General features: G+C 69.0%; 52 protein-coding genes (2 of these 52 only partly in view). 26 read left to right on the top strand and 26 right to left on the bottom strand.

Translation table 11 applies throughout. The features are described 5' to 3' along the window. The 3 genes in view from RCH12_RS09000 to RCH12_RS08990 are tightly spaced (at most 41 nt apart) and all read right to left on the bottom strand, a layout consistent with a single transcriptional unit that may run on beyond the window. A protein-coding gene (locus tag RCH12_RS09000; RefSeq protein ID WP_327016662.1) for a DUF4350 domain-containing protein crosses the window boundary here: on the bottom strand, positions 1–505 show its 5' end (the start). It extends 743 nt beyond the left edge of the window; 505 of the gene's 1,248 nt are visible here — the first part of the coding sequence; its start codon is at positions 503–505; the stop codon falls past the left edge of the window. Beyond that, a complete protein-coding gene (locus RCH12_RS08995) occupies positions 502–1,119 on the bottom strand; it encodes a DUF4129 domain-containing protein (RefSeq protein ID WP_165789123.1) in 618 nt (205 codons plus the stop codon). The genes RCH12_RS09000 and RCH12_RS08995 overlap by 4 nt, the downstream gene beginning before the upstream one ends. A gap of 41 nt (positions 1,120–1,160) precedes the next feature. Beyond that, positions 1,161–2,354 carry a hypothetical protein gene (locus RCH12_RS08990; RefSeq protein ID WP_103432260.1) on the bottom strand — a complete coding sequence of 398 codons (1,194 nt, stop codon included), beginning with the start codon at positions 2,352–2,354 and terminating at the stop codon, positions 1,161–1,163. 133 nt (positions 2,355–2,487) lie between these two features. On the opposite strand from RCH12_RS08990, the gene mtrA reads away from it, so the two are divergent. The 6 genes from mtrA to secA all read left to right on the top strand — a co-directional run bounded on the left by mtrA (position 2,488) and on the right by secA (position 11,038). Then, entirely contained in the window at positions 2,488–3,168 is a 681-nt protein-coding gene (gene mtrA / locus RCH12_RS08985) for an MtrAB system response regulator MtrA (RefSeq protein ID WP_088455317.1), read from the top strand. A 7-nt stretch (positions 3,169–3,175) separates the two neighbouring features. Beyond that, positions 3,176–4,837, top strand: coding sequence for an MtrAB system histidine kinase MtrB (mtrB, locus tag RCH12_RS08980; RefSeq protein WP_243399258.1), 1,662 nt, complete (start codon positions 3,176–3,178; stop codon positions 4,835–4,837). Then, on the top strand, positions 4,830–6,512 hold the full coding sequence (locus RCH12_RS08975; RefSeq protein WP_327016661.1) for an LpqB family beta-propeller domain-containing protein: 1,683 nt from the start codon (positions 4,830–4,832) through the stop codon (positions 6,510–6,512). The genes mtrB and RCH12_RS08975 overlap by 8 nt, the downstream gene beginning before the upstream one ends. A gap of 94 nt (positions 6,513–6,606) precedes the next feature. After that, entirely contained in the window at positions 6,607–7,320 is a 714-nt protein-coding gene (locus RCH12_RS08970; RefSeq protein ID WP_327016660.1) for a ComF family protein, read from the top strand. Between the two features lie 99 nt (positions 7,321–7,419). After that, on the top strand, positions 7,420–8,124 hold the full coding sequence (gene hpf, locus RCH12_RS08965; protein ID WP_327016659.1) for a ribosome hibernation-promoting factor, HPF/YfiA family: 705 nt from the start codon (positions 7,420–7,422) through the stop codon (positions 8,122–8,124). A gap of 100 nt (positions 8,125–8,224) precedes the next feature. Continuing rightward, positions 8,225–11,038, top strand: a complete 2,814-nt coding sequence (secA, locus tag RCH12_RS08960; protein ID WP_327016658.1) for a preprotein translocase subunit SecA — start codon at positions 8,225–8,227, stop codon at positions 11,036–11,038. Between the two features lie 109 nt (positions 11,039–11,147). Here the strand turns inward: secA and RCH12_RS08955 are convergent, their stop codons facing one another. Then, positions 11,148–11,654, bottom strand: a complete 507-nt coding sequence (locus RCH12_RS08955; RefSeq protein ID WP_327016657.1) for an Rv3235 family protein — start codon at positions 11,652–11,654, stop codon at positions 11,148–11,150. A 205-nt stretch (positions 11,655–11,859) separates the two neighbouring features. On the opposite strand from RCH12_RS08955, the gene RCH12_RS08950 reads away from it, so the two are divergent. Beyond that, entirely contained in the window at positions 11,860–12,453 is a 594-nt protein-coding gene (locus RCH12_RS08950; protein WP_327016656.1) for a hypothetical protein, read from the top strand. A gap of 5 nt (positions 12,454–12,458) precedes the next feature. Here the strand turns inward: RCH12_RS08950 and RCH12_RS08945 are convergent, their stop codons facing one another. Further along, on the bottom strand, positions 12,459–12,776 hold the full coding sequence (locus RCH12_RS08945) for a helix-turn-helix domain-containing protein (protein ID WP_103430707.1): 318 nt from the start codon (positions 12,774–12,776) through the stop codon (positions 12,459–12,461). Between the two features lie 148 nt (positions 12,777–12,924). On the opposite strand from RCH12_RS08945, the gene RCH12_RS08940 reads away from it, so the two are divergent. Both RCH12_RS08940 and RCH12_RS08935 read left to right on the top strand, forming a co-directional pair. Beyond that, on the top strand, positions 12,925–13,581 hold the full coding sequence (locus RCH12_RS08940; RefSeq protein ID WP_327016655.1) for an SAF domain-containing protein: 657 nt from the start codon (positions 12,925–12,927) through the stop codon (positions 13,579–13,581). Between the two features lie 2 nt (positions 13,582–13,583). Beyond that, positions 13,584–15,032, top strand: a complete 1,449-nt coding sequence (locus RCH12_RS08935; RefSeq protein ID WP_327016654.1) for an AAA family ATPase — start codon at positions 13,584–13,586, stop codon at positions 15,030–15,032. Here the strand turns inward: RCH12_RS08935 and RCH12_RS08930 are convergent. Together RCH12_RS08930 and RCH12_RS08925 are read right to left on the bottom strand one after the other, a co-directional pair. Further along, positions 15,020–16,699 carry a DUF5671 domain-containing protein gene (locus RCH12_RS08930; protein WP_327016669.1) on the bottom strand — a complete coding sequence of 560 codons (1,680 nt, stop codon included), beginning with the start codon at positions 16,697–16,699 and terminating at the stop codon, positions 15,020–15,022. The two genes, RCH12_RS08935 and RCH12_RS08930, sit on opposite strands and share 13 nt — an antisense overlap. Positions 16,700–16,704: 5 nt before the next feature. Further along, the gene (locus RCH12_RS08925; protein ID WP_103430710.1) at positions 16,705–17,208 is read right to left on the bottom strand and encodes a hypothetical protein; all 504 of its coding nucleotides are present in this window, start codon (positions 17,206–17,208) and stop codon (positions 16,705–16,707) included. Between the two features lie 49 nt (positions 17,209–17,257). Between RCH12_RS08925 and RCH12_RS08920 the strand changes: the two genes are divergently transcribed. After that, on the top strand, positions 17,258–18,751 hold the full coding sequence (locus tag RCH12_RS08920; RefSeq protein ID WP_088455328.1) for a sensor histidine kinase: 1,494 nt from the start codon (positions 17,258–17,260) through the stop codon (positions 18,749–18,751). An 89-nt stretch (positions 18,752–18,840) separates the two neighbouring features. Here RCH12_RS08920 and RCH12_RS08915 read toward each other — a convergent pair whose 3' ends face one another. Then, positions 18,841–19,089, bottom strand: coding sequence for a WhiB family transcriptional regulator (locus RCH12_RS08915; protein ID WP_035837005.1), 249 nt, complete (start codon positions 19,087–19,089; stop codon positions 18,841–18,843). A 182-nt stretch (positions 19,090–19,271) separates the two neighbouring features. Here RCH12_RS08915 and RCH12_RS08910 point away from each other — a divergent pair, with 182 nt between their 5' ends. Continuing rightward, positions 19,272–19,709 carry a hypothetical protein gene (locus RCH12_RS08910; protein WP_243399099.1) on the top strand — a complete coding sequence of 146 codons (438 nt, stop codon included), beginning with the start codon at positions 19,272–19,274 and terminating at the stop codon, positions 19,707–19,709. Here the strand turns inward: RCH12_RS08910 and bcp are convergent, their stop codons facing one another. From bcp to aroA, 3 genes are read right to left on the bottom strand one after another with little or no spacing between them, the layout of a single operon-like run. Beyond that, positions 19,710–20,183: a thioredoxin-dependent thiol peroxidase gene (gene bcp, locus RCH12_RS08905; RefSeq protein WP_327016653.1), complete on the bottom strand. Its 474-nt coding sequence runs from the start codon at positions 20,181–20,183 to the stop codon at positions 19,710–19,712. 17 nt (positions 20,184–20,200) lie between these two features. Beyond that, positions 20,201–21,265 (bottom strand): ribosome small subunit-dependent GTPase A, encoded by a 1,065-nt coding sequence (rsgA, locus tag RCH12_RS08900; protein ID WP_103460869.1) that lies wholly within the window; start codon positions 21,263–21,265, stop codon positions 20,201–20,203. Between the two features lie 10 nt (positions 21,266–21,275). Continuing rightward, the gene (gene aroA / locus RCH12_RS08895) at positions 21,276–22,637 is read right to left on the bottom strand and encodes a 3-phosphoshikimate 1-carboxyvinyltransferase (RefSeq protein ID WP_327016652.1); all 1,362 of its coding nucleotides are present in this window, start codon (positions 22,635–22,637) and stop codon (positions 21,276–21,278) included. 125 nt (positions 22,638–22,762) lie between these two features. On the opposite strand from aroA, the gene RCH12_RS08890 reads away from it, so the two are divergent. Then, entirely contained in the window at positions 22,763–23,377 is a 615-nt protein-coding gene (locus tag RCH12_RS08890; RefSeq protein ID WP_240632378.1) for a sigma-70 family RNA polymerase sigma factor, read from the top strand. Next, positions 23,374–23,616: a zf-HC2 domain-containing protein gene (locus RCH12_RS08885; protein WP_088455333.1), complete on the top strand. Its 243-nt coding sequence runs from the start codon at positions 23,374–23,376 to the stop codon at positions 23,614–23,616. Before RCH12_RS08890 ends, RCH12_RS08885 begins: the two co-directional genes overlap by 4 nt. An 11-nt stretch (positions 23,617–23,627) precedes the next feature. On the opposite strand, the gene RCH12_RS08880 is transcribed toward RCH12_RS08885, so the two are convergent. Continuing rightward, the gene (locus RCH12_RS08880) at positions 23,628–23,957 is read right to left on the bottom strand and encodes a hypothetical protein (RefSeq protein WP_103430714.1); all 330 of its coding nucleotides are present in this window, start codon (positions 23,955–23,957) and stop codon (positions 23,628–23,630) included. 158 nt (positions 23,958–24,115) lie between these two features. Between RCH12_RS08880 and RCH12_RS08875 the strand changes: the two genes are divergently transcribed. From RCH12_RS08875 to RCH12_RS08865, 3 genes are all read left to right on the top strand, one after another. After that, the gene (locus RCH12_RS08875; RefSeq protein WP_103430715.1) at positions 24,116–24,571 is read left to right on the top strand and encodes an Asp23/Gls24 family envelope stress response protein; all 456 of its coding nucleotides are present in this window, start codon (positions 24,116–24,118) and stop codon (positions 24,569–24,571) included. A 103-nt stretch (positions 24,572–24,674) separates the two neighbouring features. Continuing rightward, on the top strand, positions 24,675–24,938 hold the full coding sequence (locus RCH12_RS08870; RefSeq protein WP_088455336.1) for a GlsB/YeaQ/YmgE family stress response membrane protein: 264 nt from the start codon (positions 24,675–24,677) through the stop codon (positions 24,936–24,938). A gap of 141 nt (positions 24,939–25,079) precedes the next feature. Continuing rightward, entirely contained in the window at positions 25,080–27,284 is a 2,205-nt protein-coding gene (locus tag RCH12_RS08865) for an MMPL family transporter (protein WP_442784569.1), read from the top strand. 61 nt (positions 27,285–27,345) lie between these two features. Here RCH12_RS08865 and RCH12_RS08860 read toward each other — a convergent pair whose 3' ends face one another. Further along, complete coding sequence (locus tag RCH12_RS08860) at positions 27,346–31,149, bottom strand: multifunctional oxoglutarate decarboxylase/oxoglutarate dehydrogenase thiamine pyrophosphate-binding subunit/dihydrolipoyllysine-residue succinyltransferase subunit (protein WP_327016651.1); 3,804 nt, start codon at positions 31,147–31,149, stop codon at positions 27,346–27,348. 134 nt (positions 31,150–31,283) lie between these two features. Between RCH12_RS08860 and RCH12_RS08855 the strand changes: the two genes are divergently transcribed. From RCH12_RS08855 to RCH12_RS08845, 3 genes are all read left to right on the top strand, one after another. Further along, positions 31,284–32,723, top strand: a complete 1,440-nt coding sequence (locus RCH12_RS08855) for a GuaB1 family IMP dehydrogenase-related protein (RefSeq protein WP_103430717.1) — start codon at positions 31,284–31,286, stop codon at positions 32,721–32,723. Between the two features lie 132 nt (positions 32,724–32,855). Further along, entirely contained in the window at positions 32,856–34,226 is a 1,371-nt protein-coding gene (locus RCH12_RS08850) for a hemolysin family protein (protein WP_103430753.1), read from the top strand. Further along, positions 34,223–35,290 carry a hemolysin family protein gene (locus RCH12_RS08845; protein ID WP_103430718.1) on the top strand — a complete coding sequence of 356 codons (1,068 nt, stop codon included), beginning with the start codon at positions 34,223–34,225 and terminating at the stop codon, positions 35,288–35,290. The genes RCH12_RS08850 and RCH12_RS08845 overlap by 4 nt, the downstream gene beginning before the upstream one ends. A gap of 1 nt (position 35,291) precedes the next feature. On the opposite strand, the gene RCH12_RS08840 is transcribed toward RCH12_RS08845, so the two are convergent. Beyond that, positions 35,292–36,143 (bottom strand): Cof-type HAD-IIB family hydrolase, encoded by an 852-nt coding sequence (locus tag RCH12_RS08840; protein WP_327016650.1) that lies wholly within the window; start codon positions 36,141–36,143, stop codon positions 35,292–35,294. Between the two features lie 105 nt (positions 36,144–36,248). Here RCH12_RS08840 and RCH12_RS08835 point away from each other — a divergent pair, with 105 nt between their 5' ends. Next, positions 36,249–36,626, top strand: a complete 378-nt coding sequence (locus tag RCH12_RS08835) for a VOC family protein (RefSeq protein ID WP_088455342.1) — start codon at positions 36,249–36,251, stop codon at positions 36,624–36,626. A 4-nt stretch (positions 36,627–36,630) separates the two neighbouring features. Here the strand turns inward: RCH12_RS08835 and RCH12_RS08830 are convergent, their stop codons facing one another. Continuing rightward, positions 36,631–37,767, bottom strand: a complete 1,137-nt coding sequence (locus tag RCH12_RS08830; protein ID WP_327016649.1) for an NADH:flavin oxidoreductase/NADH oxidase — start codon at positions 37,765–37,767, stop codon at positions 36,631–36,633. A gap of 22 nt (positions 37,768–37,789) precedes the next feature. Between RCH12_RS08830 and RCH12_RS08825 the strand changes: the two genes are divergently transcribed. Genes RCH12_RS08825 through RCH12_RS08810 form a run of 4 tightly spaced genes read left to right on the top strand, consistent with a single transcriptional unit; the run spans position 37,790 to position 41,576 of the window. Then, positions 37,790–38,632: an ADP-dependent NAD(P)H-hydrate dehydratase gene (locus tag RCH12_RS08825; protein ID WP_327016648.1), complete on the top strand. Its 843-nt coding sequence runs from the start codon at positions 37,790–37,792 to the stop codon at positions 38,630–38,632. Between the two features lie 31 nt (positions 38,633–38,663). Then, on the top strand, positions 38,664–39,926 hold the full coding sequence (locus RCH12_RS08820) for a glycosyltransferase 87 family protein (RefSeq protein WP_327016647.1): 1,263 nt from the start codon (positions 38,664–38,666) through the stop codon (positions 39,924–39,926). 2 nt (positions 39,927–39,928) lie between these two features. Continuing rightward, complete coding sequence (locus RCH12_RS08815) at positions 39,929–40,240, top strand: thiamine-binding protein (protein ID WP_103430722.1); 312 nt, start codon at positions 39,929–39,931, stop codon at positions 40,238–40,240. Positions 40,241–40,298: 58 nt separating this feature from the next. Further along, entirely contained in the window at positions 40,299–41,576 is a 1,278-nt protein-coding gene (locus RCH12_RS08810) for an MFS transporter (RefSeq protein WP_327016646.1), read from the top strand. Between the two features lie 28 nt (positions 41,577–41,604). On the opposite strand, the gene RCH12_RS08805 is transcribed toward RCH12_RS08810, so the two are convergent. From RCH12_RS08805 to RCH12_RS08770, 8 genes are all read right to left on the bottom strand, one after another. Continuing rightward, positions 41,605–42,276 carry a response regulator transcription factor gene (locus tag RCH12_RS08805; RefSeq protein ID WP_255416771.1) on the bottom strand — a complete coding sequence of 224 codons (672 nt, stop codon included), beginning with the start codon at positions 42,274–42,276 and terminating at the stop codon, positions 41,605–41,607. Positions 42,277–42,330: 54 nt separating this feature from the next. Continuing rightward, positions 42,331–43,611 carry a hypothetical protein gene (locus RCH12_RS08800; RefSeq protein WP_103430725.1) on the bottom strand — a complete coding sequence of 427 codons (1,281 nt, stop codon included), beginning with the start codon at positions 43,609–43,611 and terminating at the stop codon, positions 42,331–42,333. Next, positions 43,608–44,777 (bottom strand): sensor histidine kinase, encoded by a 1,170-nt coding sequence (locus RCH12_RS08795; RefSeq protein ID WP_103430726.1) that lies wholly within the window; start codon positions 44,775–44,777, stop codon positions 43,608–43,610. The genes RCH12_RS08800 and RCH12_RS08795 overlap by 4 nt, the downstream gene beginning before the upstream one ends. 58 nt (positions 44,778–44,835) lie before the next feature. Next, entirely contained in the window at positions 44,836–45,510 is a 675-nt protein-coding gene (locus RCH12_RS08790; RefSeq protein ID WP_207795470.1) for a hypothetical protein, read from the bottom strand. Continuing rightward, complete coding sequence (locus RCH12_RS08785; protein WP_327016645.1) at positions 45,497–46,969, bottom strand: DUF4389 domain-containing protein; 1,473 nt, start codon at positions 46,967–46,969, stop codon at positions 45,497–45,499. The genes RCH12_RS08790 and RCH12_RS08785 overlap by 14 nt, the downstream gene beginning before the upstream one ends. 47 nt (positions 46,970–47,016) lie before the next feature. Beyond that, complete coding sequence (metX, locus tag RCH12_RS08780; RefSeq protein ID WP_103430728.1) at positions 47,017–48,210, bottom strand: homoserine O-acetyltransferase MetX; 1,194 nt, start codon at positions 48,208–48,210, stop codon at positions 47,017–47,019. A gap of 75 nt (positions 48,211–48,285) precedes the next feature. Then, positions 48,286–49,614, bottom strand: coding sequence for a bifunctional o-acetylhomoserine/o-acetylserine sulfhydrylase (locus RCH12_RS08775; RefSeq protein ID WP_103430729.1), 1,329 nt, complete (start codon positions 49,612–49,614; stop codon positions 48,286–48,288). Positions 49,615–49,746: 132 nt separating this feature from the next. Continuing rightward, a complete protein-coding gene (locus RCH12_RS08770; protein ID WP_327016644.1) occupies positions 49,747–50,862 on the bottom strand; it encodes an acyltransferase family protein in 1,116 nt (371 codons plus the stop codon). Between the two features lie 29 nt (positions 50,863–50,891). Here RCH12_RS08770 and RCH12_RS08765 point away from each other — a divergent pair, with 29 nt between their 5' ends. Next, on the top strand, positions 50,892–51,695 hold the full coding sequence (locus RCH12_RS08765; protein WP_327016643.1) for an SDR family NAD(P)-dependent oxidoreductase: 804 nt from the start codon (positions 50,892–50,894) through the stop codon (positions 51,693–51,695). A 111-nt stretch (positions 51,696–51,806) separates the two neighbouring features. On the opposite strand, the gene RCH12_RS08760 is transcribed toward RCH12_RS08765, so the two are convergent. From RCH12_RS08760 to RCH12_RS08750, 3 genes are read right to left on the bottom strand one after another with little or no spacing between them, the layout of a single operon-like run. After that, the gene (locus RCH12_RS08760; RefSeq protein WP_240632380.1) at positions 51,807–53,441 is read right to left on the bottom strand and encodes a solute symporter family protein; all 1,635 of its coding nucleotides are present in this window, start codon (positions 53,439–53,441) and stop codon (positions 51,807–51,809) included. Then, a complete protein-coding gene (locus RCH12_RS08755) occupies positions 53,438–53,785 on the bottom strand; it encodes a DUF485 domain-containing protein (RefSeq protein WP_088455355.1) in 348 nt (115 codons plus the stop codon). The genes RCH12_RS08760 and RCH12_RS08755 overlap by 4 nt, the downstream gene beginning before the upstream one ends. A gap of 33 nt (positions 53,786–53,818) precedes the next feature. Beyond that, complete coding sequence (locus RCH12_RS08750) at positions 53,819–55,774, bottom strand: AMP-binding protein (protein WP_327016642.1); 1,956 nt, start codon at positions 55,772–55,774, stop codon at positions 53,819–53,821. Positions 55,775–55,863: 89 nt separating this feature from the next. Between RCH12_RS08750 and RCH12_RS08745 the strand changes: the two genes are divergently transcribed. After that, positions 55,864–56,102 carry the start of a GntR family transcriptional regulator gene (locus RCH12_RS08745; protein WP_244285918.1) on the top strand. 445 nt of this gene lie beyond the right edge of the window, so 239 of the gene's 684 nt are visible here — the first part of the coding sequence; it begins with the start codon at positions 55,864–55,866; the stop codon falls past the right edge of the window.

Genomic DNA, 56,102 nt, shown 5'->3' with positions numbered 1-56,102 from the left:
CGGGTGAGATCGATTGGGCGCGCTCGGCGGCCGGAACCGGGCACTCGGCGTCGAGGGAGTCCGCGCCAGACACGCCGCCGAACCCGACCTCGGGGGCCAAGGCCTGCAGGGCACGGAAGTCGGGGTCAACGACAACGGTGCGGCCGGCCAGATCACCGAGCCGATCGAGCTGGTCGGTGCTGAGGTAGCCGGACTCGTCGGAGAGGAACAGGGTGGCGTTCCCGGCCGCGGCCGTCGCATCGCCGGCCTCGTCGAGGGTGTCCACGGGCACGACGGTCACCCCCTGCTGGCGGAGCACCTCGACGACGGCCATGCCGCCGGTCGGAGCGGGGTTGTCGGCCCCCAGCCGCGGGCCGGCGGCGCCTCCGGCCCCGGTGAGGATGAAGGCGATGACGGCCACGAGCAGGGCGCCGACCCCGGCGACGACCCAGAACACGGACCTCCGCAGCGCGAGGCGAATCGTGGGCGTGCTCGACACCGGACTCGCGGTGGTGACGGCGCTCACGGAGCCACCGGCGCCGTCGAGCGGGGGCGGGCGGCCCGCAGATCGGCGTCGAGGTCGACCAGAGCGGAGTAACCCTGCTCGGTTCCGGTGCCGCCGAGGTAACGCACGCTCTCGAATACGCTCGCGCCGCTGATCAGCCGGGCCCGTTCGTCGGGGAAGGCGTCGCCGGCCAGTTCGGCGACGCGGTGCGCCGTCGTTCCCGGTGTCGGCCGCAGGATGGTGCGTTCAGCCAGCCCCTGGGCGATGGCCCGGAAGGCCTCCTCGCTGGCGAGGGTCCAGTCGCCGGCCGATGCGGCGGCGGCGGCCGATTTGCGCAGTTGATCCGCGGTGCGGCGATCATCGGCGGCGAACAGTCCCGCGGCCTTCCGGCGGCGACGTGCCCGCCGGGGCAGCCCGAAAACGAGCACGGCGGCCACCAGCAGGGCGATCCCGATCAGCGTCGCAACCAGCGGTACCCAGCCCCCGCTGCCGTCACCGACGAAGGACAGCGAAGAGAACCAGTCGAAGATCGCCTGGGAGAGCCTGTCGAACCAGGTGGGCTGGGCCGCCTGGTAGGGAGCCTTGGCGAGCTCATCGCGCAGCCATTGCTGCGCGTCGGGCGCGCTGGGATCCACCGGGATCCCCATCCACGGCAGAACCGGCCCCCACCCCGCGATCATGCCCAGGGCGACCCCGGGTCGGGGCGGGTCGCAGTGTCGGCGGCAGCGGGCGCGGTGCGGGCGAGGTAGGGATCGCTGGCCTTGGCGCCGGGGGCCGCTTCGACGAACCTCTGCAGTTCCAGGTCAAGGCCCTCCTTGCGCATCCGCAGGTCGATGTAGATCAGGGCGACGGCGGCCGACTGCACGACGGCGGTCACGGCGCCCAGGACCAGTGCGATCAGGAGCGTGAGGACGTACAGCACGATGGCGGGAATGTAGGCGTCGAAGGCGGCGTTCGGGTCGATCAGGCTGAGCACCACGCTGAACAACAGCGACAGCGGGGTGGTCACGATCTGCGCGACGACGTTCACGATCACCGTGATCAGCAGCAGAACACCCAGGGTGCGCCAGAAGAATCCGCCCGTCAACGACCAGGAACGCCGGATCGCCTGCCCGATGCCCAACCGTTCCAGCACGATCAGGCTCGGGACGACGGCGGTCTTGGTGCTCACCCAGGCTCCCAGGGCGACAAGCCCCAGTCCGCCAAAGACACCGACGATCACGGCCGCCGCGATCCACCCGCCGCCCAGGAGGACGCACACGAAGACCAGTCCACCGATGAGCAGCACGCCGACCAGCAGCGCCGCGCTGAGCAGCAGGGTCCAGCCGACCAGTGGCCACACCCGCCGACCCACCTGGCGCCACAGCGCGCCCAGGCGCAGCTTCTCACCCAGGGTCGCCCGGGACACCTCGAGCACGATCACGCCCTGCAGAAGTGCCGACGCGACGATGGCCAGGGCGACAGGTATCAGGGCGGACAGCACGATGGTGAGGATCGCGCCGGCCTCGACGGCATCCTGTTCATCGACCGGCGCCGAGGCGACCCGGCTGAGGGCGAAAAAACTCACCAGGCCGACGACGACCAGGGTCACCAGGAGTGTGGCGCCCTGCACGATCAGTGCGCTGCCGAAGGTGGCCTTGGGATTGCGCCGCAGAACCTGGAAGGGAGCGCCGAGCAGGGTACCGAAGCCCAGCGGGCGGAGCGGAATCAGACCGGGCTTGGGCGGCGGGGTCCAGGCCGGCGGCGCACTGGGCCGGTAGCCGCCGGACGGTGCCGCCGGAGGGGTGCCGGGCGCACCCGTCGGGGCGTATTCGCCGTAGCGAGGTACACCGGAGGAGGTGGTCGGGGGGTGCCAGTCTGGGTCCGTCACGCCTCCATGCTGGCATACCCGGACTGCACTGTGTGGCCTGCGCGATATCTCGGAGCCGTGTCGACTATTCTTGTGCCAGAGATTGCCCGTGTCGTGCGCGTTATTGCCCGGTGACCGGGCGGAAAACGGATCAATGAACTCACGCATTTTGGTTGTCGACGATGACCCCGCACTCGCTGAGATGATCGGCATCGTCCTGCAGGGCGAGGGCTTCGAGCCGCACTTCTGCGCGGACGGGGCGCAGGCCCTTGACGCGTTCCACAGCGTCGTACCCGACCTGGTGCTCCTCGACCTCATGCTGCCCGGGCTGGACGGCATCGAGGTGTGCAGCCTGATCCGGGCCGAGTCCGGCACCCCCATCATCATGCTGACGGCGAAGTCGGACACCACCGATGTGGTCAAGGGGCTGGAATCCGGCGCGGACGACTACATGGTCAAACCGTTCAACCCCAAGGAGCTCGTAGCCCGGATTCGTACCCGGCTGCGACCGGTCCCGGTGGAGACGCCCGCCAGTCTGCAGATCGGCGACCTCGTCGTCGACGCCGCCGGCCACGAGGTCAAGCGCGGCGAGCAGAGCATCAACCTGACACCGCTGGAATTCGACCTGCTGCTGGCGCTGGCCTCCAAACCAGCCCAGGTCTTCACCCGTGAGATGCTCCTCGAACAGGTCTGGGGCTATCACTACAAGGCCGACACCCGGCTGGTCAATGTGCATGTTCAGCGTCTGCGCGCCAAGGTCGAAGACGACCCTGACAACCCGCGCATCGTGATGACCGTGCGCGGAGTCGGCTACCGCGCCGGCGCCGCCAGCTAGGGGCCCGGTGGCTGCGCGGTTGGACGTGTTCAGGCTGGACTGGCGATCGTGGGGATCGTGGCGCCGCCTCGCCCAGCAGCTGCGGCGCAGCTGGCGCTCCTCCCTGCAGTTCCGCACCGTCGCCATCACCGTGCTGGCGTCGGGCGCCGCCATTGGACTGGTCGGCGTGTACATGTCGGTCAGCGTCGGCAACGACCTGTTCCAGTCGCGGCTGACTCAGATTCTGGTGGACTCCAACCGGGCCACCAGCGCCGCCCAGGGAATCCTGGACTCCTCGGATGCCGTCGACCGGGTGCAGGTGCAGACGCTGTTGGAGTCAGCCCGCACCTCGATCTCCGCCGCGTCGTCGAGCCGGCTGGTCGCCGTCTTCAGGGTGCCGGGGCAGGAATCGTCGACCGTGGCACCCCAGGACTCCTCCACGTTCGGATCATCCACCGCGGTCATCTCGCCGGAACTCCGGGAGGCCGTGCAGGACGACGCCGACGGGCAGTTCTGGCAGTCGGTGACTCTGGCCTCCGACGACGGTTCGTCGGTGCCCGGAATCGTCGTCGGCTCCCAGATCACGGTCCCCGTCGCCGGGCGCTACGAGCTGTACATCGGCTACAGCCTCGCCGACGCCGAATCGACGCTGCTGTTCGTGCAGCGGACCCTGGGCGGTGCCGGCCTGGCCCTGATGGTGTTGATCGGAGCGGTCACCTGGATCGTGGTGCGCTTCGTGGTCGCCCCGATCCAGGTGGCTGCCCAGACCAGCCAGAAACTCGCCTCCGGTGACCTGGGCGTGCGGATCCCCGAAAAGGGCGAGGATGTGATCGCGACGCTGGCCCGTTCGTTCAACGGCATGGCCGACAGCCTGCAGAGCCAGATCAAGGAACTGGCCGACCTGTCCGAGGTGCAGCAACGTTTTGTGTCCGACGTCTCGCACGAGCTCCGCACCCCCCTCACCACCATCCGCCTGGCCGGAGACCTCCTCTACGACCAGCGGGCCAGCTTCCCGCCGGCCACCGAACGCACCGCGGAACTGCTGCACACCCAGGTGGAACGTTTCGAGCTGCTCCTGGCGGACCTGCTCGAGATCAGCCGCTACGACGCCGGGTCCGTCGAGCTTGAATCCGAACCCACCAATCTTGTGCATCTCGCGGAGGACGTCATCGACGGCATGCGCTCACTCGGAGATTCCAAGGGGAGCGAGATCAGGCTGGCCGCGCCCGGCGGGCACCTGGCCGCGGAGATGGACCCACGACGGGTGCGCCGCATCGTCAACAACCTCATCGGCAATGCCATCGAGCACGGCGAGGGCAAACCGATCGTCGTGTCGGTGGACAGCAACGAATCGGCGGTGGCGCTGTCGGTACGGGATTACGGAATGGGCATGACCCAGGCCGAGATCACCCACGTGTTCGACAGGTTCTGGCGGGCTGACCCGTCCCGTAAACGCACGATCGGCGGCACCGGGCTCGGCCTGGCCATCTCCCTGGAGGATGCCGCCGCCCACCGCGGCTGGCTTCAGGTCTGGTCCAGTCCCGGCGCCGGGTCCTGCTTCAGGCTGACCCTGCCCCGCACAACCGGCGTCGCGCTGACGGTGTCGCCCAACCCGCTGCCGCCGGCGGATGCCGACACCGCCGGATTCGTGTCGTCCCACGCCGAACCGAGAAGAGACCACTATGCGTAGCCCGGCCAGGCTCGTCGCCGTCGTCACCGCGATGGCCCTCCTGCTCGGCGGCTGCTCGAGCATTCCGCGCACCGGGGCAGTGCAGACCGGCCAGGACGTGGTGGCCGGGGAGAACCCGGCCCCGGTCTTCCTGCCGGACCGACCACGGGACGGGGCCTCGATGGAGGAGATCCTGACCGGATTCATCGGCGCCGCCACCAGCCCGGACAACAACTACGAGATCGCCAGGGAGTTCCTGACGGCGGATTTCAGCGACACCTGGAAGTCCGACACCGGTGTCACCGTTGAAGACGGGTCTGGGCGCATCGTCGTCCCCGTCGACGACAGCACGATGCTCGTGTCTGTGCGACCGGTGGCCGAGGTCAACGCGATCGGTGAGTACCACGGCGACGCCGCGTCGGCGAATGTGCAACTCCGCTACCAATTCGCGCAGGTGGACGGCGAGTGGCGGATCAGTGCGGCGCCCAACGGCACCGTACTCGACCAGAACACCTTCGAGGACGTCTTCAGCGCCCAGTCGCTCTATTTCTTCGACCCGGACTTCCAATTCCTGGTGCCCGACGTGCGGTGGTACCCGCGTGGGACGTCCCTGCCGACCAAGATCGTCAACGGCGTGCTCAGCGGACCCAGTGAGTGGCTCGCCGGCGCGGTGACGTCGGCGTTCCCCGAGGGCACCGCCCTCACCGCCGACGCCGTCACGGTGGTGGCCAGGGACGCCAAGGTGGACCTGAACAGCGAGGCGTTGAACGCCGACAGGCTGACCCTGCAGCGGATGAAGAGCCAGCTGGAGAACAGCCTTCCCAGCGGGCTCACGGTCACGGTCACGATCAACCGGAACTCTCAAGACATCGCCGCGCTCGGCGCGAACGAACCCGTGGTGAACCCCCGGGTGGATGCGCGGGCCCTCGTGCTGCGCGATGGGGAGTTCGGGTTCCTCGCCGCGACCGGCAAGACGATCAACCTGTTGCCAGGGCTGTCGGAGTCCGTCGCCGCCCTCGCACCCAGTGCGGTCACGCTGTCACCGTCGCAGACGGCGGCTGCCGCCCTCACCGCCACCGGGGTCTACGGAGTCAGGGTGGGCGAGGATGCCAGGCTGCTCGATCCGCGGCAAAACCTCATCGCCCCGTCCATCGACGGCTCCGGCTATGTCTGGTCGGTGCCGGGAGACCGGCCCAACGAGCTCTTCGTGTACAACACTCAGGGCGCGGCGCAGGCCATTCCGACGCCCTGGCTGGACTCCTCGGCGATCACAGCGCTCAAGGTCTCCCGCGACGGCACCCGGGTGATCGCGCTGCTGAGCGCGGCCGGCGAGCTGCGCCTCGTGGTGGCCGGTGTGCTGCGGGAGAACGGTGCTCCGGTCGGCCTGGGCGACCCCGTGCAGCTGGCCACCGACGCCGGAATCCCGATGGATGCGACCTGGGTCGACCAGGCAACGGTGGCGTACCTGAGCCTGCAGCCGGACGGAGAAAGTCGCGTCGTGTCCCACGAGATCGGCGGCACCAGCGAGCAGCTCGAGTCGTCGACGGGAATCCGCTCGATAACGGGCAGCAACCTGCTGCGCGACCTGCGGGCACTGTCCGTGGAGGGCTCGCTCCTGGTGCAGCGCGGCATCGGCTGGCAGGAACGCATCGACGGGGTCACCCTCGTGGCCACCCAGCAGGGTACCGGCGGCTGAGCCGCCTCTCCTCCCCAGTCGCTGCGGCCGCCGACAACTGCACAGGTGAGCCCGTCAGGCCGCCGGGGTCACCCCGACGCGAGAGTCTGACCGGATGACCAGCGACCGGCGGGTGATGCAAACGGTGCGCGCGGCAACCCGTGCCGCCGTCCTCGATGCCTGGGCGGTGCTGATGCCCACCCAGTGCAGCGGCTGCGGCACGCCGGACCGGGCGCTCTGCGCCGCCTGCCTGAGCGCGCTGCGCGCCGAGCCGAGGGCGGTCTACCGGGAGGACCTCACGGTCTGGTCCGCGTTGGAGTACACCGGCGTTGTGGGCCGGGTGCTGGTGGCGTACAAGGACGGCGGTCGAACGGATGCCGCGCCGGCGCTCGCCGTGGCGCTTCGCCTGGCCGTGGGGGCGGCATTGGTCGCCGCAGAGCCCACCCAGGTCTCCGGTGGCATCGTGTTGGTCACCGTGCCGTCCTCCCGCCGAGCCTGGCGGGCGCGCGGGTTCCACCCCGTCGACCTGCTCCTCGGCCGGGCCGGCCTCCGCGGGAGCGCGCTCCTGCGGCCGCGTGCCGGCGTCGCGGACCAGGTCGGGTTGGGCCGGCAGCAGCGGATGGACAACCGCAGCGGAACGCTGGTGGCGACCAGGCCGCTTGCCGGCAGTCGGATCCTGCTCGTCGACGACATCGTGACCACCGGCGCCACCCTGCTGGAGGCCCGGCGCGCCCTCCGACAGGCCGGCGGTGAGGTGGTCGGAGCGGCGACCGTCGCGGAAACACGACGGCACCATCCCGACATTCATCGTTCACGGGAAACTGATTGACAAAAGCTGTGACTTATCCAGCTGGCACGACTACGGTTGTGCCAAAGGCGCGTACCAATCGCCCGGATCAGGGGCGGTTCGCCAGATCTGGAGGTCGTCATGGAAACTAACATCGTTGGACGCAACCTGGGGATCACTGATCGCTTCCGGGAATATGCGACGGAGAAGGCCGAGAAGATCGCCGGCCTCGCCGACAAGGCCCTCGCCCTGGAAATCAAGGTCAGTCGTCACACCGAGAAGAGCGGCGCCGCCGGTAACGACCGCGTCGAACTCACGCTCATCGGCAAGGGGCCCATCGTCCGGGCCGAAGCCGAGGGCAGCGACAAGTACGCGGCCTTCGACATCGCCCTCGGCAGGCTGCTGGAACGGGTGCGTCGAGCCAAGGACCGCCGGAAGGTGCACCGTGGGGGCGCGCACCGCCCCACCTCGCTGCACGAGGCGTCGTCGTCAGGCTTCGCCGTGATCGACATCGTCCCGGCCGACGTTGAGACCCTGGAGCGCGTGCGCACCGGGGCGATCCAGGTCGTCTCCGACGAGGCAGGCGAGACCGAAGAAGCCGAGGAGGTCTACAGCCCGGTGGTCATCCGTCGAAAGGTCTTCTCTGCCGCGCCGATGACCGTGGACGATGCCCTGTACTTCATGGAGCTCGTCGGCCACGACTTCTACCTGTTCCAGGATGCCGAATCCCACCGGCCCAGCGTCGTCTACCGGCGCAAAGGCTGGGACTACGGTGTCATCGAACTGGACCCGAACTCCGACGCAGCGAGAGAGCTGGCGTCAGTGTCCAGCGGGTCCAGCTCCTGACCAACTAGCATTGCTATAGTTGCCGGCTAGGTCGGCGCTACGTGCGTCCGACCGGACGACAGGCGTGTTCTCACGCCGTGACGACTAGTGGAGTGCATTCGTGGCCGGAATACTGGAAAAAGTTCTTCGTGTTGGCGAGGGGCGCATTCTGCGTCGACTCGAGAGCTACGCAAAGGCCATCAATGCGCTGGAAGACGACTTCAGCACCCTCAGTGATGAGGAACTGAAGAACGAGACCGTGCAGTTGCGTGAGCGTTACTCGGGCGGTGAGTCGCTGGACGACTTGCTGCCCGAGGCGTTCGCCGCCGTACGGGAGGCCTCCACCCGCACCCTGGGCCTGCGGCACTTCGACGTGCAGCTCATGGGCGGCGCGGCCCTGCACCTGGGCAACATCGCCGAGATGAAGACCGGTGAGGGCAAGACCCTCGTCGCCACCACCGCGGCCTACCTCAACGCCATCACCAGCCGTGGTGTGCACGTCATCACCGTCAACGACTACCTGGCCAGCTACCAGAGCGAACTGATGGGCCGCGTGTTCCGCGCCCTGGGCATGACCACCGGATGCATCGTCTCCGGACAGACCCCCGCGCAGCGTCGCGAGATGTACGCCTGCGACATCACCTACGGCACCAACAACGAGTTCGGCTTCGACTACCTGCGCGACAACATGGCCTGGCAGGCCAGCGACATGGTGCAGCGCGGTCACTACTTCGCGATCGTCGACGAGGTCGACTCGATCCTCATCGACGAGGCCCGCACCCCGCTGATCATCTCCGGACCCGCATCGGGGGAGGCGAACCGCTGGTTCACCGAGTTCGCCAGCCTCGCCAAGCGCCTCGTCGTCGACGAGGACTTCGAGGTCGACGAGAAGAAGCGCACCGTCGGAGTGCTCGAACCCGGCATCGAAAAGGTCGAGGACTACCTCGGCATCGACAACCTCTACGAATCCGCGAACACCCCGCTGATCTCGTTCCTGAACAACGCCATCAAGGCCAACGCCCTGTTCAAGAAGGACAAGGACTACGTCGTGATGAACGGCGAGGTGCTCATCGTCGACGAGCACACCGGCCGCATCCTGATGGGCCGCCGCTACAACGAGGGCATCCACCAGGCGATCGAGGCCAAGGAAGGCGTCGCGGTCAAGGCCGAGAACCAGACCCTGGCCACCGTGACCCTGCAGAACTACTTCCGCCTGTACTCGAAGATCTCCGGCATGACCGGAACCGCCGAGACCGAAGCCGCCGAATTCATGAGCACCTACAAGCTCGGCGTCGTCGCGATCCCCACCAACAAGCCGATGCAGCGCATCGACCAGTCCGACCTGATCTACAAGAACGAAGAGGCCAAGTTCGGCCAGGTCGTCGAGGACATCGTCGAGCGCCACGCCAACGGACAGCCGGTCCTGGTCGGTACCACGAGCGTCGAGAAGAGCGAATACCTCTCCCGCCTGCTGGCGAAGAAGGGCGTGCGCCACGAGGTCCTCAACGCCAAGAACCACGCCCGTGAGGCCGCGATCGTCGCCCAGGCCGGCCGCCTGGGCTCGGTCACCGTCGCCACCAACATGGCCGGCCGTGGCACCGACGTGATGCTCGGCGGCAACGCCGAATTCCTCGCCGTCGCCGCGATGAACGCCAAGGGCCTGAGCCCGGTCGAGACGCCGGACGAATACGAAAAAGAGTGGGACGACGTCTTCGCCGCCGTCAAGGTCGAGGTCTCCGAGGAGGCCGACAAGGTCATCGCCGCCGGCGGACTGTACGTGCTCGGCACCGAACGCCACGAGTCCCGCCGCATCGACAACCAGCTGCGCGGCCGCAGCGGCCGCCAGGGCGACCCGGGCGAGAGCCGGTTCTACCTCTCGCTCACCGACGACCTGATGCGCCTGTTCAACGCCGGCGCCGCCGAAAGTCTGATGGGCCGCCAGGGTGTTCCCGACGACATGGCCATCGAGTCCAAGGTGGTCAGCCGTGCCATCCGCAGCGCCCAGTCGCAGGTCGAGGGCCGCAACGCCGAGATCCGCAAGAACGTCCTCAAGTACGACGACGTGCTCAACCGCCAGCGCGAAGCGATCTACAGCGACCGCCGGCACATCCTCGAGGGTGACGACCTGCACGAACGCACCCAGCGGTTCCTCGAAGACGTCATCGACGAGGTGCTCGAGGTCCACACCGGCGAAGGCAACGGCGACGACTGGGACTTCGACGCCCTGTGGACCGAGCTGAAGACCCTCTACCCCGTCGGCCTCACCATCGACGAGGTCATCTCCGAAGCCGGCAACAAGGGCAAGATCAACCGCGACTTCATGCGCCGGGAGATCATCTCCGACGCCAAGGTCGCCTACGCCCGCCGTGAGGAATCGCTCGGTTCACCCGCGATGCGCGAACTCGAACGCCGCGTGGTGCTCTCGGTCATCGACCGGCGCTGGCGTGAGCACCTCTACGAGATGGACTACCTCAAGGACGGCATCGGCCTGCGTGCGATGGCGCAGCGCGACCCGCTGGTCGAGTACCAGCGTGAGGGCTTCGCCATGTTCCAGCAGATGATGGGCCAGATCCGCGAAGAGACCGTCGGGTTCCTGTTCAACCTCGAGGTCGAGGTGTCCCAGCCGGCCGGTGCCGTCGACGCGCCGATCGTCGCCGCCAAGGGCCTGACCCCTCCGGCCGAGTCGGGCCAGGAGAAGCTGAGCTACACCGCCCCGAGCGACTCCGGCGGAGTCGAGGTGCGCAACCAGCGCGGCCAGATCCAGCAGGCCGCGACGGACCGTGCCCGCCGAGCCGCCGCGCCCGCCGTCGCCGATGCTGAGCCGGCCGTGCCGGCCGGCCCGCCGCAGCGCGGTGCCTTCGGCCAGCGCGCCGAGTCCGACACCCCGGCGGCCAACAACCGCGCCGAGCGTCGCACCCAGGGCAAAAAGAAGTAGGCCGCACGCGGCCAAACAACTGTGCCCGGTGCGGACAATTGCGTCCCGTACACCGGGCACAGTTGTCCGCTCGGGCAACAGTTGGCCGGCCGCAGGGTCGTCCGCGGGGTCAGAGCACGTTGATGGCGCTGGCCCGCCAGCGGTTGTCCAAGCCTTCCAAGCGCACGGCGACGGCGCGCACGCGCACCTTGCTGTGCACGATCACGACGGCCTCGATGATGCCGTCCCTGGGTTCGTTGATGGTCACCCGGCCGATCGTGATGGCGGGGCGTTGCGCGCGCTGCCCCTTGACCGCGCGGGCCCTGGCCGAGAGAACCACCCGCTTGAGCAGGTGCCGGTAGACGTCGTCGCTCACCCAGCGAGCCAGCTGGTCGAGCTCCCTGGCGCCGGCCAGGACCTCGATGACGCACCGGGTGAGGTTGATCAGCAGAGGCTCCGGATCGGGGAGCACGGCGCGGGACGTCGGTTGATGGTCGAAGAAGTCGTCGGACTGGAATCCCTCGGCGGACTCGCGGGTGACGTCGGGAGCGGCCGCGCCGGGGGGAGCGCCCCGGGGATTGGGGCCGTTCGCAGACGGCGAAAGGTGGGGGTCGGGCTCGGCAAGTGGATCGCTCATGGGTTGCTCCAGATGCATGGATCCGTGGTGTCGACGAGGAGAGCGGGCTGATGTGGCTGTCTAACGGGTGGAACACCGGATCGACCCCGAGATGGCTGAGGCCTTGGGCGACACTCAACCACCCGAAAACGGGTCTGTCTAGGCTTGTCAGGGCGGCTGTGGATAACGTCAGCATCGGAGGCTGCCAGCCGACTACCGTCGGGGTGTGCGCTGGGACAATCTGTTCGACGACCTCGAAGGTCAGCTCGAGAACGAGTTGAACGCCGAGGACCTCGAGCTGCGCGCCGAGGAGGAGCGGTTGCGCCTGGGCCGGCTAGCGCTCCGTCAACGGCTGACCGGCGTGGTCAACGGTCCGGCACCGTCACGGGTGCTCAGGGTGGTGCTTGTCGACGGTCAGGTCCTCACGGTGCGACCGACCACATTCGGCAGGGACTGGCTGGCCGCCGACCTCCTCGAAGCCGGTACCGGCAGCCCGCAGTGCATTCTCCCGTTTGCGGGTATCGGCGCGGTCATCCTGCAGCCCGATCAGGTGCCGGACTCGCTGGCGGCCGAAACCGGGGCGCCGGCCCGGCTCGTCGACCGCATCGGCCTCTCGTTCGTTCTGCGAGATCTGTGCCGGCGCCGCAAGAGCCTGCAGATCCAGACCGGGGTGGGGCCGGTGACCGGGACCATCGACAGGGTGGGCCGGGATCATGTGGACCTGGCGGTGCACGCGCCGGGAACCCTCAGACGGGCCGGTGAGGTGCGGCAGTACCGGATCGTGCCGCTGAACCAGATCCACCTGGTGCGCCTGGACTGAGACGATCAGGGCGCGTCACCCGATGGGGGATCGGTGAGCTCATCGGGCCGCAGGATCCGGCCTCCGGACAGCTCGGGGATGTTGCCGAAGTCGGACTGCTCCCAGAGCGACAGTCGGCGGGCCTCCTCGTACTTCGCCTCGATGTAGGACTCGAGAACGACCCGCTCCACCCGCCAGGCACCGGTGGCGCCGATGCGGATGGCGGGCAGCTCACCGGTTCGCACCAAATCATTCGCGGCGGCGAGCGAAAGATTCAGGATCTGGGCGGTATCGGCGAGCGTCAGGAATCGGCCCACGGATGCGGAGGATACGGGATCGCTCATGAGAACGATTATCCGTCGTGTTCGCCGATCCCGTGGGGTGAGCGGCCGACCTGTGGATAACTTCAGCGCGCGGCTCCAGGTCCCGTCACGATGGTAGCCAGCCTGAACCTGGCGAGACAGTGGATAAGACAGCGGACGAGGTGCACGGATGAGGACAGGGCAGCCGGCCAATTCGGGCCGACCGACGACATCGACGAAGACCCGGTTCTGGTTCGATCCGCGGTTCGCACTCGGCCTGGTTCTCGTCGTGGCCTCCATCGTCGGGGTCAGTGTCGTGGTGGCCGGCAGCGACCGCACCGTCGCGGTGTATGCGGCCCGGGTGCCGCTGGCCGTCGGCGATCGTCTGGACGCGGCCGACCTGGTCGAGACCGACGTGCGGATCGGGGCGGCTGTGGAGCTGTACCTCACCCCCTCCCTGGTCCCCGCCGACGGCCTGGTCGTAACGCGAACCGTCACCGCCGGCGAACTCGTCCCGGCCTCCGCCGTGGGAACCCGGGCGGGCGAGGCCGTCACGAGCCTGGTCCTCGACCTGCGCGGGAGGCTGTCGACGAGCCTGGCGGCCGGGTCCGTCGTGGATGTGTGGTCCGCCGGCGAGGTCGAGAGCGGCCTGTTCGGCCCTCCGGCCGTCCTCGTCGGTCGTGCGGCCATCGTGCGCATCCTGGAGCCGTCCGGACTGATCCAGTCCGGCGACGGCCGAGCCGTGGAGGTGCTCGTGCCCAAGGACAAGGTCGCGGCCGTGCTGGAGGCGATTGCCAACGACGAGGCCCTGTCCCTCGTGGCCGTGAACGCCCCGATCGGAGGCTGACCATGACGCTGCTAGCCCTGGCCCTGGACCGGGAGACCGAGGACCGGCTGCTCGCCGACATCATCGAGCACGGGCACGTGATCATCGCCCGGCCGGCGAACGTGCGCGAACTGCTCGCGGCGATCGAGAGGCACGACCCCGAGGCGCTGATAGTGGGAGCCACGGCCGGCACCCTGACCATCGAGGTGCTCGCGGCCAGCGACGCGAACGGCATCCGCGTCGTGGCCCTCGCCGCGACGGAAGCGGAGCGCCGCTACGCCGCCGAGCTGGGGCTGCATGAGGTCGTCGCCGCCGAGGCAGCCTGGGCCGACATCGAACGCGTGCTGACGGAGGGCGGCGATATCCCGCTGCGCATCGACGATGACCCGCCGCCCGCCGCCGTCCCTCCCGCTCTGCCCCGACGGTCCGGCTCCGGACGCCGGGCGAAAGAGGACCGGCGAGCCGATCGGCCGGAGGCGCGTCGGGCCCGCCGCCGACCCGGGGCCGACATCTCCACCGCCGGCTCGGCGGCCGGCGACCCGATCGAATCCGACCCGTTCTCATCCGACGACGACGTCACCGCGGGACTCACCGGATCGGGCACCGTGATCGCGGTGTGGGGCCCGGCCGGGGCTCCCGGCCGCACGACCCTGGCCATCAATATCGCGGCGGAGATCGCGGCGGCGGGACACACCGTGGTGCTGGCGGACGTCGACACCTACAGCGGTTCGATAGCGCCCAGCCTGGGCCTCCTCGATGAGGCGCCGGGCTTCGCGGCGGCCTGCCGGCTGTCCGGTTCCGACACCCTCACGCCGGTCGAACTGGAACGTATCGCCCACCGCTACAACTCGCCGCGCGGCGCCTTCTGGGTGTTGACCGGGATCGGACGACCGTCCAGGTGGCCCGAGTTGTCGGCGGAACGGGTCAGCGGCACGATCTCGGCGTTGCGGCGTTGGGCCGATTACGTGGTGCTCGACACGGGGTTCAGTCTGGAGAGCGACGAGGAGATCTCGAGCGACCTGTTCGCGCCCCGCCGCAACGCGGCGACACTGGCCGCCCTGGGGATCGCCGACCGGGTGGTGGCCTGCGGCCTGGCCGACCCTGTCGGCATGGCCAGGTTCCTGCGCGCCTGGAGCGATCTCACCGACGTGATCAGCACCCATCGGGTGCACGTCGTGATGAACAGGGTGCGCTCCAGCGCCGTCGGCCCGGCTCCCGCCGCCCAGGTGAGCAGTGCGCTGCGCCGGTTCGGCGGCATCGACGCGGCCGTCCTGGTGCCGCATGACCAGGCCGGGGTTGATGCCGCTGTGTTGTCCGGGCGCACCCTGCGGGACGCGGCGCCGCGGTCACCGGCCCGGTTGGGCATCCTCGCCCTCGTCCGCGACGAACTGCTGCCGACCCCGGATGCCCACCCCGCCCGGCGGCCGTGGCGACGGGTCTTCGCCTGGCGGCGAACGGCTCAGGCCACCTGAGCCGCCGCCACCGGGATCACCGTGAGTGCGCCGTCGACGCCGACTATCAGCAGGACCCTGTCGCCGCTGACGCCGTGCATGGCCTGCTCGACGTGCGCCGGATCCGGCAACACCGCGGCACCGCCGGCCCGTTGCCAATAGACCACGGGTGCGCCGGTGAGCCGGCGCAGGTGCGCCACGACGGGTTCCGCGCCGGGACCCATCACCAGCACCAGCTCACCGACCACCCCGGCCGGCGGGGCGGCCGGGGCACTGGCAGGTGGAGCCGGGGGAGCGGTCGCGGCGACCGCGGCTCGGTCCCGGCGCCAGACCGTGAAGTGATATCCCGCCACCAGAGCCGTGGCCACGAGCAAGCCGAGGGGCGCCCGGATACGATCCAGGAGCCCGGGGTCGCCGGCCAGAACGGTGTCGAAAAGCCGGAAGCCGATGACCAGGAGTGTGATCAGGGCGACGATGGCGCTGATGCCGAACACCACCACGAGATAGACGCTGCGGCCGGCGGAACGGCGAGGGTCGGCCGCCGGCTCGGCGGCCGGCCGCCAGGTGAGCCACCACACCGGCCCGCCGACCAGCAGCGAGCTGATGCCGCCGAGCAGCAGGGTGCGGGGGTCCGACCCGGCCAGCGGAGTGGTCACGGTGGCCAGGAGCGCGTTCACGATGACGCCGAGCCCGGTCGCGGCGGCGACCAGTGAGATTCCGCTGGTCACGAGGGTGCTCGCCTGGCGCACGGCGGGCGTCCGCCGATGCACCACCCCGCGGTGATAGACCCAGATCAGGCCGCCGGCGAGGGCCGCAGCAATCGCCGGCCCCAGCGGCTCACACACCACCGCAACGGCGTCGGTGCGGTCGACGGCCAGCCGTAGCAGCACGAACACGACGGTGCCGATACCGGCCAGGGTCAGCAGGGCACCACCGAGGATGCCGACGCCGACCAGGGCCACCCCGGCCAGGGCGGTCCCGGCGGAGCGGCCACCGTCGCGGCGCCAGTGCCACCACCAGACCAGAGCGCCGCCGGCCGCCCAGACCAGGGCCTGCACGGCCCCGGTCCACCAGGGCGACCCCACCGACCCGGCCGCATCCGTGCCCAGCCCGACGGCAAGGGCCTCGTCCACGAGGATCGTGAGCGCCGTCACCGCGCCGCCGGCCCCGATCACCAGCCCGAACGTGCCGCCGAGCACCGCGGCGGTGCCGGGCAGCCGGGTGGGCCGCCGGTCGGTTCGGCGCAGCACAAACCCGTGCCCGGCCCACACGCCCGCCCAGACCAGACCCGTCGCCGTCGCGGCGGTGACGGCCTCAGCGGTCACCGCGGCGGCGGCGGCGCTCAACAGCGCCGTGGCCGAAACGACCAGGGCGAGCGTGCCCATGCCCACCAGGTACAACGCCCAGGCCAGCGACGCCCGCTCCGGCGGTTCGGCCAGGCGGCGCCAGGCGAACCAGCCCAGAACCGCCGCCAACGGTCCCGCGATCAGGGTGAAGGTCAGCGACACCGCAAGGCCGACGGTGTCGGTGCCGGCGAGCTGCTCACCGGTGACCACGTCGAGCAGTCGGCCCAGCAGGTCGCTCAGACCGCTCGCCGTGAGCACCACCAGCACGAAGAGGATCGTGTACACCACGACTCTGCGCACGATCGGTGCGGCACCTGGACGCGGCGGGGTCGCCGCCGTCATCGCGGTCACGGGGTGTCTCCCTGGCTGCGAGGCGGGCACACGGTGAGTCGCCAGGGCGCCTCGTCGATGAGCCAGTCTTCGTCGACCCGCGCCAGCTCGAAGGCCTCCTCTGATTCATACTCCGACGACCCGAACGGGCCGCTGCCGTACGAGGTGACGATCAGCACCCGCACGTCGGCGGTCGAGCCTCGTTCGGTGGTGTCGACGAGGCTGATCCGGATGTCGTCGGTGGCCGACGAGTCCGCCGTGGTCTCTCCGCTGTCGCAGTCCGCCAGCGCGGCAGCGCTCAGGTAGCGGGCCGCGCTCGTCTCATCGCCGTCCAACACCGCCGTCGAATATCGCTGCACCACCCCGCCGGGCGTGCCGGCGTCGAGGAGGGCGGGCTCGCTCCTGGTGAACACCACGACGAGAGCCACCGCGACGAGAAGGACGATCAGGCCCAGGACCACCCAGAGCGCCGGGTCTCGCCGGGCGGGCGATGCGGGAGTCGGAGGAACAGCAGAGGTCATATCGAGAGCATGGCGTATCCGCCGCTGCGGCACCACATAGGCTGGTCACGTGTCGACGCTCAGTGATCTCGTACTTGCCCAAGGCCGCAACAGCGCGGAGGACGTCGACTGGCTGCACATGCTGGTCTCCGACGGCCAGCTGCTGGCCGACCTCGCCTTCGCCGACATCGTCGTGTGGGTCCCGACCCTCGGCGGCAGCTTCGTCGCCGTCGCCCACGCCCGGCCGTCCAGCGCCGCGACCCTGTTCTACCGGGACTTCGTGGGCCAGGAGATCAAGGCCGAATGGCGCAAGCAAGTGACCGAGGCCTTCGACACCGCGAAGATCATCGACACCACGGCGCCGGACTGGTACGAGGAGACCCCCACCAGGGTGCGGGCCATCCCGGTGCGCCGCCGCATCAGTTCCAGCGGCGCCGAGATCACTCCGGAGCCCATCGCCGTCCTCACCCGGCACACCAACCTCAGCGAGACACGAACCCCCGGCCGTCAGGAACTGACCTTCAACGACTGCGCGAACGACCTGTTCGCCATGATCGCGTCCGGCGACTTCCCCGACCTGGGTGCCCCGACCGGTCCGCGGCGCGGCGCCCCCCGGGCGTCGGATGGCCTGATCCGGCTGGATCTGGACGGTGTCACCACCTTCGCCAGCCCCAACGCGCTCTCCGCGTTCAACCGGATGGGCTTCGCCGACGAACTCGAGGGCGAGTCGCTCGCCGAGGTGACGACAAGCCTGCTCTCCGGCAAGGCCGTGGTCGACGAGTCCCTGCCTCTCGTCGTGACCGGCCGGGCCCCCTGGCGCACCGACATCGAGGCCCGCGGGGTGACGGTGTCGCTGCGCGCCATCCCGATCCGCAATCGGGGCGAACGGATCGGCGCCATCGTGCTCTCCCGCGACGTGACCGAGCTGCGGCACCAGGAACGCGAGCTGATCACCAAGGATGCCACCATCCGGGAGATCCACCACCGGGTCAAGAACAACCTGCAGACCGTGGCGTCGCTGCTGCGCATCCAGGCGCGCCGCACCCACTCCGACACCGCCCGCGAGGCCCTCAACCAGGCCATGCGGCGGGTGGCGGCCATCGCCGTGGTGCACGACACCCTGTCCTCGGGCCTGAGCCAGAACGTGGACTTCGACGCCGTGTTCGACAGGGTGCTGCTGCTGATCGCCGAAGTGGCCTCCGCGCACAACACCACGGCGCATCCGAAGTCGTCCGGCAGCTTCGGCATCCTGCCCAGCGCCTACGCCACGCCGCTGGCCCTGGCACTGACCGAGCTCGTCACCAACGCCGTCGAGCACGGACTCGCCGGCCGGGAGGGCGAGGTCGCCATCGAGGCCGAGCGCAACGAGGAGACCCTCACCGTGCGCGTCCGTGACAACGGTTCGGGGATGCCGGAGGGCAAGGTCGGGTCCGGGCTGGGCACCCAGATCGTCCGCACGCTCATTCAGGGTGAGCTCAGCGGCACGATCGACTGGCACACCATGATGGACAGCGGCACAGAGGTCACCATCGAGATCCCGCTGCGTTTCATGGAATTCGACTGATCGAATCAACCGGCGGCGCCGCGTCACGATACAACAAAACGGGCGAGCAGCCGAAGCTGCTCGCCCGTTTAGAAGTCAGAGAAGACGCTCTAGGAGGCGCGGCGGGCGCGGGCGGCGCGGCGCTTGAGGGCGCGGCGCTCGTCTTCGCTGAGGCCGCCCCAGACTCCGGAATCCTGCCCGGTCTCGAGAGCATACTGGAGGCAAACCTCCGTGACGTTGCAGCGGGCACAAACGGATTTGGCCTTCTCGATCTGGTCGACGGCGGGACCAGTGTTACCAACCGGGAAGAAAAGTTCCGGGTCAGCGGTAAGGCAGGCTGCTTTATCGCGCCAATCCATAGGGGTGCTCCTTTATTGCGGGGGGATGCCTGGCCGATCGGCCGAAGATGCGGGGACGCCCAGCTTGCAGGAAGGTCAGATCTGCGAAGAGATCTGCTCACCACCCTGTGAGCGTCAACCGGGCCTTAAATATGGTCCCATAATAGGGATGTCAAATCAATAGTTTTGTATGGGATATCGCTGTGAGACAACCGTTCGACCCCAGCCAGGACGGCCTGGACGAGCCCAAGCCGGCCCGTCGGTCCCGTGCGCTCATCGCCCTGGTGCTGCTGCTGGCCGCCGAAGCCGCCCTGCTCTGGGTGGCCGTACTGTGGCTGATCCTGGAGCTACTGACCGACCAGCCCGCCTCCTTCGCCAGCGCACTGGCGATTCTGGTGCTCACCATCGTCGCCGCGGTCTGGGTGTCGGCCATCACCGTCGGCGCGCTCCGCGGGCGTTCCTGGATCCGGGCGGCAGCGGTGACCTGGCAGCTGGTCCAGGTCTTCGTCGCCATCGGCTGTTTTCAGGGTCTTTACGCCAGGCCGGACCTCGGCTGGGCGCTGCTCATCCCGTCGGTGCTCGTGATCGTGCTGCTGTTGACCCGCAGCGTGGTCGAGGCCACGAGCCGCCGCGAGCCCTAGTCAGATCCCGAGCTTCTTGCGCAGGCTGGCCACGTGGCCGGTGGCCTTCACGTTGTACAGGGCCAGGGTCACCAGACCGGCCTCGTCGATCACAAAGGTCGAGCGCAGCACGCCCGTGACGATTTTGCCGTAGAGGTTCTTCTCTCCCCAGGCCCCGTAGGCGCGGTGCACGGTGAGGTCCTCATCGCTGAGCAACGGGAAGGTGAGGTGATCGTTCTCGGCGAAGGCCGCCAGCTTCGACTGGGTGTCCTTGGACAGGCCGAGCACCTGGTAGCCGGCCGCGGCGAGCGAGCCCAGGCTGTCGCGGAAGTCGCAGGCCTGGGTGGTGCAGCCCGGGGTCATGGCGGCCGGGTAGAAGTACACCACGACCTTCTGGCCGCGATAGGAGGCCAGGCTGACGGACGCGCCGTCCTGGTCGGTGAGGGTGAAGTCTGGGGCCGTGTCGCCGGCTGCGAGCCGCGTGGAATCCGTCATGGAACCCACGCTACCGGTCAGTTCTCACCCGGGCGGTGCGCCGGCGCGGCCGCGAAGGTGGCCAGGAGGCGCTGGAGCGAGTCCAGGCGGGCCTTCCCGGTGTCGCCCAGGGTCCCGGCAGCCACGGCCTCGTTGATGGCGCAGTCCGGCGAGCTGGGCAGGTGTGTGCAGCCGCGCGGGCACTTCTCGGCGATGGTGGCCAGGTCGGTGAAGGCGCGCAGGATGTTGTCGGTGTTGATGTGGCCCAGGCCGAAAGAGCGCACGCCGGGGGTGTCGATGACCCAGCCGCGGCCGGCATCCGTTTCGAGCCGCAGCGAGATCGTCGACGACGAGGTGTGCCGGCCGCGGCCGGTGACGGTGTTGACCACGCCGACGGCGCGGTGGGCGTCGGGCACGAGGGCGTTCACCAGGGTGGACTTGCCCACGCCGGAGTGGCCCACGAAGACGGTGTCGTGGCCGACTAGCGCCGCGGAGATTTCCTCGAGGGGCATGGCGTCGTCGCGGCTCTGGAATACGGGCAGGTCCAGGCCGGCGAAGTTGTTCAGGAACTCGGCGGGGTCGGCGAGGTCGGTCTTGGTGATGCAGAGGATGGGGGAGACCCCGGCGTCGTAGGCGGCGACGAGGTAGCGGTCGACGAGACGGATGCGCGGTTCCGGGTTGGCCGCGGCCACCACGATGAGCATCTGGTCGGCGTTGGCCACGATCACGCGCTCCACGGCGTCGGTGTCGTCGGCGCTGCGGCGCAACAGGGTCTCGCGGGCCACGATGCGCACAATGCGGGACAGGCTGCCCTCGGCGCCGGTGGTGTCGCCGACGATGTCGACGCGGTCGCCGGTCACGACGGCGTGCTTACGCAGCTCGCTGGCGCGCGCGGCGGTGACCCGGCGTTCGGTGGGTTCGTTCTCGTCGAGCATCACCGTGTACCGGCCACGGTCGACCGAGAGGATGCGTCCGGTCAGGGCGTCGCCGTGCTCCGGCCGGGTCTTGGTGCGCGGTTTGGTGCCCTTACGGCCCGGGCGAATCCGCACGCTCGATTCGTCGAACTCCGGCTCATCGTCATCCGGGCTCGACCACCAGGTCATTTTGTGCCCGTCACGAAGCGACCGGCCCGGACACCAGGCCGTGCCACAGCTCGGCGAACTGGGGGAGGGTCTTCGCCGTCGTGCCGATGTTCTCCACCTCGACACCCGCGACGACCAGCCCGAGCAGCGCTCCGGTGGTGGCCATCCGGTGGTCGTCGTAGCTGTGCCAGGTGCCGCCGTGCAGCGGCCGCGGTTCGATCGCGAGCCCGTCCGGCAGCTCGGTGACGTGGCCGCCGAGATTGTTGATCTCCGTCGCCAGGGCGGCGAGCCTGTCGGTCTCGTGGTGGCGGATGTGGCCGATGCCGGTGATGGTGCTCGGGGAGTCGGCCAGGGCGGCCAGGCCCACCAGGGTGGGGGCCAGCTCGCCGCCGGTGGACAGGTCGAGGTCCACCCCGGTGATCCGGCCGGTGCCGGTGACCGTGAGCCTGTCTCCGTCGACGGTGACGGTGGCGCCGAAGCGCGGCAGCAGTTCGGCCAAGTGGGCGCCCACCTGGGTGGTCGTGGTCGGCCAGCCCGTGATGGTGACGCTGCCGCCGGCGACCAGCGCCGCGGCCAGGAACGGGGCGGCGTTGGAGAGGTCGGGTTCGATGTCGACCTCGGTGCCGCGGATCGGACCGGGTTCGACAGACCAGACGCCGACCTCGGTGCTGGTGACGGTGACGCCGCGCTGCGCAAGGGTGTGAATGGTCATCTCGATGTGCGGCAGGCTCGGCAGGCGCTCGCCGGAGTGGCGCAGCCGCAGGCCGTTGGTGAAGCGGGGGGCCGCCAGCAGCAGGCCGGACACGAATTGGCTGGAGGAGGACGCGTCGATGGTCACCTCGCCGCCGTCCAGGCCGCCGGTGCCGTGCACGGTGAACGGCAGGGCGCCGCGACCGTCGTCGTTGATGTCGGCGCCCAGCGCGCGCAGTGAACTGATCGTCGTCTTCATGGGTCGGCGTTTGGCGCCGGCGTCACCGTCGAAGGTGGTCGGGCCCAGCGCGAGCGCGGCGACCGGCGGTAGGAACCGCATCACGGTGCCGGCCAGACCGCAGTCGATGGTGGTGGAACCGAACAGCTCGCCGGGTGTGATGCGCAGGTCGGTGCCGTATTCGCCGTCACCGTCGACGGACTCGATGGTTGTGCCGAGCTGCCGCAGTGCGGCAACCATGAGGTCGCTGTCCCGCGAGTGCAGCGGGGCGCGCAGCAGGGAGGGTGCGTCGGCCAGGGCCGCCAAGACGAGTTCACGGTTGGTCAGCGACTTGGAGCCGGGCAACGACAGGGTGGCCGTCAGCGCTCGCGGCGCGACGGGGGCCGCCCACAGGGCATCCGTCTCTTCGGGCGAGTTGTCGCCGTATGGATCGAACTCCGGCTTGGAATATCTCGAGATCAACATCGGTTATCAGAATAGTCGGGATTGCCGATACACAGTGAGGCACAGGAGGTCACGTGAGCGCATCCACGCTTATGGAACGCACGGCCGCGACGCCCAGCGGCGTCGACGGCTTAGAATTGCCCGTGATGACAACAGATACAACTGCCACGCGGGACCTGTTCGAAGCACAGGCCATGCCGTTCATCGACCAGCTCTACGCAGCGGCGATGCGGATGACACGGAACCCCTCTGACGCCCAGGACCTCGTGCAAGAGACCTTCGTCAAGGCGTTTGCGTCGTTCAAGCAGTTCGAGCAGGGCACCAACCTCAAGGCGTGGCTGTACCGGATCCTCACGAACACCTTCATCAACACCTATCGCAAGAAGCAGCGCGAGCCCTACCAGGGCACCATCGACGACCTCGAGGACTGGCAGCTGGGCGGCGCGGAATCCACGACGGCGACGTCGAGCCGCTCCGCGGAAGCCGAAGCGATCGACCACCTGCCCGACAGCGCCGTCAAGGACGCCCTCCAATCGATCCCGGAGGACTTCCGTCTGGCGGTGTACTTCGCCGACGTCGAAGGCTTCTCCTACCAGGAGATCGCCGAAATCATGAAGACACCCATCGGAACGGTGATGAGTCGCCTGCACCGTGGCCGCCGCCTGCTGCGCGAGCTGCTGGCGGGCTACGCCCTCGAGCGCGGACTCGGCACCGGCCAGAGCGCACCGATCAAGAAGACATCCGGGAGCACAGGAAAATGACCGATTGCGGTTGCGAGAAGGCCAAGGCCGAACTCGAAGAATATCTGCACAACGAACTCCGCAAGGAGGACGCCATCGACATCCGTGAGCACCTGGAGCACTGCCCGGACTGCCGGAGCGAACACCACGTCGGGCGCACCCTCACCGAGGTGATGCAGCGGGCCTGCAAGGAGACCGCTCCGGAGGACCTGCGCGACCAGGTCCTGCTGCGGCTGCGCGCCATCCAGTCAGCGCACTGACGGCCGGCGTACTAGCCGATCCGCGCCACCTTCACTTCGATCGTCGTCACGGCAGGGTCGCCTGACTCGACGAAGTACTCCTCGATGGTGTCGTAGACCCTGCGGCAGACCTCGGTCGCCGCGTCAGCGTCCGCGATGCCGATGGCGACGGATGCGGTGACGCCCTCATCCGTCTCGGTCAGCGTGACGAATTCCGGAGCTGTCGGCTTCGCCGTGAGCGCCCCGACGACCTGGTGCACCACGGTGGCCACGATGGGCGCTGCCGGGTACAGCTCGTCAACGCCCGGAACCTGCTCGACGGCCGCGGCCAGCTCCTCGGTGGGCTTCGTGGATGCGCTCATGACATCTCCAGTCTCGGCAGCGGGTGGTACCAGATCAGTGTAGATCTTCGGCGCTGAAAAAACTTTCCTGCGAATCCGTGACGAATCGCTCGTGGGCTGCGTCGTAACTTAGACGATGCAATTTCTGCCCTCATCGAGGACTACCAAGGAGTTTCCAGATGTTCAGTAGCACCCCCGAGCAGCCGACCTCGGCCACCACCCTGCCGGCAAACGCCGGTGAGGTGACCGACGGTGCTGTCGACAGGGTGGGCGAGGGCGTCACGACCATCAAGGACAGCGTCATCGCCAAGGTGGCCGGTCTGGCCGTGCGCGAGGTACCGGGCGTGCACTCCCTGGGCAGCGTGCCGACCAGGGCCCTCGGTGCGATCCTCGACGCCATCAGCAGTGCCGACGTCAACCCCGGCATCTCCGTCACGGTGAGCGACGACGACGTCGCCGTCGAAATCGTGCTCGTCGCCGACTATCCGGTGCCCCTGACGGCTCTCGCCGATCAGGTCCGCGCCGCGACGACGCGAGCCATCGAAGGTTTGGTGGGAATCGCGGTGTCAACCGTGAACGTGACCATCACAGACATTTACGTGGCCAAGGAACCTGACGACAACGACGTCGCTTAGGCTCCCGGCCGCGTAATCAAGCCGGCTCGCAAGAGCCCGGTCGGACATGCACAGCACGTCCGAAACACCAGCAGTACCCACACCAACAGAAATGAGACACTCCATGGGGTTTTTCGGATTCCTTCTTCTCGGCCTCCTCGCGGGCGCTATCGCCAAGCTGATCCTCCCGGGCAACCAGGGCGGCGGATGGTTCATCACCCTTCTGCTCGGCGTTGTCGGCGCACTGCTCGGCGGATTCCTCGGTAGCGCCCTCTTCGGCGCACCGCTTGAAGACTTCTTCTCGATCCAGACGTGGCTCCTGGCCATCGGCGGATCCATCATCGTTCTGCTCATCTACGGCTTCGCCGTGGGCCGTCGCAAGGCGTAACAGCAGCGGGGTCTCCCCGGAGTGATAAGGCGGTACTCGCACCCACAGGGTGCGGGTGCCGCCTTTTCGTGTTCCCGGTCACGATCTTCCAACTTTCGGACGACGCAGCGGTTCGCACGCTCGCCTACGCTCGGGACTGTGATGAAGACGACTGACCCCGCACCGCACTCAGACCCGGAGCGCCGGACCCGACGGACCGGCTCCGGCAGCCGGGTGCCGCTCTGGCTGCGCATCCTGATTCCCACGATTCTGATCCTGGTCTGGTTCGTCATGTTCGGTGCCGGCGGGGCGTCGTTCGGCCGGATCAGTGACGTGTCGACCAACGACCAGGTCCAGCAGCTGCCGGCCAGCGCCGACGCCACCAAGGTGCAGGCGTTGCAGGCCGAGTTCCGGGGGGATGACGTGCTGCCCGGTGTGCTGATCTACGAACGCTCCGGCGGACTCACCGAGGCCGACCAGGCCGCGATCACCGACCAGATCGCCGACCTCGCCCAGCTGGACGGCGTCGTCACCGAAAGCGTGTCGCCGGCGATCTTCTCCGAGGACGGGGAAGCGGCCGAGGCCATCCTCACCCTCGACACCGCCATCACCCCGGCCGACACCGTCGAGTCCATCCGCGCCTACCTCGCCGAGAACCCCATCGGGGGCGTCGACACCTATGTCACCGGGCCGGCGGGCCTGATCGCCGACCTCACCGGCGCCTTCGCCGGCATCGACGGCATCCTGCTGCTCACCGCCCTCGCGGCCGTGCTGGTGATCCTCGTGATCGTCTACAGATCGCCGCTGCTGCCCGTCATCGTGTTGTTCACCAGCCTCGCCGCGCTCTGCGCCTCGGTGCTCGTGGTCGTCGCGCTGGCCAGCGCAGATGTGCTGATCCTGACCGGACAGACGCAGGGCATCCTGTTCATCCTCGTGATCGGGGCAGCGACGGACTATTCGCTGCTCTACGTCGCCAGGTTCCGCGAAGCCCTGCGGGACCACGAGAAGAAGTGGGATGCCACGCTCGTCGCCCTGCGCGGTTCGTTCGAGCCGATCCTGGCTGCCGGCGGCACCGTGATCGTGGGCCTGCTGTGCCTGCTGTTCAGCGACCTGAACTCTAACAAGGCCCTCGGCCCGGTCGCCGCGATCGGTATCGGCTTCGCCCTCCTGGCTGCACTGACCCTGCTGCCGGCACTGATGCTCTGGGCCGGCCGTGCCGCGTTCTGGCCGGTGCGCCCGAAACTCGGCTCCGCCCACCCCGGCCTCGACGGCGACAACGCGAAGGGGGCCTGGCCGTGGCTGGCCAGGCTGATCAGCCGCCGGGCCCGGCTCATCTGGGTCGCAAGCACGCTCCTTCTCGCCGTCGCCGCCATCGGCGCGTTCCAATTCAAGGCGGATGGCGTCTCACAGAGCGAATTCGTGCTCGGCACCTCAGAGGCCCGCGATGGCCAGGCCGTGGTCGGGGAGCACTTCCCCGGCGGATCCGGCACCCCCGCCGTCATCATCGGCCCGGAGTCGGAGCTGCAGGCGATGACCGATGTGCTGCTGGCCAACGACGGAGTCGATTCCGTCACCGTGCTCTCCGAGGAGTCCGTCAGCGGCACCCTGCCGGTGACCGGCGACGGTGTGCAGGCGTTCGGCCCTCCCGGCACTCCGGTGGGCGAGCCGACGGTGATCGATGGCGACGTGATGCTGCAGGCGACCCTTACCGACGTGGGCGACTCCGCCCCGGCCGAAGCCACGGTGCGCGAGCTCCGGGTGGCCCTGGACGACGTGGCCGGCACCGTGCTGGTCGGCGGCACCACGGCGATCGCCGTGGACACCACCGACACGGCCATCCACGACCGCAACCTGATCATCCCGATCATCCTCGGCGTGATCCTGGTGATCCTGATGCTGCTGCTGCGGTCGATCCTCGCACCGGTGTTGTTGATAGCCACCGTCGTGCTCTCGTTCGCCGCCGCGCTCGGTGTGGCGTCGTGGGTCTTCGACGGCCTGCTCGGGTTCCCCGGCGCAGACCCGGTGGTTCCGCTGTACGGATTCGTCTTCCTGGTGGCCCTCGGGATCGACTACAACATCTTCCTGATGACCAGGGTGCGGGAGGAGTCCACCCGGTTCGGGACCCGCACCGGGATCCTGCGCGGACTCGTCGCCACCGGCGGGGTGATCACGTCGGCCGGTCTGGTGCTCGCCGCCACGTTCGCCGCGTTGGGCGTGCTGCCGATCCTGTTCCTGGCCCAGCTCGCGTTCATCGTCGCGTTCGGGGTGCTGCTGGACACCTTCGTGGTGCGCTCGCTGCTGGTGCCGGCCCTGGCCCACGACATCGGCCCGAAGATCTGGTGGCCGAGCAAGCTCGCCAAGTCCTGACCACCTCGTACGAAGAAGGGCCGCACCCTGGCGGGTGCGGCCCTTCTTGGTGTGCGTTGTGTTACAGGGTGAGCGCGCTCTTGAGCAGCTCGGTCTGTTCCGCGGCGTGACGCTTGGCCGAACCGGCGGCGGGCGACGCGGACGCGGCCCGCGAGAACAGACGGATCGGGCGGGTGCCGAGCTTGTTCGTCTGCAGGTAGAAGAACGGCCAGGCGCCCTGGTTCTCCGGCTCGTCCTGCACCCAGGCCAGTTCGGCGTTCGGGTATTGCTCGGCGACCTGCTTCAGTTCGGCGCCGGGCAGCGGGTAGAACTGCTCCAGGCGCACCAGGGCGATCTCGGGGTTCGGGTTCTTCTCCAGGTCGGCCAGCAGGTCGTAGTACAGCTTGCCGGCCATGAACAGCACCCGCTTGACGGCGGCCTTGTCCTGGACCCGGGCATCGTCGATCACCGGTTCGAACTTGCCGCTGGTGAAGTCGGCGACCGGGCTGGTCGCGCCGCGCAGACGCAGCATCGACTTCGGTGTGAAGACGATCAGCGGGCGACGCGGACGCATGTACGCCTGGCGGCGCAGCAGGTGGAAGTACGACGCCGGCGTCGACGGGCGGGCGACGGTCATGTTGTTCTCGGCGCACATCTGCAGGTACCGCTCGATCCGGGCGGACGAGTGGTCGGGGCCCTGACCCTCGTAGCCGTGCGGGAGCAGCAGCACAACGCTGGAACGCTGGCCCCACTTCTGCTCGGCCGAGGAGATGAACTCGTCGATGATGGTCTGGGCGCCGTTGGCGAAGTCACCGAACTGGGCCTCCCAGAGCACGAGGGCATCGGCCCGCTCCACGGAGTAACCGTATTCGAAGCCCATCGCCGCGTATTCGCTGAGCAGGGTGTCGTAGATCCAGAACCGGGCCTGGTTCTCGCTGAGATTCGCCAGCGGCAACCATTCCTGGCCGTTCATCCGGTCGTGCAGCACCGCGTGACGCTGCACGAAGGTGCCGCGGCGGGCATCCTGGCCGGCGAACCGCACCGGAGTGCCCTCCAACAGCACCGACCCGAGCGCGAGCAGTTCGCCGAAGCTCCAGTCGATGTTGCCGTTGCGGCTCATGTCGAGGCGCTTCTGCAGCAGCTGCTGCAGCTTGTTGTGCACGGTGAACCCGGCCGGCTTGTTGTTGAAAGTGTCGCCGATGAGGTGCACGACGCTCTCGGGCACCCCGGTGGTCTCGGGTTCGCCGACGGCGTCGTCGGGGGCGCCGTGACCGGCGAGTCCCCGGGCCGCCGCGGCCGCTTCGCCGGGCGTGATGATCGGGATCGACGAGGTCTGGGCGGCGTGCGTTTCCAGGAACGCCCGTTCCAGACGGTCCTGGAAGTCGGCGTGGGCCGCTTCGAACTCCGCCTGGGTGATGTCGCCGCGTCCGACCAGCGCCTCGGTGTAGAGCTTCCGCACGCTGCGCTTGGCCTCGATGAGGTTGTACATCAACGGCTGCGTCATCGAGGGGTCGTCGCCCTCGTTGTGGCCGCGTCGCCGGTAGCAGACCAGGTCGATCACGACGTCGCGCTTGAATTCCTGCCGGTAGGCGAACGCCAGTTCGGCGACCCGCACGACGGCTTCGGGGTCGTCGCCGTTCACGTGGAAGATCGGGGCCTGGATGGTCTTGGCCACATCGGTGGAGTACACCGAGGTGCGGCCCTCACCGGGAGGCGTGGTGAAGCCGACCTGGTTGTTGACGACGAGGTGGATGGTGCCGCCGGTGCGGTAGCCGCGCAGCTGAGACATCTGCAAGGTCTCGAGCACCACGCCCTGGCCGGCCATGGCGGCATCGCCGTGCACCAGGACGGGCAGGGTGGAGAACGTGCCGATGGGCTTGCGGTCCTGCTTGGCGCGCACGATGCCCTCGAGCACACCGTCGACGGCCTCGAGGTGGGACGGGTTGGCGGCCAGGTACACGGCCACCTCCTCGCCGTTGGTGCCGCGGAAGGTGCCCTCGGTGCCGAGGTGGTACTTGACGTCGCCGGAGCCCTGCACGCTGCGGGGGTCCTGGGTGCCCTCGAACTCGCGGAAGATCTGGCCGTAGGTCTTGCCGGCGATGTTGGTGAGCACGTTCAAGCGGCCGCGGTGGGCCATGCCGATGCAGACCTCGTCGAGGCCGGCCTCCGCGGAGCCCTGCAGGATCGCGTCGAGCAGCGCGATGGTGGACTCGCCGCCCTCGAGGCTGAAGCGTTTCTGGCCGACGTACTTGGTCTGCAGGAACGTCTCGAACGCCTCGGCCTCGTTGAGCTTGCCGAGAATGCGCATCTGCTCATCGTGGGTGGGCTTGACGTAGGTCTTCTCCATCTTCTCCTGCACCCACTTGCGCTGGGCCGGGTCCTGGATGTGCATGTACTCGATGCCCGTCGTGCGGCAGTACGAGTCCCGCAGCACGCCCAGGATGTCGCGCAGGAGCATCGTGCGCTTGGTGCCGAAACCACCGGTGATGAACTCGCGGTCCAGGTCCCAGAAGGTGAGGCCGTGGCTGGCGATGTCCAGGTCGGGGTGGGTGCGCTGCTGGTATTCGAGCGGGTCGATGTCGGCCATCAGGTGGCCGCGCACGCGGTAGGCGTTGATCAGTTCCTGCACGCGGGCGGTCTTGTCGACGGCGCTGGCCAGGTCGACGCTGATGTCGGGGGCCCAGTGGATGGGGTCGTACGGGATCCGGATCGCGGCGAAGATGTCTTCGTAGAAGTTGTGCTGGCCGATGAGCAACTCGTGCACGATCTTGAGGAACTCACCCGAGCCGGCACCCTGGATGACCCGGTGGTCGTAGGTGCTGGTGAGGGTGATGGTCTTGGAGATGGCCAGGCTGGTGAGCGTCTTGACGCTCGCGCCCATGAACTCGGCCGGGTAGTCGAGCGCGCCGGCGCCGATGATGCAGCCCTGGCCCTTCATCAGCCGCGGCACCGAGTGCACGGTGCCGATGCCGCCGGGGTTGGTCAGTGACACCGTGGCGCCGGAGAAGTCGTCGGCGGTGAGCTTGCCCTTGCGGGCGCGGCCGACCAGGTCTTCGTAGCTGGTCAGGTACTCGCCGAAGGTCATGGTGTCGGCCCGCTTGATGGCCGGGACCATCAGCGAGCGGGTGCCGTCTGGCTTGGGCAGGTCGATTGCGATGCCCAGTCCCACGTGGGCCGGGGCGATCACCGAGGGCTTGCCGTCCTGCTCGTCGTAGTAGACGTTCTGGCTGGGGAACATCTTGAGCGCCCGGATCAGTGCCCACCCGATCAGGTGGGTGAACGACACCTTGCCGCCGCGGGCCCGCTTCATGTGGTTGTTGATCACGATGCGGTTGTCGATGAGGAGCTTCGCCGGGATGGTGCGCACGCTCGTCGCGGTGGGCACGGTGAGGCTGGTGGCCATGTTGGCCGCGAGGCTCTTGGCCATGCCGCGGAGCGGGGTGACGACATCCTGCGGGGGAGTGGGCGCGACGGCGGAGACCACGGGCTGCGGGGTGGTGATCGGGGCGTCGGCGGGAACCGGCTCCGGCTTGGGGGCGATCGACGTGGTGCGGGCCGTGCGCGGGCCGCCGAGAACGGGGATCGGCGCGGTGATCGGGTGCGCTTCGGCCGTCGGTGTCGCGGGTTCCTCTGCCAGCGGGGGAACCTCTGCGGCGGCGGGGGCGATGCTCGAGGCAGCACCCTCGGAGGCCGGGGCGTCCTGCTCGGCCTGCTTCGGCGCCGTTGCGCTCTGGTGGTAACTGTCCAGGATCGGCCACCAGGCCCGATCCACCGAGTTCTTGTCGATGAGGTAACGTTCGTAAAATTCGTCTACGAGCCATTCGTTGGCTCCGAATTCAGCAGAGGCCGTTTCTTCGGACCCACCGCCGGTCAACTGGTTCGACACAGCTGATCGCCCACTCTCTTCGTTGATTCTGATTGTCCATGGCGATCACAACCGCCGGGTCAGTGTGTTGATATCAAGACTAATCCCATCGAGGTGCTGCACCGGTACGGCTCGGGAGGACTAGCGTTAAAAACATGCAGTTCTATGGAGCGGTTCCCCGCCACGATTTGACCTATTCCGACGTCTTCCTGGTGCCCAGCCAGTCTGCGATCAGCAGTCGGCTCGACGTGTCCCTCGCGCCGGGAGACGGCACCGCGGCCACGATCCCGATCGTCTCGGCCAATATGAACTCGGTGACCGGTCCCCGCCTGGCCGCATCTCTCGCCCGGCGTGGCGGCCTCGGCGTGTTGCCGCAGGACATGCACCTGCAGGACCTGGATGCGGCCATCCGTTGGGTGAAGTCGCAGCCCGTGCAGTACGACACCCCGTTCGTGTTCGCCCCCGACGCCACCGTGGCCGACGCGCTGCGCCAGGTCCCGCCGGTCACCGGTCAGGGCCTGGTCATCCACGACGGTGACGATACCTACCTGGGCTGCATCGACGCGGCCAGGCTCGCCTCGGCGTTGCCGGACGCCCGGCTGGGCGATCTGCTGCACGGCCCGCTCACCTCCCTCGACGCCGAAGACATCGACGGGCCGCGCAGCGCTTTCGACGTGATGACGGCCGCCGACCTCGACTTCGCGCCGGTGTTGCTGCGCGGCAAGCTGATCGGCACGCTCAGCCGCAAGAGCGCCCTGCGCTCCACGCTCTACCAGCCGGCCGTGGATGCGTCCGGCCGGCTCCTCGTCGCCGCCGCCGTCGGGATCAATGGCGACGTCGCCGCCAAGGCCCGCGCTCTCGCCGCCGCCGGCGTCGACGTGCTCGTGCTCGACACCGCGCACGGCCACCAGGCCGGCATGATCCGCGCGCTCCGCACGGTTTCGGAGCTCAAGCTCGGCATCCCCATCGTGGCCGGCAATGTGGTCACCGCCGATGCCGTCGAGCACCTCGTCGGCGCCGGGGCGAACATCATCAAGGTGGGCGTCGGGCCCGGCGCCATGTGCACCACCCGGATGATGACGGCCGTGGGTCGCCCGCAGTTCTCCGCCGTGATCGAGACCGCCGAAGCCGCCGGCAAGCTCGGCGCCCACGTGTGGGCGGATGGCGGGGTGCGCTACCCGCGCGACGTGGCGCTCGCGCTCGCCGCCGGGGCCGCGTCGGTGATGATCGGGTCCTGGTTCGCGGGCACCATCGAAGCGCCGGGCACCCTGGACACCGACGCATCCGGCGCCCTCTACAAGGAGAGCTGGGGCATGGCATCGACCAAGGCCGTGCAGCAACGCTTCGACAGGCTCGACGCCTACGAACTGGCCCGCAAAACCCTGTTCGCCGAGGGCATCTCGTCCTCGAAGATCTACCTGGACCCCTTGCGTCCCTCGCTCGAAGACCTGCTCGACATGATCACCTCCGGGGTGCGCAGCTCGTTCACCTACGCGGGGGCGGCCAGCGTGGCCGAATTCCACGAGCGGGCGAAGGTCGGAATCCAGTCCGCAGCCGGCTACGAAGAGGGCAAGGCGCTCGTGGTTTCCTGGTAACCCAGGCGTGTTAACGCACAGGCAGCCCCGGTATAGTTGACCCTCTAATGGACGACCCCCCTTCTGCGAATTCACCCGACCATAAACCCTCGCCCGTGACCCGCGGCGGTGCTGCCCGTGTATGAGTGGATCATGCTCGGGATCGGCCTGATCCTGACCCTGGGCACGGGCCTGTTCGTGGCCAGCGAATTCGCGCTGGTCAACCTCGACCGATCCGACCTCGAGGCGCGCCGCGACCGCGGGGAAACCCGCCTGGCGATGACCATCGCCGCGCTCAAGATCACTTCGACGCACCTCTCCAGCGCCCAGCTGGGCATCACCCTGACGACCCTGCTCACCGGGTATGCGCTGGAGCCCGCGATCAGTTCCCTGCTCGCGGGGCCGCTGGGCCTCGTCGGCGTCCCCGAGCCGGCGGTGCCGGTGGTGGGATCGGCCGTCGCCATCGTGCTCGCGACCCTGGTCTCGATGATCGTCGGTGAGCTCGTGCCCAAGAACTTCGCCCTGGCGCTGCCGATCCAGACCGCCAAGGTCGTCATCCCGTTCCAGACCGTGTTCACCACGGTGTTCAAGCCCGCGGTGACCGTGCTGAACGAGAGCGCCAACGGCCTCCTCCGGATGGTCGGCATCGAACCCAAGGAAGAGATCTCCGGGGCCCGCACCGCCGAGGAACTCTCCTCGCTCGTGCGCCGGTCCGCCAGCGCCGGCCTGCTCGAGGCCGACACGGCGACCCTGCTGCACCGCACCCTGCTGTTCTCCGGGCACACCGCCTCCGACGTGATGACCCCCCGACCCCGGCTCGCCAGCATTCAGCGCAACGCCAGCGCGCAGGCCGTCATCGACCTCACCAGGCAGACCGGCTACTCCCGCTTCCCCGTCATCGACGAGAGCGCCGACGACGTCGTCGGCATCGTCCACGTCAAGCAGGCCGTGGCCGTGCCGCGCAAACGACGCTCGGATGTGCCGGTGTCGGCCCTGCAGTCCGAAGCACTGCGAGTGCCGGAGACCATGAAGCTCGACGGCTTGCTCGGCGAGCTGCGGGGCCGCGGCTTCCAGATGGCCGTCGTCGTCGACGAATACGGCGGAACCGCCGGTGTCGTCACCCTGGAGGACCTGGTGGAGGAACTCGTCGGCGAGGTCGCCGATGAGCACGACCGCACCAGGGCCGGCATCGTGCGCTCGCAGGGCTCCCTGACCTTCCCCGGCATGCTGCGCCCGGACGAGCTGCACGAGCGGGCCGGCCTGACCGTGCCGGAGGACGGCCCGTACGAGACCGTCGCCGGCTACGTGATGAGCGAACTCGGCCGGCTGCCCGTCGTCGGCGACCTCGTGCGCATCGCGTCCGGTGAACTGCGGGTGGAGCGGCTCGACGGCCGTCGCATCGACCGCTTGCGCTATACCCCTGACCCTGTCGAACCCGGCGCACCCGCGACCGGCGCCGTGCGCACCATCCAGAAGGCACCAGTGACCACTTCATCACAGACCAAGCGGGTGAGCGGCCGATGAACGACTGGGCTGGACTCGGCTGGCTGTTCGTGCTGCTGCTCGGCAACGCGTTCTTCGTCGCCGCCGAATTCGCCGTGATCTCAGCGCGCCGCTCCCAGATCGAACCCCTCGCGGAGGCCGGCAAGCGCAGCGCCAAGACCGCCCTGTGGGCCATGGAGCATGCCACGCTGATGCTGGCGACCTCCCAGCTGGGCATCACGGTGTGCTCGCTGCTGATCCTTAACGTGTCGGAGCCGGCGATCCACCACCTGCTGGAGATCCCGCTGAAGCTCACCGGGCTCCCCGAGGAGGCCATCGGCACCATCGCGTTCATCATGGCGCTGCTCATAGTGTCGTACCTGCACGTCGTCTTCGGCGAGATGGTGCCCAAGAACCTCTCGTTCTCGATCCCCGACCAGGCCGTCCTGATCCTGGCGCCGCCGTTGGTGTTCTTCGGCCGCCTCGTCAAGCCCGTCATCGTGGCCCTGAACTCCACCGCCAACGGCGTGCTGCGCCTGTTCGGTGTTGCACCCAAGAACGAGGCGACGAGCACCTACACCCTCGACGAGGTGGCGACCATTGTCACGCAGTCCACCAGGGAGGGCGTGCTCAGCGACGACTCCGGCGCCCTGTCGGCGGCGTTCGAGTTCACCACCAAGACGGCCAAGGACATCGCCGTGCCGCTGGACCAGCTGGTCACCCTGCCGGAATCGGCCACCCCCGCCGACGTGGAGAAGGCCGTCACCCGGCACGGTTTCTCGCGTTACGTGCTCGACTACGAATCCGGCGAGCCCAGCGGTTACATCCACCTCAAGGACGTGCTCGGCCTGGACGTCGACCCGGTCGACCCCGTCGACACCGGCAGGACCGGCTACACCGACCCGATTCCGGCCAAGCTGATCCGCCAACTCGTGTCGATCTTCGAGGACACCGACCTCGAGGATGCCCTGGCCACCATGCGCCGCTCCGGCGCACACCTGGCCCGCACCTTCACCGTCACCGGTGACGCCACCGGCGTGCTGTTCCTGGAGGACATCATCGAGGAGCTCGTCGGCGAAGTGCAGGACGCCACCCGCCGGCTCTAGGTCAGGCCGGTGCCAGCGCCGGCAACGCCGCGAGGATGCTCGTGATGACGCCCTCATCCAGGTTCGACGGAGCCTGGTGCCTGGCCCGCGCGCGGATGCTCGGGTGGCCGTTGGCGACGGCATAGGAGTGCCCGGCGGCGTCGAGCATCTCGGCGTCGTTCAGGTAATCGCCGAAGGCCATGGTCTGCTCCCGGCTGATGCCCAGGTGCTGCTGCAGACGGATGAGCGCCGTGCCCTTGTTGGCTCCCGGCCGCATGATGTCGACCCAGTTGGCGCCGGAGACGACGACATCGGCGGCCAGGTCGAGGGCGCGAACGGCCGGTCCGGTGCGGGTCTCGGCGCGGCCGGCGTCGAAGATCGCCAGTTTGAGCACATCATCATCCGCGGCGGCCACCGTGACATCGGCGACAGTTGACAGGGCCGCGTAGTACGGGCGCACCTGCGCGACGAAGGCCTCATCGGTGCGTTCGATGTACGCGGACCTGGCCCCGCACACCACGATGCCGAGGTCGGCGCCGGCGGCGGCCCGGGCCCGCACCCACTCGACGACCGGGGCGATGATCGATCCGACGACGGGTTCGATGGCGATGCTGACGCCGTCACGCACAATGTTGGTGCCGTTCTCGGCGATGTAGACCAGCCCGTCCCGGTCGCCGAAGACGGCCTGCAGCGTCTGGTACTGACGTCCGCTTGCGGGGGAGAACAGGATCCCGGCCGCCAGGATGCTCTCCAGCAGCGGCCAGAAACGCTCGGGGACCGCTCCGTCGGCGTCGAGCAGGGTGCCGTCCATGTCGCTGGCGATCAGGCGGATGTCGGTCGGCAGGCTGGTGGCGGTCTCACTCGGGTGGGTCATTCTCTCCAGCCTAGTTCTTCTCGCCCGGCGACGGCCGGGCCCCCTCGTGGGCCTGGGGCACCCGGCGTACCCTGACGGGCATAGCTGGAAAGCGAGGACACACTCATGTTGAGTCAACTGGAAACCGTGGCGGTCCTGCCCGCCAGGGACATCAAGCGGGCCCGGTCCTTCTACACCGACAAGCTCGGCCTGGAGCCCACCGACGTCCGCGAGGGCGAGATGCGCTTCCGCACCCCCTCCGGCGGGTCGGTGCTGGTGTACGAAACCGAGAACGCGGGCACGGCCAAGAACACGGCCCTGATCTGGATGGCCGACGACGTCGACGCCGAGGTCGCCCGGCTGAGGGAGGCGGGGGTGGTGTTCGAGGAGTACGACCTGCCCGGCCTGAAAACCGAGAACGGCATCGCCACCACCGACCAGGAACGCGCCGCCTGGTTCAAGGACTCGGAGGGCAACATCCTCTGCGTCGCCCAGGAGGTGTAGGTCGTCAGACCGCCGGCCAGGTGGCCCTGGCGTACTGGCCGGGCCAGTAGTCCAGTGGCACGCCCAGCTCGGCGGCGGCGCGGAGGGCGAAGTGCGGGTCGCGCAGGAACTCGCGGCCCAGCATGACGGCATCCGCTGCGCCGGAGGCAACGATCTCGTTAGCGTGTGCGGCTGTCGTGATGAGCCCGACCGCGTTGACCGGAACGGCGGCACTGTCCTTGACGAACTGTGCCAGGGGAACCTGGTACCCGGGGGTCAGGGGAATGTGCACGCCGGTGACGTTGCCGCCGGAGGACACGTCGAAGAAGTCGGCCCCGGCCTGGGCGGCCCACCCGGCGACGACGGCGGTCTCCTCCACACTCCAACCGTCGACGGTGTAGTCGGTGGCGGAGAACCGCACCAGCAGCGGAACACTCTCGCCGACCTCGGCCCGGACGGACTCCACCACACGTAGGAGCAGGCGGGCCCGGTTCTCCAGTGAGCCGCCGAAATCGTCGGTGCGCTGATTGCTCAGCGGGGACAGGAACTGGTGCAACAGGTAGCCGTGGGCGGCGTGCAGTTCCAGGACGTCGAAGCCGGCGCCGATGGCGCGTCGAGCGGCCCTGACGAAGTCGGCGACGACGGTGTCGAGGCCCGCGTGGTCGAGTGCCGTCGGTGCCGCGTAACCGGGGAAGGCGATGGTGGAGGGACCCAGCGTCGGCCAGCCGCCCTGGTCGGCGGGCACGCTGCCGTGCAGACTGGTGCCCCAGGCCGGCCAGGTGGACGCCTTCCGGACGGCGTGGGCGAGCTGGATGCCGGCGGTGGCGCCCTGCCCGTGCAGATAGTCGACGATGTGCGCCCAGGCGGACGCCTGGGTGTCGTTCCAGATCCCGGTGTCCCGGTCGGTGATGCGGCCTTCCGGGCTGACGGCGGTGGCCTCGGTGACGATCAGGCCGGCGCCGCCCGCGGCCATCGAGCCCAGGTGCACCAGGTGCCAGTCGGTCGGCACGCCGTCCCGCTCGATGACGGAGTACTGGCACATCGGCGCGACCCAGAGCCGGTTGCGAATGACGACCTCGCGCAGGCTGATCGGGTCGAACAGGGAGACCGCCGCGGCGGAATCGGCTGCGGCGGGGGCGGGGACGGTGCTGATATCGGACACCGAAACAACCTATCGTGAGTGCATGGCGAAACCTCGACGATGGCTGGAATGGGAGGCCGCCCAGGCCCGCGACTGGATCGCGGTGCCGCAGGCGACCGATGACAAGTACAGCCGCGGCGTGCTGGGCGTGCGCACGGGTTCCACCGAGTACCCGGGCGCGGCGGTGCTCGGTGTGGAAGCCGCGAGCCGCACCGGGGTGGGCATGCTGCGCTACCTCGGTCCCCGCCGGGTCGGGACCCTCGTGATGCAGCGCCGTCCGGAGGTGGTGACGGTCGACGGCCGGGTGCAGGCCTGGCTGCTCGGCTCGGGCATGGACGCCGGCAGCCGCAGCCCGGAGACCACCAAACAGCTGCAGAAGGCGCTCCGTCAGGGTCTGCCGACGGTGCTCGACGCCGGCGCGCTCGATCTGGTCGGCGTCGGCACCGGCCCCCGGCTGATCACCCCGCACTACCGGGAACTGGCCGCTCTGCTGGGCCGGTCCGGCGAGAACGTCACCGTCGAGGACATCGCCGGTGAACCGGGGGAGTGGGCGATCCGCGCCGCCGTCCTGCTCGATGTCACGGTGCTGGTGAAGGGCAGCGTCACCCACCTGGCCTCACCGTCCGGTATCCGCCTGAAGGTGTCCGGCGCGCCCGCCTGGCTGGCGACGGCCGGTTCCGGCGACGTGCTGGCCGGCATCCTCGGTGCCCTGCTGGCCACGAACAGCGCGCGTATCCAGGCGGATGCCGACGCGCTCGCCGCGCTCGCCGCCACGGCCGCATTCGTGCACGGCGCGGCGGCGCACCGGGCGTCCGGCGGTGGCCCGATCGTGGCGCTCGACGTGGCCCAGGCCGTTCCGGCGACGATCGCGGCGCTGCTGGCCTGACCCGCCGCAGCGGAGTGTGGCACAGTGGAGCGTGCCTGAATTCCTGCGCCGCCCCGCCCTGCTGTGGTGCGGCTTCGCGATCGTGCACGCGGTGCTCATCATTCTGAACCTCAGCGGCATCGGCTGGCCGCTCGGCGACGTGGAACGGGTGTACCTGGGGTGGGCCGAGGCCACGGCATCCGGCGCCGTCAGTCTGGGCATCAACACCGACTTCGTCTACCCGATCCTGGCCCTCGCCCCGATCCTCGCATCGCTGGCCTTCGGCGCCGGGCCGTACGCGCTCACCTGGCTCGGCCTGGTGACCGTGCTCAATGGGGTCGCCTTCGCCGCGCTCACCGGTCGCCGGCCGGGTCCGGCGGCGGCCCTGGCCGCCTGGTGGTGGCTGCTGTTCCTACTGTTGCTGGGCCCCATCGCGCTGGCCAGGATCGACTCCGTGACCGTACCGCTGGCGATTCTGGGTCTGCTCTGGCTGCGCAGCCGGCCGTTCTGGGGAGCGGTGCTCCTGACCGTCGCGACCTGGGTCAAGGTCTGGCCGGTCGCGGCGATCATCGCGCTGGTGGTGGCCTCGAGGCGACGCTGGCAGGTGCTGGCCGCCTTCGCCGGCACCTCCGCGCTGATCATCGGAGCGGCCCTCGCCGCCGGCAGCGGGGTCACCATCCTCAGCTTCGTGACCGAGCAGACCAACCGGGGGATCCAGATCGAGGCGCCGGTGGCGTCCTGGTGGTTGTGGCAGTCGGCCCTGGGCATCCCCGGCGCCGTCGTGTACTACGACCAGCAGATCCTGACCTACCAGGTGATCGGTGCGGGCACCGACCTCGCGGCGGCGGTACTGACCCCGCTCCTGGCGCTCTGCGTCGGCGCGGTGCTGCTACTGGGCTGGCGCGCCCAACGCGCCGGTGCATCGGCCGACCTGCTGTTCCCGCCGCTGCTGCTGGCCCTGGTGCTCACCCTGATCGCGGTCAACAAGGTGGGCTCGCCGCAGTTCATCACCTGGCTGGCCGCCCCGCTGATCCTCGGCCTGGTCTCCTCCTGGCGAGCCTGGCGGGGCCCGGCGCTCACGGCCCTGGCGATGGCGGCGCTCACCCAGATCGTCTACCCGTACTTCTACAACGACCTGCTGGCCACCACCCCGGCCATGGTGCTGATCCTGTCGGTGCGCAACCTCCTGGAGCTGGTGCTGCTGGGCTGGATGCTCGTTCGCATCTGGCGGCTCGGCGCCGCCTCCGCAACACTGTCAGAGAGCACCGCCGCCAGTCCCGGTGCCACAGCGCATCGCCCGATCCTCAAGGAGTAATCATGCTCGTCGCATTCTCGGTCGCCCCCTCCGGCGGCCCCACCGATTCGGTGCACGATGCCGTCGCCGCTGCGGTGAAAGTCGTCCGCGACTCGGGGCTGCCCAACCACACCGATTCGATGTTCACCACCATCGAAGGCGATTGGGACGAGGTCTTCGCCGTCGTCAAGGCGGCGACGGATGCCGTCGGCGCGTTCGGCTCCCGGGTGTCGCTGGTGCTCAAGGCCGACATCCGCCCCGGCTATTCCGGCGAGCTCACCGCCAAGCTGGACCGCCTCGAGGCGGCTCTGGACGAGGCCGGCGGGGCATCCTGACACCGGCCTGGCGCCGCCGCGTCACCGTCCAGACACGACCGCCCCGTAGTCTGGATTGATGCCCTCACTCTCTGACGGGTCGACGCGCCTGTCGCCGACCCGCGTTCGCCTCGCCCTCCTGGCTCTCGCCCTCGGCGGCTTCGCGATCGGCGCCACCGAGTTCGTCGCCATGGGGCTGCTGCCCAATCTGGCCGCCGACCTGCTGCCCGGCCTCTACGCGTCGTCGCCGGATGCCGCCAACGCCCAGGTCGGCTGGCTCATCTCCGCCTACGCTCTCGGTGTCGTCGTCGGGGCGCCCACGATCGCCGCGGCCGCGGCCCGGTGGCCACGCAAACAGCTGCTGCTCGTTCTACTGGCCTGCTTCACCCTGGCCACCATCGCGTCCGCGCTGCTGCCGACCTTCGGCCTGGTGCTGGTGGCCCGGTTCGTCGCCGCCCTGCCGCACGGCGCCTATTTCGGGATCGCGTCGCTGGTCGCCGCCGAGCTGATGGGCCCGGGCAAGCGGGCACGCGGTGTCGCGATCGTGCTCTCCGGCCTCACCATCGCCAACGTCATCGGCGTGCCCTCGATCACCTGGCTCGGCCAGGTTGCGGGCTGGCGGGTCGCCTACATAGCCGTGGCCGCCCTCTTCGCGGTGACCTTCGTCGCCGTGATCGTGGCCGTGCCGTTCCAGGCCGGGAACCCCGGCGCCACCATGCGCAACGAGCTGCGCGCCTTCGGGCGCCTGCAGGTCTGGTTCGCGCTCCTGATCGGCGCCGTCGGGTTCGGCGGTCTGTTCGCCGTCTACACCTACGTGGCCCCGCTGGTGATCGAGGTCACCGGGCTGCCCGCTCTCGCGGTGCCGCTGGTGCTCGTTGTGGTGGGCCTGGGAATGACCGTGGGCAACTTCGCCGGCGGCGTGTTCGCCGATCGCAGTGTGCGGCGCAGCATGTACGCCTTCTTCGCCGTCATGCTCGCGGCCCTGCTGCTGCTGGCCTTCTCCGCGCAGCACCTGGCCGGGCTGCTGACCGGGGTGTTCCTGGTCGGCGCGTCGGCGGCGGCGCTGTCGCCGACCATCCAGACCCGGCTGATGGATGTCGCACATGACAGCCAGTCGATCGCCGCGGCCCTCAACCACTCGGCGCTCAACCTCGGCAACGCGCTCGGCGCGTTTCTGGGCGGCATCGTCATCGCGGGCGGGCTGGGCTATCTCGCCCCGATCTGGGTCGGGTTCGGCCTGAGCGTGGTGGGGTTGGCGCTGGCCGTGGTCACCTTCGCGATCGACAGGGTCCGTCGCAGCCGAGGCGAGCAGGTGCCGTACGGCACCGCACTGATCACGGTGGTCGGCACGGACTGAGCGCCGCGCCGACCCGGCCGGTGGCGTTCTAGTCGGACTGCAGCAGGATGCCGTCGTGGATGGCGCGCTTCCGCAGGGCCACCTTGGTTCCGACATCAAAACCGGCCAGACGGTACTTCTCGCGGATCCGCTTGAGGTAGGACTTCGCCGTCTCCTCGGAGATGCCCAGCTGGTGGGCGACGGCCTTGACCGGCTCACCGGCCCCGTACAACGCCATCACCCGGCGTTCCTGGGCGCTCAGCCGCGGCGAGCTGCCGGCGGCTCCGGCGTGCAGGGCGAGGTCGAGTTCGGCGGAGATGTATGACTCGCCGACGTTCGCGGCGTGGATGGCTTCAACAATGGTGCTGGCCTCCTCGGTCTTGACGAGGTAGCCCAGAGCGCCGGCGGCGAGGGCCTCGCGCACGAGAGCCGGCTCGGAGTAGGTGCTCATCAGCACGGTCTTCACCCCGGCCGTCTTGAGGGTGGAGATCTTCAGCGAGACCGGGATGTTGTCCTTGAGGTCCAGGTCGAGCAACACCACATCGACCGGGAACTCCGGGTGGGTGAGGAGCTCGGGCCAGGTGGTCACGGCGGCCACCATGTTGATGTCGTCCGCGGCGCCTCTGATCCACTCCGTCAGCGCTCCCAGGAGCATCCGGTGGTCGTCGACCAGGGCCAACCGGATGGGATTGTCGATGAGCGTCGCTGCTGTGTTCGTCACTGCTGCCTCCTGTTGCATTTTCCCTGTCGGGGCATCCCGGGCCAACCGGCCCGGTCACGCATCCGCAGGATTGTCAATACTGCATTCAATGTCGACGTGGAGATGCCCACCTCGCACCGAATCGATATGAGGGCCCACTACTCGGATAGCTTGCCATGTCTCCGGGTCCACCCGTCGACGAGGCACCCCCTCAATGATCATTTTGATCGGAAACCGAAGCATTTCACCGATAATATGGCCGTTGGTACGGCCAAAAGGTCCGAAAACCAGCGAAACCGTCGGTTCGGCACCATCGGTGTCGCTGATCAGGAGCCAGATGGCCAGCAGCAGGGCATCGCGCTGGGCCGGCGAGAGCTGACCGGCCAACCCGGACGGGTCGTCGAGATTGACGGCGGGGCCGAGGAACTCGGATTCGGTGAGCGCGTGATGCAGCCAGGTCTCCCGGCGGCCCTCGATGAGGTGTAGTCGCAACTGGGTGGCGAGCATCGCCGCCGCCGCCGATTTCGCCGAACTGAGCGGCAGGGCGGTGCGTCCGGTGGCGACGTCGTCGAGCAGGGTTTCGGCGTCGAGGTCGATGCGGGCCAGCTCCTCGGAGGCGAGCATGCCCACGGCGGAGGACGGCTGGCTGATGGTGCTCTGCACGAGCACCAGGTCCAACTCACGCTGCACGATGCGGCGGAAACCGCGCACGACAGACGCCCCGATCAACGGCGGGAACACGCAGACGCCGATGGTCAGGATGGCCGGCGCCATCAGCTCCGGATCGTAGCCTGCCGCGGTGACCGAGCCCGCCGCGATCACGGCGCCGAGGACCAGCGTCGCAGCGACGATCTCCCGTCCGCGCCGCACCGACACCAGCACGGCAAGCAGGGCGCCGACGGCGGCGGCGGCGGTGGGATAGGTGCCCGCGGCGGTGCCCTGACCGTACCCGGCCAGGTCGAGCCCGACGACGACCTCGCCCAGGGCGAGCACGGCGAGAAACAACCAGGTCGGCATCCGGTCGGGCAGCCTGTTGACGAGGATCAGCGTCACGACGGCCGCGAGCAGCAGAACGATCCACGCCGCCAGGGTCGGCAACGGGTTCGGATACCGGTCCCACTGGCTCGCGAACCGCCACAACAGGAACAGGGCGAAGAACCCGCTGCTCAGGGAGATACCGAAGCCGAGGTGGCGGCTACCGAGCCCGGTGCGGTTGGCCAGGGTGGTTTGAACGGTGCGCTGCGGACGGCGAAAGGTGCGGCGCCGCTCGTCGCGCTGGTCATCGAGCAACTGCTTGTGCGCTCTGGCCGACGAGCTGCCGGAGTGCGGCGGTGCCGGGGTCGCCGCCGATGTCACTTGGGCACCTCGAGCACGACGGTGGTGCCGGAGCCCGGGGAGGAGAACAGGCGCGCGCTGCCGCCGACGTCGCGAAGGCGGGCCACGACGGACTCGGCGAACCCGAGCCGTTCGGTGCCGACGGCGCTGAGGTCGAACCCCCGACCGGCATCCGTCACCATGGCGCGCACCGTCGTGTCGTCGTCGGAGATCGTGACGTCGGCCCTGGTGACGCCGGAGTGCCTGCGCACGTTTTCGAGGCACTCGCCGAGGGCGAGCAGGAACGAGTCGAGAACGTCGCTGGGCAGCAGCACCTGGCCGCTGCCGTGCCAGTCGACCTCGAGTCCCATCCGGCCGAAACGCTGCTTCACCGACTCGAGGGTGCTGCCGAGCATCGACGTGTTGGACGGTTCCAGCGTGTAGACCCCGGAACGACTGGGGGTGGGCAACGCGCCCAGACGCAACTGGCGGAGCAGACGGGCGTCATCGCCGGATTGTTGCCGCAGAGCGGCGGGGCTGACGCCCACACCCGAATGCGCCAGGAGGGTGAGGGTGGCTAGCACGGTGTCGTGCAGCAACCTGGCTCCCTGCCGGCGTTGCGCTTCGAGTTCGCTGGCATGTCGTTCGGCCTGGTGGGCGCGCCCGATCGCGGCGACCCGCTGCAGCACCCGGGGCACGCTCTGCGCAATCCACCAGCCGCCCAGGGACAGGGCGGCCCAGCCGCACACTGTCAGGACCAGGGGCAGCACCGACCCGCCGGACGAGATGGTGACGAACGCCACCCCGGCCACGGTCATGCCGAAAGACCCGAACAGGATGAGCTGGCGTCCGGGGCCGACGACGAGCACCGGCGCGACGCAGCTGGCCCCGCCGGCAGCCAGGGTGGCGATCAGGGCCTCCTCGACGGGGTTGAGACCCACATCAACCCTGGTGGCCAGCCCGACGACGAGGATGACGGCGTTGCTCAGCAGCACGATGCACACCGCCCACCGGAGTGCGCCGCTCTGACCGAGGACGTATTGGCACCCGGCCATCAACAGGATCAGCGACCCGGCGAACAGGACCACGGACGCATCGAGGCCGCCCGGCACGGCCAGGTAGGCCAGCGACGTCACCGAAGCGGTCAGCCCGGTTATCCGGGCGGACCGACGAAGGACTCGATCGCGCTCTCTGGCAATACGTGGCATGGCTGCAGTACTCCTCATGAGTGCCCTACCCGTCACCTTATCGGCCCCGGTGGCGGATTTACGGCTGTTGACGTGGACTTTCTTTCCGGCGCAGAAGCAAGTGCAGAACCACGCCGCTGACCAGGGCCATGGCCACCGCCATGAACATCCCGGCGAGAACCCCGATGAGCAGGATGAGCGCGCCGGGCTGGCCCGGCTGCCACAGTGGTGTGGCCACGGCGAAGAACACGGCCAGGCCGGCGCCCCAGGCACCGGCGCTGCCGAGGATCCACCAGCCGGCACCCCGGAGGTGCCGGCGGAGCTCGAACCACTGGGCGAAGCCGAGGGCGCACAGCAGCACAGCGGCGAGCAGGATTCCGGCGGTGAGTTGGGCGGCCGCCGGCCAGCGCTGCCAGACCTCGGCCCACTCGGCGGGCAACAGCCCGATGAACCAGGCCGCGGCGCCGGCGATGGCCGTGGCGCCGACCCACCGGCGGCGATTCAGTGCCGGCACCCGGCTGCGGAGCACCGTCGCCTGCGTCCAGCCGAGCACGGTGCCTTCGGCGGCGCCGGCGAGGATCAACGCCGGCGCCAGCACCGGTGAGCCGGCGAAGGCCAGCTGGGCCAGGGCGGGGACGAGGAACCCGACGCTTTCGCCGAGGCTGACCCAGAGCAGCCAATTGCGCAGGAACCTGTCGGCACGATCGGGACCGCTACGGGGCCGGGGGCCGGGGAGCGGCCTATCGACCGTCATGGGAAGCGACGGGGGCGGCCGGTGCGGGTGGTACTGCCACGACGGAGCCTGGATCGAGCGGGCCCTGATCGAGCCGGAACGGCGGGTACTCGTCGCGCATCAGCGCGGCATAGACGATCACCCTGTACAGCCAGCGGTTCAGTCCGATGACCAGATCGAAGATCCCGCGCCGGTAGCGTCCGCTGAAGAGCAGGATCACGGCGCCGATGAGGACCAGGATGCCCAGCAGCGAGAATCCGGTGCTGGTGGCGGTGGTCCAGCCGTTGTTGCCGCTCGCGGTCCACCCCCAGCTGCCGCCGGTGAGGATCGCCACGATGAACAGGTGGGGTATCACCAGCAGCCACCACTTGACCAGGACCAGTCCGTGCGAGAGCCGAGCCGGATAGTCCACCTCGAGGTCGGCCGGATAGTCGGTGGCGGCGAGGGTGAACGGCGGGTACCTGTCGGTGCCGAGCGCGGAGTACGAGTAGAAACTCACCCGCCAGTTCCAGCGCAGCACGCCGACGCTGTAGTTGAAGATCGCCCGCGGGTAACGTCCGGTGAACAGGATGGCGAACCCGGCCACGATGGTGCCGATCCAGAGCCCGAACCAGAGGAAGAACAGCACGATGACGTGCGGGATGACCAGGATCCACTTGACCAGCCAGAGCGCCCGCGAGACGTCGGGGTCGAGCCATCCGTTCAGCCGTGCGGGATAGTCGGCGCCCGGCCTGTCGGGATCGGCGCCGGGCTGGCCGGTCGCACCGCCCGGTACCGGCGTGGCGCCGCTGCGGCTGGAGGGCGCCGGACCGTTACGGCCCAGGCCGATCACACCGAGGATCACCAGGATCAGCCCGATCACCAGGGTGATGATGCCGATCAGCAGCAGGGTGATCGCCGCGGGCGCCAGGAGCCCTGAGCGCACACCGGCACTGACCTGCACGGCGACCGGGCTGCTGCCGTCGGCATTCATCACCACGACGGCCCACGCCCCGGGCTGCACCGGCCAGGTGATCTCCTGGCTGCCGGGCCCGGCTGCACTGACGGTCCAGAAGTCCTGTTCGGCGGGTGGTTCGGGCCGGTCGGAGCCGGGAATGTCTGCGTACCGCGCGCGGAGCGACGTGGATTCGATGCCGCGCACCTCGGTGTGTGCAACGTTCGCCAGGTAGCTGTCGACGTCGGCCTGCGGCGCGATCCCGAGAAACACCGGGTCGTCGTTGGCTCCCGTCGCCACCAACCGGATCCTGGCGACGTCCAGGTTCAGCGGCGGGGGAGTGCCCGTGGTGGTGACGGGACCGAGGGGAGGACTGGTCAGTGCGTAGGAGTTGGCGACGAGGGGCACCGTGCGGGTGGAGAAGTAGCCGTTTTCACCCTGCGCGCCGGCGGCGACGGCAGCAACGGTGCCGGTGGCCGTCAGCCCGAACCCGATCAGGGTCAGGATCGTGCCGATCAGCAACATGATGAGCGGGCCGGGTTTCATGGCGCCAGAGTTCTCCCGAACGCACTGCGTGTCAACCCTTCCGCGGTTCAGCCGAGCAGCCACCGGAGCTGGTCGCCGATGGCCTGGTCCTCGATGAGGAACCCGTCGTGACCGTAGCCCGACTCGATCACCACCGGGTCGCCGCCGCTCCCCAGTCCGGCCGCGATGACGCGCTGGCCGTCCAGGGGGAAGAGCCTGTCGCTGTCGATGCCGACGACGAGGGTGCGGGCCGTGATGCGGGCCAGTGCGGCGTCGACGCCGCCCCGGCCCCGTCCGATGTCGTGGGAGTTCATGGCCTCGACCAGGGTGATGTAGCTGTTCGCGTCGAACCGCCGGGTGAACTTGTTGCCGTGGAAGTCGAGGTAGGACTCCACGGCGAACCGGCCGTGCCCGCCCAGCGGGGTGATATCGCTCTGCCAGCTGCGCTCGAACCGGGAGTTGAGTTCCGACGGGCTGCGGTAGTTGAGCAGCGCCATCCGCCTGGCCAGGGCGAGGCCGCGGCTCGGGCCATCGCCGGGTTCGGCGTCGTAGTAATCGCCCGCACGAAAGAGCGGGTCGGTGCGGATGGCCTCGATCTGCACCGAATTGAGGGCGATCTGGTCGGCCGTCGTGACCGGCGGGGCGGCCAGGATGCCCAGCCGGGCCACCCGGCCGGGGTGTTCGATGCCCCATTCCAGCACGTGCATGCCACCCATGGAACCGCCGACGATCCCGGCCCAGCGTTCGACGCCGATCCGGTCGCTGAAGGCCACCTGCGCCGCCACCTGATCGCGGATGCTCAGGTACGGGAATCGGGGCCCCCACTCGGAGCCGTCCGGCGCGAGGGACGCCGGGCCGGTGCTGCCCTGGCAGCCGCCGAGCATGTTCGGCGCCACCACGAACCACCGGTCGGTGTCGATCGCGAGGCCGGGGCCGACGATGCCGCTCCACCAGCCGGCGGTCGGATGCCCGGCCGCCGGCGGGCCGACGACGTGGCTGTCCCCGGTGAGAGCGTGCAGCACCAGCACCGCGTTGTCGCCGGCCGGATTCAGCTCGCCCCAGCTCTCGTAGGCGATCCGCACGCCGGCCAGGTGCCCGCCCGCCTCGAGGTTGAGGGCGCCGATGTCCACGAACCGGCGGCCGCCCACAGGATCACCGTCACGCCAGGCGCCCGTGACGGGCGGTTTACCCAGCAGTGAGCGCGCCTGCGCGTCGGTGACCAGGCTGGACGGGACGGTGTCCGCGGAGTATTGCCATTCCATACGGCTCCATTGTGGCCATGTTCGGCCGTGGCCGCCGATTGTTACGTCTAGCGGGCGGGTGAGAGTCGGCGGGCTCTACGCGTTCGCGCGGGACGCCGCGACCACGGCGCGGGCGGCGGCCAGGCCGGCCTCGAGGTCGGCCTGCAGGTCGATGACGTTCTCGATGCCCAGCGACAGACGCACCAGGCCCGGCGTGACGCCAGCGGTGAGCTGCTGCTCCGGGGTGAGCTGGGCGTGCGTGGTCGACGCCGGGTGGATCACCAGCGAGCGCACATCGCCGATGTTGGCCAGGTGGCTGAACAGGCTGAGGTTGTCCACCAGCGCGCGTCCGGCATCCACCCCGCCCTTGAGCTCGAAGGAGAGCACCGCGCCCACGCCCAGCGGGGCGTACTTGTTGGCGGCCGCGTACCAGGGGCTGGACGGCAGTCCCGCGTAGTTGACCGACGCGATGTCGGGGTGGCTCTCGAGGAACTCCGCGATGGTCTGCGCGTTGGACACGTGCCGTTCGATGCGGAGACTCAGCGTCTCGATGCCCTGGATGAGCTGCCAGGCGCTCGCCGGGGCGATGGCGCTGCCGAGGTCGCGCAGCAACTGCACGCGGGCCTTGATGATGAACGCGAGGGCGTCGCCGACCGCGGTGGTGTAGCTGGCGCCGTGGTAGGACGGGTCCGGTTCGGTCAGGCCGGGGAACTTCTCGACGTTGGCCGACCACTCGAACAGGCCGCCGTCGACGACGACGCCGCCGATGATGGTGCCGTGGCCGCCGAGGAACTTGGTGGCCGAGTGCACGATGATGTCGGCGCCGTGTTCGAACGGGCGGATCAGGTACGGCGTCGCGATGGTGTTGTCGACGATGAGCGGCACCCCGTTGGTGTGCGCCACCTCGGCGACCAGCGCGATGTCGAGCACGTTGATCTTGGGGTTGCCGATGGTCTCGGCGAAGAACAGCTTGGTGTTGGGCCGCACCGCTCGGGCCCACTCCGCGGCGTCGTCCTGGTCTTCGACGAAGGTGGTCTCGATGCCGAGCTTGGCGAGGGTGTACTTGAAGAGGTTGTAGGTGCCCCCGTAGATCGAGCTGGACGACACGATGTGGTCGCCGGCCTGGGCGATGTTGAGCACCGCGAAGGTCGACGCCGCCTGGCCGGAGGCCACCAGCAGGGCGCCGGTGCCGCCTTCGAGGGCGGCGACCCGCTCCTCGACCACGGCCTGGGTCGGGTTCTGGATGCGGGTGTAGATGTTGCCGAACTCGGCCAGCGCGAACAGGTTCTGGGCGTGTTCGGCGTTGTTGAAGACGTAGGAGGTGGTCTGGTAGATCGGCGTGGCCCGCGCGTTGGTCACCGGGTCTGGGCGGGCCCCGGAGTGGACCTGCTTGGTTTCGAACTTCCAGTCTGCGGAATCGCTCATGGGTCGGTCTCCCTGTTCGTGGTCGGGCCGGCAAGCCCGAGGAATCTACAGCGGCGGAACCAGACGCTCCGTTGCTCTGCTGCAACCATAGGCAGGGCTATGCCACGCGACAACGGTTCGCGAAACACTACGTCATCTGTTGCCGGGCCCGTGCGGAAGCACGATGGTGCCCGTGTGGGTGGACGGCTCCTGTCGGAACAGCCAACGCAGTCGCGGTTCCACCAGTGGGCGGAAGATGCGCCTCACGACGGGCAACGACAGCACCACCGAGATCAGGATGGCCAGCAGGATCACGGCCGGCAGCACCCAGGGCTGCTGCGGACCGTCGAGCACCCCGGTTTCCCGCAGCGGGTAGAGCAGGAAGGTGTGCAGCAGGTAGATGTACATGGTCGCGGCGCCCAGCGGCGTGAACCAGGTCGCCCGGCGCGGCATCAGCATGAGGAAGGCCAGGATGAACAGGAACGACGCCATCATCAGGCCCAGCCGGATGACCCCGGCCCAGAACTGGTCGTAGCCGAACTGCCAGTACGCCTCGTCGTACAGGGTGAAGCTCCGCAGCCGCAGGTCCCGCACGCCGATGATGTTGACGGTGACGGCCAGGGCGAGGGCGCCGAAGAGGGCGATCGCGCCGGAGCGCCAGCGCCAGACCGCGGCCGGGTTCAGGTGCATCCACCGGGCGGTGAGCGGCCACTGGCGCAGTTTCCAGCCGAACACGAAGAACGGCAGCAGGCCCAGCGTGCGTGACAACGAGAACGTGCTGTCGATGTCACCGACGTAGCCGGCGCCCACCGAGATGGCGATGCTGATCAGCAGCGGATACCGCATCAGCACCAGGTAGGGCAGCGCCACCCGCCAGATGGCCAGGGCGATCAGGAACCAGAGCGTCCAGGACGGGGCGGAGTAATCCACCTTGAGGGAGCCGCTGAGCGCCCACTCCACCAGGGTCCAGATGGTCTCGAAGATCAGGTACGGGAAGACGACGTCGGTGACCAGCCGGTGCATCTGCCGGGGGCCCGGCGGCCCCGACTTGGCGAAGTAACCGCTGACGGCGACGAACACCGGCACGTGGAACGCGTAGATGAACAGGTAGACGCCGTAGGCGGTGTCGGATTCGCCGATCAGCTTGAGGATCGCGTGACCGATCACCATCAGGGTGATGGCGATCCAGCGTGCGTTGTCCCACAGCGGTACGCGGCGCTTGGGCTTGTGCGGGCCGGCGTGGTGCGGGGTCTCTGTCGGCGAACTCATCGGGTCTATTCTCCGGGCAGAATGGGGCAATGGGCAAAAAAAGAGTCGTGGTCACTGGTGCGAGTTCGGGAATCGGAGCGGCGACGGTACGGACGTTCCGGGAGCACGGCTGGGATGTGGTGGGCGTGGCCCGCCGGGCCGACAGGCTCGAGGCGCTGGCCCAGGAGACCGGCGCGGCCGTGTTCGCCGCCGACCTGACCGTGCAGGCCGACGTGGACGCGTTGCGGGACTACCTTGCCGCCTCCGGGCCGGTGAACGCCCTGGTCAACAACGCCGGCGGCGCCAAGGGACTCGACTCCGTCGAGGCCGGGTCGATCGACGACTGGGCCTGGATGTACGAGATCAACGTGCTCGCGCTGAAGCGGGTCACCACCGCGCTACTGCCGCTGCTGCGCGCCTCGATCGCCGCCGCAACGGATGCCGCGGCCACCGGCGCTGCCGCATCCGCCGACATCGTCAACATCACCTCGACCGCCGGGCACACCGCCTACATCGGCGGCGGCGGTTACAACGCCGCCAAGTTCGCCGCGCACGCCCTGACCGAGGTGCTGCGCCTGGAGCTCAGCGGCGAACCGATCCGGGTGATCGAGATCGCGCCCGGCATGGTGCAGACCGACGAATTCGGTCTGGTGCGCTTCGGCGGCGACCCCGAGAAGGCGGCCGCCACCTACACCAACGTGGTGCACCCGCTCGTGGCCGACGACGTCGCCGCCACCATCCTGGCCGCCGTCGAGCTGCCCGCGCACGTGAACCTGGACCTCGTCGTAGTCAAACCCGTCGCCCAGGCCTCCACCACCCTGGTCGCCCGCGGCCCGTTGCTGCCCCGCGTCTAAACCCACACCCGCCCCAACTGTTGCCCGAACGGACAATTGCGCCCGGCGTACCGGGCGCAATTGTCCGCATCGGCCACAGTCGCGGCCTCGGGAAGGGGAGCGGGAGCGGGGCTAGTGCTCGCTCGCCTTCTCGGCGCCGAACCCGGTGAGGGAGCGCACCGCCATCTCTGCGGCCAGCTTGGGGTCCTCCCGGCGGGTGCTGGTGACCGAGCCGAGCCAGCCGAGGAAGAAGCCCAGCGGGATCGAGATGATGCCCGGGTTGTTCAGCGGGTAGATCGCGAAGTCCACACCCTCACCGAACATCGAGGTGGGTGTGCCGGAGAACACCGGCGAGAACACGATCAGCAGAATCGCCGACCCCAACCCGCCGTACATGCTCCACAGGGCCCCGCGGGTGGTGAAACCGCGCCAGAACAGCGAGTACAGGATGGTGGGCAGGTTGGCGCTCGCCGCGACGGCGAAGGCCAGCGCCACCAGGAAGGCGATGTTCTGCCCCTGCACGCCGATGCCGCCGGCGATGGCGAGGATGCCGATCACCACGACGGTGCGCCGGGCGATCTTGACCTCGCCGTCCGGGTCACCCTTGCCCTTCTTGATCACGCTGGCGTAGATGTCGTGCGCGAACGAGGTGGCCGCGGTGATGGTGAGACCGGCGACCACGGCGAGGATGGTGGCGAACGCGATGGCCGAGATGAAGCCCAGCAGCAGCGGGCCGCCCAGCGCCAGCGACAGCAGCGGCGCCGCGGAGTTCACTCCGCCGGGCGAAGCGAGAATGGTGTCCGCACCCACCAGGGCCGCGGCGCCGAAGCCGAGCACCAGCGTGAACAGGTAGAACGCCCCGATCAGGAAGATCGCCCAGACCACCGAGCGTCGGGCCTCCTTGGCGCTGGGCACCGTGTAGAAGCGCATCAGCACGTGCGGCAGGCCCGCGGTGCCGAGCACCAGGGCGATGGCCAGGGAGATGAAGTCCAGCGGGTTGCCGCCGTACTGCAGGCCGGGCGCGAGGATCGACTCCGCCGGGGTGACCGAGGCGTTCGCGACGGCGGCATCGAGCAGGGTGGACAGGTTGAACCCGTTGATCACCAGCACCCACACCGTCATGGCGCCAGCGCCGATGATGAGCAGGAACGCCTTGACGATCTGCACCCAGGTGGTGCCCTTCATGCCGCCGATCAGCACGTACATGATCATCAGCCCGCCGACCACCGTGACCACGATGGATTGGCCGAGCTTGTCGTTGATGCCCAACAACAGCGAGACGAGCCCGCCGGCGCCGGCCATCTGCGCGAGCAGGTAGAAGAAGCACACCGCCAGGGTGGTGGTGGCCGCGGCGACGCGCACCGGCCGTTGGGCCAGCCGGAAGGAGAGCACATCCGCCATGGTGAACTTGCCGGTGTTGCGCATCAGCTCGGCCACCAGCAGCAGGGCCACCAGCCAGGCCACCAGGAAGCCGATCGAGTAGAGGAACCCGTCGTAGCCGTTCACCGCGATGGCGCCGACGATGCCGAGGAACGATGCCGCCGAGAGGTAGTCGCCGGCGATCGCGAAGCCGTTCTGGGGCCCGGTGAACGAGCGACCGCCGGTGTAGTAATCGGCGGCGGTGCGGTTGTTGCGGCCGGCCCGGATCACGATCACCAGGGTGACGGCCACGAAGGCCAGGAAGATCGAGATGTTCAGGACCGGGTTGTTCTCCGTGGGCTCGACCGCGGCGGCGACAGCGGTCAGGCTCATTCCCAGGGCGCTCATGCGGCGACCTTCGCTTCGAGCTCGGCGCGGAGCTCTGCGCCCAGCGGGTCGAGCACCCGGTTGGAGAAGGCGACATACCAGATGGTGATGGCGAACGTCGTGACGAACTGGCCGAGGCCGAGCACCAGGCCCAGGTTGATGCTGCCGAAGACCGGCCGCGCCATCACATCGGGCAGGTAGGCCGCCACAAGCACGTACGCGAAGTACCAGACCAGGAAGAACACCGCCATCGGCACCACGAACCTCCGGCGCCGGCGTTGCAGGTTGACGAAGCGGTCGCTGGTCTCGAAGGCGACATAGTCGATCGAGTCCTCCGGCCTGGTGTCGTTCAGTGATTCCTTCATGGGGCTCCTTTGCTCCGGTGAGATGGGTGGATGTTAGTCGGTTGGTGGGGGCCGGACAGCTAGGGCGAGCGCGTCGAGCACGGCGGGGTCTTCGATGGTGGGCGGGACCTTGTACGGCTCGCCGTCGACGATCTGGCGGATGGTCTTGCGCAGGATCTTGCCTGAGCGGGTCTTGGGCAGCCGGTCCAGGATTCTCACGTCGCGGAACGCCGCCACCGGGCCGATGTGCTCCCGCACCAGGTTGACCAGCTCGGCCGTGAGCAGATCGTGGTCGACCACCGCGCCGGCCTTGAGGGTGACGAAACCGGCCGCCCGCTGGCCCTTGAGCGCGTCGTGCACACCGAGCACCGCGCACTCCGCAACGGCCGGATGCCGGGTGAGCACCTCCTCGAGGGACCCCGTGGAGAGCCGGTGGCCGGCGACGTTGATCACGTCGTCGGTGCGGCCCATCACGTAGAGATAGCCGTCGGCGTCGAGGTGCCCGGAGTCCCCGGTGGCGTAGTAGCCGGGGAAGGCGGTGAGGTAGGCGTCGACGAAGCGGTCGGCGCCGCCCCAGATGCCCAGCAGGGAGCCCGGCGGCAGCGGCAGCCGGATGACGATGTTGCCGTCCTTGCCCGGCTTGGTGATGGGTGCGCCCTTCGAATCAAGAATCGCGATGTCGTAGCCGGGCACCGGCACCGCGGTGGAGCCGGGTTTGGTGGGCAGCTCCTGGATTCCGCGCGGGTTGGCGCAGATGGCCCAGCCGGTCTCGGTCTGCCACCAGTGGTCGACGACCGGGCAGTGCAGGCCGTCGTTGACCCAGTGGAAGGTCTCCGGGTCGAGCCGTTCACCGGCCAGGAACAGCGCGGTGAGGCTGGACACGTCGTGGCGGGCCAGCTCGGCCAGGTCGGGGTCGACCCGGCGGATGGCCCGGATGGCCGTGGGCGCGGTGAACAACACATTCACCCTGTAGTCCGCCACGACGCGCCAGAAGGCGCCGGCATCCGGGGTGCCGATGGGCTTGCCCTCGTAGATGATCGTGGTGGCGCCGGCCAGCAGCGGTGCGTAGACGATGTAGGAGTGGCCGACCACCCAGCCGACGTCCGACGCCGCCCAGAACACGTCGTCGGGCCCGATGTCGTAGATGCCCCGCATCGACCAGGTCAGCGCAACGGCGTGACCGCCGTTGTCGCGGATGATGCCCTTCGGGTTTCCGGTGGTGCCGGAGGTATAGAGGATGTAGAGCGGGTCGGTGCTCGCGACGGTGACCGGGTCGGCCGGGGTGGCGGTGGCCTCCGCGTCCGCCCAGTCCAGCCAACGCACGGCGGCATCGTCGGCGGGGTCCCCGGCGTAGTCGGCGGCAGATCCGTCGATCGTGGCACGGTCGCGCACGATGACGGTGTGCACCGAGCCGGCGCTGAGCTCGAGCGCCTTCTGCACCAAGGGGAGATACGGCACCGCCTTGCCGGGCTCCAGGCCGCCGGAGGCCGTGACGATCACCGCGGGCCGGGCATCGTCGATGCGCACGGCGAGCTCGCTGGCCGCGAAGCCGCCGAACACCACCGAATGCACGGCCCCGATCCGGGCGCAGGCGAGCATCGCCACGACGGCCTCGGGGATCATCGGCAGGTACACGATGACCCTGTCGCCCCGGCCCACGCCATTGGCCCGCAGCACCCCGGCGAACCTGGCGACCCGGTCGAGCAGGTCGCGGTAGCTCAGCCGGATGCGGGTGCCCGTCATCGCGGAGTCGTAGATCAGCGCCGTGTGATCGCCGCGGCCGGCCAGGACGTGCCGGTCGAGGGCGTTGTAGCTGGTGTTGAGGGTGCCGTCCGCGAACCAGGAGTAGTCAGTGGGGGAGCGCTCTGTCAGCGCCGTGGTCGGCGCGCTGACCCAATCGATGAGCCCGGCGGCCTGAAGCCAGAAGTCGTCGCGCTCGTCGATGCTCCGCCGCCAGACATCGCGGTAGCCCTGGGGGGTCGTGCGAGTGGTTCCAGTGTCTTCGATCATGGTGCGAACCTCTCCATTGAAGCTCTCATGTATACACAAGGTGCGGTTAGTCTTGCACACGCCGGGCAATAGGGGAATAGAATGCGCGTGTGTATACAGAGACCGTGAAGTCCGCACCGGAGCGGGCGAGCGACCGGGCCTACAGGGTGTTGCGTGACGAGATCCTCGACGGAGTCCTGCCGGCCGGCACGGTGCTGCTCGAGGTGGAACAGTCCGCCAGGCTCGGCGTCTCCCGCACCCCGCTGCGCTCCGCCGTGGCGCGGCTCGTGGCCGACGGTCTCGTCGCCGGCCGCAGCGGCCGGGGCTTCTCGGTCACCGAGATGTCGGT

It is taken from the genome of Cryobacterium sp. MP_3.1 (genome assembly GCF_035984795.1).
Classification (GTDB): domain Bacteria; phylum Actinomycetota; class Actinomycetes; order Actinomycetales; family Microbacteriaceae; genus Cryobacterium; species Cryobacterium zongtaii.
The sequence above is the reverse complement of the archived record's forward strand: the minus strand, read 5'-3'. Positions and strand labels throughout refer to the sequence as shown.

What these genes read in the sequence shown, in the direction of transcription:
- mtrA (WP_088455317.1), top strand. Translation starts at nt 2,488, where the DNA reads ATGAACTCACGCATTTTGGTTGTCGACGATGACCCCGCACTCGCTGAG.
- RCH12_RS08935 (WP_327016654.1), top strand. Translation starts at nt 13,584, where the DNA reads ATGACGCTGCTAGCCCTGGCCCTGGACCGGGAGACCGAGGACCGGCTG.
- RCH12_RS08850 (WP_103430753.1), top strand. Translation starts at nt 32,856, where the DNA reads ATGCTCGGGATCGGCCTGATCCTGACCCTGGGCACGGGCCTGTTCGTG.
- RCH12_RS08790 (WP_207795470.1), bottom strand. Translation starts at nt 45,510, where the DNA reads ATGACGGTCGATAGGCCGCTCCCCGGCCCCCGGCCCCGTAGCGGTCCC.
- RCH12_RS08865 (WP_442784569.1), top strand. Translation starts at nt 25,080, where the DNA reads ATGAAGACGACTGACCCCGCACCGCACTCAGACCCGGAGCGCCGGACC.
- metX (WP_103430728.1), bottom strand. Translation starts at nt 48,210, where the DNA reads ATGGAATGGCAATACTCCGCGGACACCGTCCCGTCCAGCCTGGTCACC.
- rsgA (WP_103460869.1), bottom strand. Translation starts at nt 21,265, where the DNA reads ATGACCTGGTGGTCGAGCCCGGATGACGATGAGCCGGAGTTCGACGAA.
- RCH12_RS08845 (WP_103430718.1), top strand. Translation starts at nt 34,223, where the DNA reads ATGAACGACTGGGCTGGACTCGGCTGGCTGTTCGTGCTGCTGCTCGGC.
- RCH12_RS08760 (WP_240632380.1), bottom strand. Translation starts at nt 53,441, where the DNA reads ATGAGCGCCCTGGGAATGAGCCTGACCGCTGTCGCCGCCGCGGTCGAG.
- RCH12_RS08765 (WP_327016643.1), top strand. Translation starts at nt 50,892, where the DNA reads ATGGGCAAAAAAAGAGTCGTGGTCACTGGTGCGAGTTCGGGAATCGGA.
- RCH12_RS08835 (WP_088455342.1), top strand. Translation starts at nt 36,249, where the DNA reads ATGTTGAGTCAACTGGAAACCGTGGCGGTCCTGCCCGCCAGGGACATC.
- RCH12_RS08750 (WP_327016642.1), bottom strand. Translation starts at nt 55,774, where the DNA reads ATGATCGAAGACACTGGAACCACTCGCACGACCCCCCAGGGCTACCGC.
- RCH12_RS08870 (WP_088455336.1), top strand. Translation starts at nt 24,675, where the DNA reads ATGGGGTTTTTCGGATTCCTTCTTCTCGGCCTCCTCGCGGGCGCTATC.
- RCH12_RS08795 (WP_103430726.1), bottom strand. Translation starts at nt 44,777, where the DNA reads ATGCCACGTATTGCCAGAGAGCGCGATCGAGTCCTTCGTCGGTCCGCC.
- RCH12_RS08955 (WP_327016657.1), bottom strand. Translation starts at nt 11,654, where the DNA reads ATGAGCGATCCACTTGCCGAGCCCGACCCCCACCTTTCGCCGTCTGCG.
- bcp (WP_327016653.1), bottom strand. Translation starts at nt 20,183, where the DNA reads ATGACGGATTCCACGCGGCTCGCAGCCGGCGACACGGCCCCAGACTTC.
- RCH12_RS08775 (WP_103430729.1), bottom strand. Translation starts at nt 49,614, where the DNA reads ATGAGCGATTCCGCAGACTGGAAGTTCGAAACCAAGCAGGTCCACTCC.
- RCH12_RS08855 (WP_103430717.1), top strand. Translation starts at nt 31,284, where the DNA reads ATGCAGTTCTATGGAGCGGTTCCCCGCCACGATTTGACCTATTCCGAC.
- RCH12_RS08940 (WP_327016655.1), top strand. Translation starts at nt 12,925, where the DNA reads ATGAGGACAGGGCAGCCGGCCAATTCGGGCCGACCGACGACATCGACG.
- RCH12_RS08970 (WP_327016660.1), top strand. Translation starts at nt 6,607, where the DNA reads ATGACCAGCGACCGGCGGGTGATGCAAACGGTGCGCGCGGCAACCCGT.
- RCH12_RS08770 (WP_327016644.1), bottom strand. Translation starts at nt 50,862, where the DNA reads ATGAGTTCGCCGACAGAGACCCCGCACCACGCCGGCCCGCACAAGCCC.
- RCH12_RS08885 (WP_088455333.1), top strand. Translation starts at nt 23,374, where the DNA reads ATGACCGATTGCGGTTGCGAGAAGGCCAAGGCCGAACTCGAAGAATAT.
- aroA (WP_327016652.1), bottom strand. Translation starts at nt 22,637, where the DNA reads ATGTTGATCTCGAGATATTCCAAGCCGGAGTTCGATCCATACGGCGAC.
- RCH12_RS08890 (WP_240632378.1), top strand. Translation starts at nt 22,763, where the DNA reads ATGACAACAGATACAACTGCCACGCGGGACCTGTTCGAAGCACAGGCC.
- RCH12_RS08875 (WP_103430715.1), top strand. Translation starts at nt 24,116, where the DNA reads ATGTTCAGTAGCACCCCCGAGCAGCCGACCTCGGCCACCACCCTGCCG.
- RCH12_RS08975 (WP_327016661.1), top strand. Translation starts at nt 4,830, where the DNA reads ATGCGTAGCCCGGCCAGGCTCGTCGCCGTCGTCACCGCGATGGCCCTC.
- RCH12_RS08785 (WP_327016645.1), bottom strand. Translation starts at nt 46,969, where the DNA reads ATGAAACCCGGCCCGCTCATCATGTTGCTGATCGGCACGATCCTGACC.
- RCH12_RS08925 (WP_103430710.1), bottom strand. Translation starts at nt 17,208, where the DNA reads ATGACCTCTGCTGTTCCTCCGACTCCCGCATCGCCCGCCCGGCGAGAC.
- RCH12_RS08810 (WP_327016646.1), top strand. Translation starts at nt 40,299, where the DNA reads ATGCCCTCACTCTCTGACGGGTCGACGCGCCTGTCGCCGACCCGCGTT.
- RCH12_RS08815 (WP_103430722.1), top strand. Translation starts at nt 39,929, where the DNA reads ATGCTCGTCGCATTCTCGGTCGCCCCCTCCGGCGGCCCCACCGATTCG.
- RCH12_RS08945 (WP_103430707.1), bottom strand. Translation starts at nt 12,776, where the DNA reads ATGAGCGATCCCGTATCCTCCGCATCCGTGGGCCGATTCCTGACGCTC.
- RCH12_RS08915 (WP_035837005.1), bottom strand. Translation starts at nt 19,089, where the DNA reads ATGGATTGGCGCGATAAAGCAGCCTGCCTTACCGCTGACCCGGAACTT.
- hpf (WP_327016659.1), top strand. Translation starts at nt 7,420, where the DNA reads ATGGAAACTAACATCGTTGGACGCAACCTGGGGATCACTGATCGCTTC.
- RCH12_RS08930 (WP_327016669.1), bottom strand. Translation starts at nt 16,699, where the DNA reads ATGACGGCGGCGACCCCGCCGCGTCCAGGTGCCGCACCGATCGTGCGC.
- RCH12_RS08825 (WP_327016648.1), top strand. Translation starts at nt 37,790, where the DNA reads ATGGCGAAACCTCGACGATGGCTGGAATGGGAGGCCGCCCAGGCCCGC.
- RCH12_RS08840 (WP_327016650.1), bottom strand. Translation starts at nt 36,143, where the DNA reads ATGACCCACCCGAGTGAGACCGCCACCAGCCTGCCGACCGACATCCGC.
- RCH12_RS08755 (WP_088455355.1), bottom strand. Translation starts at nt 53,785, where the DNA reads ATGAAGGAATCACTGAACGACACCAGGCCGGAGGACTCGATCGACTAT.
- RCH12_RS08880 (WP_103430714.1), bottom strand. Translation starts at nt 23,957, where the DNA reads ATGAGCGCATCCACGAAGCCCACCGAGGAGCTGGCCGCGGCCGTCGAG.